The organism is Marinobacter sp. NFXS9 (assembly GCF_040148665.1).
GTDB lineage: Bacteria > Pseudomonadota > Gammaproteobacteria > Pseudomonadales > Oleiphilaceae > Marinobacter_A > Marinobacter_A mangrovi.
Genome location: NZ_JAGDDW010000017.1, coordinates 57,672 through 114,514 on the forward strand (window position 1 = coordinate 57,672; position 56,843 = coordinate 114,514).

Sequence of the window (56,843 nt, forward strand, 5' to 3'; positions counted from 1 at the left end):
GAGGGTAAGCGCGAGCGTTTGGAATCGATTCAATAAGCCCAATGCATTGTCCAAGCTTGCGCTCGCGAGCATCGTAAAGCCGAGCAGGCCGAGGGAGGTAAGGTGGTATCGGCAACCGACTCGGTAGCCGAAGTCGGCTCTTGCTCCCAGTTGTATGAGGTTTCGTATGACGGCCAGTTCCTGCCAGGCTTCGATGGTCGTGCCGGGCTCTGACAGAGCGTTTGTCGATATCGCGCTATTGGCAAGGCATGCGATGGTGTCCAAGCCGTCGTCTTCTGCCGTTTCGAGCAGATATCGGACGCCCGATGGGTCACGCCTTTCCCTCCAATTCACCATCTTGCCCCCCTGACTCATTGCAACAAAATGAATGCGCTGCGGGCGCTGATCGGATTGGGTTCAACACCAAGGCCTAATAGCGTAGTTGATTCTATTTGTATGTCTTTGCCAAGATTTGATTATTAAAATAGCGGGTTAGCCACTCGGCTGAGGCTCCTTGGCTTGGGCGGTGCAGCAAAGTAGTACCCTCCAGGCAACGCGAATTTGAAGAAAACATGCCGCCGAGAGTCCAATGACTCTTTACTGGGCAAGCAGCAATGACTCAATGACTTGGTAGGTGTTGCGATATATCTGAATGAAATGCTCTTGGTTGTCGCCAAGCTGGCCATGCCGATACATTGTCATCATGCCTTGCGAGGAGCTGAGCAACATCATGGCTGTGCGCTCAATATTGATATCCTGCCTGAATATTTCGACGTTATGACACTCTCGAACACGATCGACTAATATCTGGAATGCCCCTCGTCGCAGGGATGAAAAGTGGTGGAGGGCATCTTCACTGACTTGCGGTTTATGGCTCAGGAAAAAAATGTCGTAATGACTCGGCTGTTCCAAACCGAAGGCAAGGAAGGACTCGGAACATATCCGTAGTCTGTGCAGAGGATCTTCACCGGAGAGAGAGCGGTTAATGTAACGGGAGAAGGTTTCAACGCCCTCCAGGAAAATTTCTCCTAGCAGCTCTTCCTTATTCTTGAAATGCCAATAGATCGCTGCGGGAGTCATGCCGATGGAAGTGGCGAGTTTGCGCATTGACAGGCCCTTTTCCCCGGACTCTATAAATAGGGAGCGTGCCTCGTTGAGGATCAGTGCCTTCTGATTGTATTTGGACAATTGTAACCTCAACCTGCGATCAGTAGCTGCGATGGCAAGGGTACCCTGTTTAACGGAGCCCGAACAATTCGTCGCCCAGGTGCATAAAGGCGGCTATCAAAACGTTCAGACGCTCCCGAAGGGAACGCTGCTGGTGCTTTTGGACCGATTTTGCCAGCCCTTGTCGTGGAACTGTCACACCCGCGGTACGCAGTAGGTCAACGAATTAACCTCGCGGGGCACCAAGTGCATGTGAATTGGCAAGCCCTGGTGTTGGTTGTGTTCTATTTCAGCCCAAGGTCGGTTCTTGCTGTATCGATCAATGCGCGATAGACATTGCCCAGCATGCCGCCGGCTTTTTCTTCGGTGATCCCGCGCGTCTCATACTCGGCCTTGAATACCACCTGGCAAGCATCGCCATCCGCAATGATCTCCATTCTGGCCCGGTAGTGTGCCAGTGGCATGGGGCCGGGCTCTGTCATGGCGTAGCTGAGTGTCAAGGCGGCTTCATCGCGTGCCTCCAGCCGCTCCGTCATCACTCGTCCTCCTGGCATGCACAGGTGTCGGCAACTGCCGGTGCCCTCACCCTCCATCCTTACCTGCTCTGCCAGCCCCGCTCGTTCAATGGCGGCGAAGTCCTGCATAACTTGCCAGGTTTCGTACGCACTGGCCTCGACGGTTTCGCTATGTTCGAAATGCAACATTTTTAACCTCCTAAACCTGTGTTTATTGATTATTTAGACCTAATTTAGGCTTTTAATGGCATTAAAGTCCGTTAAAAATAAGGAAATGTCAAATAATTAAATCTATGTGGACGAATTAATTTAACATGTGTTAAGTTCATGGTGAGTGGTACAGCGCTCGTCCGACAGAGTGCTTCGTTCAGGCCCCGGGCAGGCACAGGAGGGTGATTGCCGTGATCTTGGGAAGGCCGGGCAAGTAGGGGGCGGCCGTTATGAACGTTGGCAGTAGCTAACGATACCGAATGCAGTCTCGGCTCGGTCGATCGTGACTGCAGACAATCTCACGGGAGAGGACTCATGGAGACAGTTGGCAAGGCCTACCGCAAAGCGGTGGGCATTTCAGGTGACTTTGATGCGATCGTAATCGGCTCAGGAATGGGGGGGCTCAGTGTTTCCTCCATCCTTGCGCAGCAAAACAAGCGCGTGCTACTGCTGGAACAAAACAACGTGATGGGGGGTATGACACAAGCCTATTCGCGTCATGGCTATCGATGGACCGTCGGTATGCACTACATCGGTGAGGTGGGCTCGGCGCAATCTGCGGGATGGAAGCTGTTCAACTACGTCACGGGGGGTGGCTTGCGGTGGACACCGATGCCAAGGATTTTCAATCGCATGGTTATTGGCGAGCGGCACTATGAGATACCGGCTGGCGCGGAGGCCTACGGCAACCTGCTAAAGGATCACTTCCCCCACGAAGTGGAAGGCATCGATAAATACATGGCGCTGATTGGGAGCGTTGCAAAGAGCTCCGCCGGTTATTTCGCCCAGAAAGCCATGTCGAGCGAAGCAGCAGACGGCGCTTACGACGATATGTGCGCGAGTTTTCACAGTTATTCGGATCGGCTGACTATTGATGTCCTTTCCGAGCTGATGAGCGATCCGGAGCTAATTGCATTGATATGCGCCAACTGGGGCGACTACAGCCTGGAGCCGACCAGAAGCTCTTTTGCCATGCATTGCATGCTGGCTAAGCACTACATGAATGGCGCCTATTATCCTGTGGGCGGTGGCATGGCCTTTTCCAAGCTGATGGCACCGATCATCGAGGACGCTGGCGGTGTTCTATTACACAGCGCCGAAGTCAGTAAAATCCTTGTGGAAGCCGGTGTTGCCACGGGTATACGACTGAGCTCGGGTGAGGAAGTCCGGTCCCCGGTGGTCATTAGCGATGCCGGTGTCCAGAACACGTTCTCCCGGTTGGTGGATAAGCAGGTCAGTCGCGAGGCCGGCCTTGACCGACTTCTGGCGCGTGTCACCGATACGTATGCTGTCGTAGGTCTCAATATTGGTTTCGATCGGTCAGCAGAAGCGATTGGATTTAATCCCGCCAATATCTGGTCACACCCGACAAATGACCTGCAGGCTAACCTGGGCGCGCATCGCGATAACTTTGATGCGCCTTTCCCTTGGATCTTCACCACCTTCCCCTCCACAAAGGACGCTTCCTGGGGCCAGGAGTGTCCTGGTAAAGCGACCGTCGAAATGTATGCCTACACTGATTACAAGCACTTTAAGCAGTGGGCGGGAACACGTTGGATGAAGCGTGGCGAGGATTATCTGGCTATCAAGGAGAAAATCCGCGAGCGTTTGCTGGAAGAGCTTTTTCGGCATGTGCCGCAAGCCCGTGAAGCTTTGGACTATGTCGAAGTGTCCACGCCACTGAGCTACGAAACCTTTGCCAAGCGTGAGCGTGGTGGCTTCATGGGCATCGAGTCATCACCGCAACGCTTTCGTCAAAAATGGTTGCGTGCACGAACGCCAATTAAAGGGCTTTACATAACGGGGCAGGATCTGGCTACAGATGGTGTTATCGGGGCGTTGGTTGGTGGCGTAATTTGCGCGTCCGCCGTAGTTGATAAAGACCTGATGAGTCATATCCGTGCTTCGTAAACCAATGGGGCTGATCTTTGCCGGGGCGGTCATCTTGAGCCTTTTTCGCTCGGGCGAGCCGCCAACATTGACTTTCTTGTTCTCTCTCGCGGCATCGCGATTATAAGCAATGAAGCTTCGGGGCGGTTGTAGGCAAGTCTGGCTGTAGCTGCTATCGATATGGGGTGCGGTGGTTTACCCGCCGCTTGGTCTACCAAATTCGCTTGCCAGATTTAGTATCCACTCTTTAGTTTTTGTAACTTCGCTTGAAGGCTCTATGTTTTCAGGGGCTACTAAATAATAGGCGGGCTTCCTTGATAAATTCATGTTTAGTTCGAATGGAATGACAAGCTCTCCGGAGTCTATGTATTTTTTTATAAAATCTTTGTTAATTAACGCAATGCCAACTTCGTTCAGGACTGCTTCCAGTGTATGGATGGAGTTTAAAAACCACGCTTTCTTGGTTATCTTTATTTTTTCATATCTAGACGATGCAAGGTAGTTGTCCCACTGAATAAGCCTACGTTCAGTATAGATGAGCCTGAAGTTAATCAGGTCTTCTGGGCCCGAAAGCTTGTCGTTACCTTTGGTCAGGTTGGGGCTGCACACAGGGCAGACATTTTCCTCAAAAAGAAAGGCCTCGTTTAGTTGATCCCAGTCCCCAAACCCATAGCGAATTGCCAAGTCAATCTCTTCCTTTTCAAAATCAAAATGGCGGACTGTATCCACAAATCTAATATTAAGATCCGGGTGAGTCGTATAAAATCGGTCGAGGTTGGGTAATAACCACATTTTAAGCAGCATGGGTGGAGCCGCAATGCTGATTACGGATGCATCACCTTTTTGCATCACGTCTCTAGTGGCCGCTTCGATATCGTCGAATATCAGCCGCATCCTGACCAGGTATTTTGTTCCCGCATCGGTGAGTTCAATTCTTCGGTTAAATCGCTTGAACAGCCTGGCCCCGAGATATTCTTCCAGCTTTCGGATTTGATTACTGACCGCCGCTGGGGTCACGCACAGTTCTTCTGCGGCTGCCTTGAAGCTGAGTAGCCGTGCAGACGCCTCGAAAACTCTCAAGCTGTTCATTGACGGTGTTGTACGCATAATCGCTTCGGATCACTTTAATTTAACTGACGGCAGGAATTATAGTCGTTTGTCATTTTCAGTGCCATGCATCAGCATACGTACAACTTATTAATAATCGCTTTGCGCTGAAGTGGCATGCTCACCTAGAGCAAGAGGCATGGTTATGTCTTACTTGATTGGGCTGGCTCATGTTGAATTGTTGCATCCAGCAATTAACCCCGTCTTTTTAGAAAATCTTTACCTAGGAGAACTGCCAGAAATTATGGATTAAAATCCCGCGATATGGCTAGTGACTTATGTTTACGGTTTGGCTGTATTTTTTACCCGAATGAGTGTTTGTATATTAAATAATGGCTGGTTTTTAGCGCTCGAGGTGAGGCGGTATGTTGATCGATGGTTGTTGCTCGATTTTTCTGGCCGTTGATGTGGTTTTAGTGTCGACTTCGAATGGAGGCGTTTGCCTACGCCGGGGAATGGTATGGCAAGAAGGAAAACAATGAAAAGCGGAAAAATTCCTGGTGGGTTTCAGTATCAGTAGGTTTTTTTGCTACTCAGCACCTGCCGATAATTCACTGAAATGAAGGTGGCTAAATGCAAAACAATTCACATAAGCGCCCGCTCGATGGGATTCGCGTCATTAGTCTTGAACATGCTATTGCAGCCCCCTTTTGTACCCGTCAGCTGGCTGATCTCGGAGCCGACGTGATCAAGGTCGAACGGCCTGGTGTGGGCGACTTTGCACGGGGTTATGATCAACGGGTGCGAGGCATGTCGTCCCACTTTGTCTGGACAAACCGATCCAAGAAAAGCTTGACGCTGAACCTTAAATCGGACGATGCAGAACCGGTGATGGACGCGTTGCTGGAACGCGCCGATGTCCTGGTGCAAAATCTCGCTCCGGGTGCGGCGGCGCGTTTAGGGCTGTCCTTCGAGCAACTGCACGAGCGCTACCCCAGGCTGATTGTCTGCAATATATCAGGTTATGGCGAAAGTGGGCCCTATCAAGACAAGAAAGCCTATGACCTTCTGATTCAAAGCGAGGCGGGTTTCCTGTCAACCACGGGCATGCCGGGCTCGAATGGTATGGTTAAGGCGGGATGCTCCATTGCTGATATCGCTGCTGGAATGTACGCCTATACCAACATCCTGTCCGCTCTAATCCATCGCCAGCATACCGGACTTGGTAGCTCAATCGACGTCTCCATGCTGGAAAGTCTGGTTGAATGGATGGGCTATCCCATGTACTACGCATTCGAGGGTGCGGAACCACCGCCGCGGGCGGGGGCATCCCATTCAACAATCTATCCGTACGGTCCATTCTTAGCCGGTGACAACCGTTCGGTGATGCTTGGGCTTCAGAATGAGCGCGAGTGGCAATCTTTTTGTTCTGCCGTCTTGCAACAACCGGAACTCGCTGAAGACGAGCGATTCAACGCCAACTACAAACGCTCAGAGAACCGGGATGCCCTGCGCGATCTGATCCATGAGGCCTTCAAGTCGCTGACGGCCGAAGAGGTCATCGGCCGTCTTGACGAGGCCAAGATAGCCAATGCGCATGTCAATGATATGGGGGCTGTATGGTCGCATCCTCAGCTTGAGTCTCGGCAGCGCTGGACTCACGTCGGAAGTCCCAGTGGCGATCTGCCGGCCCTGACACCTCCCGGCGTTAACAATGCCTACCGCCCGAGAATGGATCCGGTGCCGGGGTTGGGGCAACACACGGATGAGCTACTGGTTGAATTTGGGTTCAACGAAAATGACGTTCAACGTTTGAGGCGAGCATCCATTATCTGAGGGGTATGCGAGGTGACATCTTTCCAGCTAACGAGATCTGTCCTGTTTGTGCCGGCATCCCGACCGGATCGTTTTCCTAAGGCGCTTGCTTGCGGTGCTGATGTTGTGGTTGTTGATCTGGAGGATGCTGTGGCGTTGTCCGAAAAGGAGAAGGCGAGAGAATTGCTCCGGCAGTACCTGGAAAGCCACTCGGGCGCTAAGCTGATTGTTCGAGTCAACGCGGCCGATACAAAGGAGTTTGCACAGGATCTGGAGCTGTGCCGGCAGCAAGCGGGGGTTGCCGCGATCATGTTGGCAAAGGCACAAAGTGTTGAAGCCTTGCAGGTTGTGGCCGGCACCGGCAAAGCTGTGTGGCCCTTGGTTGAAACAGCGCTCGGCGTTGACCAGCTTCCGCGAATGTCCGGTGTGAAAGGAGTGGAGCGATTTTGCCTGGGAGGTCTGGATATGGGCGAGGACCTGGGTATGAAGCCCGATACTGCAGGGGCCAAGATCGTATTGGATCGAGTGCGCAGTGACCTGATTTTGTACTCGGCACTGGCTGGATGCGAAGCACCCATAGAAACCGTTTATCCTTCGATCGAGGACGATGTGGGTGTAGAGCGGATCGCCCGACAAGCCTGTGAGATGGGCTTTGCCGGTATGCTTTGCATTCATCCTCGGCAACTGCCGTCGATTCACCGAGGTTTCAGCCCGGCGCCTGATGAGCTGGACTGGGCTAGACGGGTGCTTGCGGCTGCTGAAGGCGGGGATGGCGTCTTTACGGTTGATGGCAAGATGGTGGATGCTCCGGTCATCCACCGAGCGCGTTTGATATTGAGTCAAGCGGACGAAGTCGATGTCGCATGAGGACGCCATCAAAAGCTGATATAAATTAAATGTCTCCGTCGCTGCGGGTATACATTGCCCTGCAATCGTGTTGATCCATTCAGTTCCTGACGAGGTTCATTGTAAATGCCACATCTCGCGCCAGCTATCCGCTCTGGTTCACTGTTGTTTTTAGCGGGCCAGCTTGCGCTCGACAACACGGGTCAAATAAGCGGCGATATTGAAGAGCAAACAGCGCTGATTCTTCAGCATCAGTTCGCGGTGTTGTCCCAGCATGGCCTGAGTGCCAACAATGTCGTAAAGGCAGGTGTGTGGATTACTGACAAAGCCAACTTCCAGCGCTTCGATCAGGCCTTTGCGGATGCCTTTGGTGCCCATCGTCCCACGCGCTCGACTGTCGTCTCGCAGTTGGCGGTTGACGGGGCTCTGGTGGAAATTGATTTGATCGCATCCTTTGAACCGCTTACGTTCTGATCTCGGCCTTTCGGAGTTTCTGTGCAATCTGGTCTAAACGGCCTTTCTGACGCCATAGATTCCCCTGATCGGAATAATCTGGCCCAGGCCTGCCATTGCCTCAAGCTGGCGGGTTTCCGGTCAGCCGAGCCTGAAACATATTGGCCAGGGCGAGAGCGGGCTCACTCAATACCTCGGTTTTGAGGGTTGCGATTCCTATGTCGCGAACCACTAGAGGGTCTTCAAGCCGCAGCGTGCGTATTTTCCGGGACATGTCTTTCGGTATGGCCAGTCTTGGCACAATACCTATTCCGAGACCAGAGGCTGCGAGGTCAACGAGCGTTGCGGCTTGCCTGACACTGCAAGCGATATTGAGTTGTCTATCGCCACTCTCGAGATATTCGGTTAACAGCATTGGCGTTTCTTGTCCCTTATTCTGAATGATCACCGGCATACCCTGCATGACCAGCAGTGGTAGTTGGGTCAGTTGATTCAGCGATAGGGTGTCTGGTAAGTCGTGGAAGTGATCGTTTGAGGCCAGTGCAACCAGCGGTTCACGGAGCATGCGCTTGAACTTTAAGTCAGACCGGGACTGCACAAACGGTGTAATACCGAAATCGATCTCGCGATTTCGTACCGCTGCCAGCAGGCCGTTGGAGGTTACTTCACGAATATGCAGCGAGACCTTGGGAAAGCTGGATCGGAATTCCGTTAGTACCGATGCGAGCGTGCTGGCGGCAACGGTCGGTGCGCAGCCGAAAACCACCCGTCCGCGTCTCCGCTCGGCTGCGTCCCGCGTTTCCACAATACCTTCTTCCATACGACGGATGGAATCCTGAACGCGTTCCAGAAGATTGGCTCCGTCCGGCGTCGGTGTGACATTCCGGGTCGTGCGTTCAAGAAGTTTTAGCCCGATTTGTCCCTCAAGTTCCGCTATTTGCATGCTGATTGCCGAAGGCGTACGCCCCAGCTCTTCAGCGGCGCGACTAAAGCTGCGCAGTTGGGCGACGCGGGAGAAGGTGTGCATGAGCTTGAGATTGACGGACATAACTTTTCCTATGCAGATCAGCAATGCTGAACAAGCTTCATAAAAACTGAAAAATAAAGAAAACCGATCAGAGCTTCTGAACAAACTACGTCAGGAGCTGGCTTCGGTCAACGGCCAACCGGTCTGTTGCAGCGGTGCGCATCAGGGGATGCACGGGTCGTTCTCAGCTAAATAGATAACGTTTTGTTCAGGAAAATATTTCTCGTGTTAGTAGCCGTCCGGTGCGCGGATTGCAGACGGGCTGGAAAGCGGGAGAGAGCGCATAAATACCGAGCTATCATAGCTAAGGAAATCTGATTAAATATTCAGAATAATCAGATTGCGTGAAATATCGTCGGGACTTACATTCAATGTGTGGGTGGGAAGTCCTTGGCTCAGAAAGATAACTAGCGGGTCGTTCCTCCCTCCCCTTGCCGTCAGCGCAATTTCAGTGGGGCCAGAGCGCTAATGATTGCTTTGGGATAACTTGCCTGGCGATGCTGTTGCCGCCTCATAACCTAACAATGATAAGTATCGGAGGAATCATGAAGCTATTTCCCAAGGTAATACTGTCTGTTTTTCTGGGACTTTGGGCCACCGTCGCATCCGCTCAAGATCTGGTGATGGCCCACGCCCTGTCGTCAACGTCACACTACGGCCTGGGCGTAAAGGCTTTTGCCGACAAGCTTCACGCGCTATCAGGTGGAAAATACAACGTTGAGCAAGCGCCTGCAGGCCAGCTTGGTGGCGAGCGCGACTTGATTGAAGGCGCTCAGATCGGGTCTGTCGATCTTGCGATCGTTGCATCCGCTCCTTTGGCGAATTTCGTGCCCGAAATCTCTGTTTTTGATCTACCGTTTCTTTTTCGGGGTTACGACCATGCCAGAGCCGTGCTTGACGGCGAGATTGGCGATGAACTGCTCCAAACTGTTAGTCAGCACAACCTCAGGCCCCTGGCATGGTCCGAGAACGGTTTTCGAAACCTGACCAATTCAAAGCATGAGGTCTCCAAGCCTGCGGATCTTGTCGGTCTGAAAATCCGGACCATGGAAAACCGCTTACAAATGGCGGCTTTCAAAGGAATGGGAGCATCGCCAACGCCCATGGCGTTCAACGAACTTATTCCTGCCCTGCAACAAGGGGTGGTTGATGGGCAGGAAAATCCGCTGACCGTTATCACGTCGTCACGCATGTGGGAAGTCCAGAAGTACTATTCTGCGACCCGGCATGTCTATTCACCCGCGATTATTCTCGCATCCCCAGCCATTTACGATGGACTTTCCGATGAGGAAAAAGGTTGGTTCAAGCAAGCCGCGGATGTCGCGGTGGCGGCGACGCGAGCGGAAGTGACGCGACTGGAATCGTCCGGTGTTGAGGTGTTGAGACAGCATGGAATGAAGGTGACAACCGACATCGATCGGGCTGCCTTTGCCAAGGCTGCCGAAGCGGCTTCCTACAAGCTTTATACCGACTCCTTCGGGTCCGACCTGATCGATAAGATCCGGGCTGTCAAATAAGCGGCGTACGGCGAGATAAGTCGCATGGCGCGAGAGGAGGCGCCATGCGTCCTTCGGCGCACACCTACCGTTCGATGGGAGCTTGATCCATGAACCTAATACTGTCTGCAGAGGCACTGACCTCAAAAGTTGCGGTGAGAGGAGCCGTGTTCTTTCTCGCACTAGCGACCGGCCTTACTATTTATCAAGTCGTCACCCGATTTATTTTTGGTGCGCCTTCTTCCTGGTCCGAAGGTGCGGCCCGAACGGCGATCATTTGGACCGTTTTCCTAGGTGTGTCGCCCACGATCCGAAATGGAAGCATGATCGCCGTCGATGTGGTGCAGGCTGCTTTGCCGCCCCGTTGTTCTCGTTTACTTACCACTGTCGCACGGATCGTCAGTTTGGCGTTCTTTGTGGTGCTGGGCTGGTATGGAGCGATATTAACCGACCGGGTTTCATCGCAAATCCTTTCATCGCTCAATATCTCGATTGCGTGGGCTTACGCTGCGATCCCCGTGGGCTCATTCTTCGCTGTTATTTCATTGGTCGCCGAGTTTGTTCGCTCGGCGGATGTAAATACAACCTTTGAGCTGGCTAATCCTGGTGAAGGGTTTGACCGATGAATGCTGCGCTCGTTACTTCAATGATCGTGCTGTTGTTCTCCAGCGTGCCTGTCGCTGTCGCCATTGGTGTGGCATCGATTGTCGGGATTCTGGTGTTTGGTCACCTGCCATTATTAATTGTTCCCCAGAGAATGTTTGCCGGACTCGACAGTTTTCCCTTGATGGCGGTTCCGCTTTTTATACTTGCAGGCAACATTATGTCCCGGGGCGGCATATCGGTGCGGCTGGTTGATTTGGCGAAGTCGCTGGTTGGCGGATTGCGTGGTGGTTTGGGGGCAGCTTGTGTTATCACATGCTTAATGTTCGCGGCCGTCTCAGGCTCTTCTGTAGCAACAACATTTGCTATAGGCGCCATCCTGATCCCGGCGATGGTTAAAAACGGGTATCCGACGTCCATGGCGACATCGATCCAGGCGACATCGGCAGAACTTGGCGTACTTATACCGCCGTCTATTCCGCTTATTCTCTATGGTGTCGCGACGGAAACGTCAGTCGGGCAGCTCTTTCTCGGTGGGTTTGGGCCCGGTTTGTTGATAACACTGACGTTACTGCTGACCGTCTATATCGTCTGTCGCGTACGGCGTGTTGGGCTCGATGACGGGCTCGACCGCATCCCGTTCGGACGCGCCTTGTGGTCTGCAATTCCTGCTCTTGCCGTGCCTGTCATTATCCTTGGGGGGATTTACACCGGCATTTTCACGCCAACAGAAGCATCTGCGGTTGCAGTGGCTGCTGCTCTAATTGTTGGCCGATTCATCTATGGTGACCTGAGCCTGGCCGATCTTCCGGTCATTTTTCGCACAACCGCCATATCCACGACCTCAATCATGCTGATCATCTCTGCAGCCTCGCTGTTTTCATTCCTGATAGCCAGATCGGGTCTTACTTCGGATATCGCGGGACTTTTCTACGGGGCGTTCGACTCAGAAGTGACTTTCCTCTTGGCAATAAACATCTTGCTGTTAATTGTCGGGATGTTTGTTGAGACCTCTGCGGCGATCCTTGTCCTCGCCCCCATCCTGACGCCTATCGCCGTTTCATTCGGGGTTAGTCCCGTCCATTTCGGGCTGATTGTGGTGGTTAACCTGGCGCTCGGGATGGTGACGCCGCCGCTGGGAGTCAATCTCTTTGCCGCGTGTGCCGTGGCTAACACGTCAATAGACAAAATCATACCTCAGCTCTTGTGGTTTGTAGTGGCCATCTTCGCCAGCCTGATGGTGATCACTTATGTTCCTGCCATCACGCTGGCCCCCGTCGATTGGTTGATGGGAAGTCGCTAACTTGATGTGTTCGGGGGCGGTTTTTGAGATCTTTTGATCGGTCGATTAGTTATTAATTGTAACGGTTTTGGCTATTGCAATAGCGCTGTTGCCACCCGGCAGACAATCCAGAGGTAATTGATATGAAGACAGTTGGAATCATCGGTGTTGGCCTGATGGGGCATGGAATCGCCAAAAATATTGTCGGCAAAGGCTGGGATCTCCACTTCCTCGATCAGGAAGGTAATCAACCCACCAGCGATTTGATTGAATTAGGCGCCAAGCCGTCCAGGCATGCGGCGGAAATGGCGGCTATGTGTGATGTCCTTGTGTTGTGCGTCACTGGGACGCCTCAGGTAGAGGATGTACTTGTTGGGGCTGGCGCTGCACTCAATGCACTTCAACCGGGAACGATCATTGTTGATTGCTCGACAGCCATTCCAAGTTCCACCCGTAGACTTGCCGAGAAAGTCCGAGAGAAGGGCTGTGAGTTTATCGATGCCGCGATGACTCGGACGCCCAAGGAAGCTGAAGAAGGCAGGCTCAATCTTCTGGTTGGAGGCGCAACTGAAACCATCGATCAGTTGCGCCCTCTCTTGGAAAGCTTCGCCGAGAATATTTTTATCGCTGGGGGGGTTGGATGTGGCCACCAGCTGAAGCTTGTTCACAATATCGTCTCCCTGGGGACGGTGACCCTGATTGCTGAGGTTGCAGCCTGTGCAATAAAGGACGGTATGGACGTTACCGCCATGGTGGACTGTCTCCGCAAAGGTGGCGCCGGAGGGGCCGCACTGGAGCGGGTGGCTCCTTATATCCTGGAGGGAAATTCGGAGATGTTGCGATTCACCATTCAGAACGCCTACAAGGACGCAGGCTATTACAGTCAGATGGCGAAGGAACTGGGGAGTGCGCACATCATGGCGCAAGCCGTGCAGGATACTTTGGGCGGTCTTGTGGAGCGCGGTGAAGGCAATGCTTTCATGCCGGAGCAGGTAAAACTGCTTCAGCAAGATTGAGGTCGCCTGGGAAAGGTATCTGATAAATCGAGGCATCCTTGTGTAGGGCGGTATCACGACTTTATTTGTCAGGTAGTCTAATTAATTTATAAGAATATTAAGTTTGTCTGAAATATTGGGTCGGCTTATCGTAATCATCGAGAGAGCTGGTTTCCCTTCTCGAATCTCTGCTTTTGGGATGCCCGACCTGGAATAGGGGGAGTCATGACCGATATCTACGTGGCGTGTGAGGTGAGCGGAAACATCGCGACCGTCACATTAACGAATCCGCCGCTCAATGTGTTCAAGGTTGAGATGACGGGGCAGCTGGACGCGATTCTTGAGTCGCTGCGTGACAACGACTCGGTCCGCGGAGTGGTTTTAAAAGGCGCCGGCAAAGCCTTTTGCGCGGGTTCCGATATCGCCGAGTTTAAAGATTATTACCAGCCTGGGCGGGTTGTCGACTTGAAGTTAAGGCGGCAGAACGCGGTTTTTCAGAAGCTGGATTCTTTTCCCAAGCCTGTCGTAGCGGCGATTCATGGGCTCGCATTCGGCGGGGGGCTGGAAATCGCAATGTGTTGCGACCTGATTGTCGCCGAAGAGGACAGTCGTTTCGCGCTGCCGGAAATGCGCCTGGGAGTGTTTCCCAGCAGTGGTGGCCCTTTTCGGACCGTTCGCAGGATTGGCGAAGGGCGGACGAAGCAACTTATTTTCCTCACAGACCCGGTGAGTGCACCGACGGCTCTGCAGTGGGGGCTGATCGATCGTATTGCCCGCAACGGCGAGGTTTTTGAGGTTGCAACAAAGCTTGCCGCGGAAATGGCAAAGCGCCCGCCTACCGCCTTCAGTCTGTGCAAAGCGTTGATTGATGATGCCACTCACTTGTCTTTGCCCGAGTTGATTTCCCGATCGCTCGAAGCGAGCGACAAAGCATTTTCGTCCGCTGAGTGCAGAGAAGGTGTCCGGGCCTTTTTTGCCAAGGAAGAACCTCAATTCGGCCGGACTTTAAGCCCCTCGGAGGAATGATGAAACCGCTAGAAGGATTGAAAATCGTCACCATCGAGCACTTTGCGGCCGGGCCATATGGCTCAATGCTCCTGGCGGATCTCGGCGCGACTGTGATCAAAGTCGAGAATGTCAGGACTGATGGCGATCCAGCGCGGCGCCTGGGACCTTATTTCATCGGTGACAACGACAGTCTGGTTTTCCAGGGCTGGAATACCTGCAAGCAAAGTCTCTCCCTGGATCTCAAAAACCCGGAGGATCGGCTTGCCTTTGACAGTGTGGTGCGCTCGTCCGACGCCGTAATGAACAATCTTCGGGGCGATCAGCCAAGCAAGCTGGGCTTGGATTATCCCAGTCTCAAGCACCTCAACAAAGGGCTGGTTTGCCTCCATATATCCGCCTATGGCCGCAACAACTCCCGGGCTTCCTGGCCGGGGTATGACTATCTGATGCAGGCGGAAGCGGGCCTGATGCATCTCACGGGCGATCCGAGTGCCGACCCAACCCGGTTCGGCGTTTCGATTATCGACTTCATGACAGGCACATTCGGTGTCATGGGTCTGCTGGCCAGCCTCTTAAAGGCCAGAGCGTCGGGCGAAGGCGGCGACGTTGATGTCAGTCTGTTCGACGTTGCCCTGCATCAACTGGGCTATGTTGGCACCTGGTACCTGAATGAGGGGGCCGAATCGAACCGCGTGCCCCGCGGCTCGCACATGTCAGTGTCACCAGTTCAAACTTTTACGTCAGCCGATGGCTGGATTTACGTGATGTGTATGACAGAGCATTTCTGGCAGGTAATGCTGGAAAAACTGGAGCGTCAGGACCTGGCAAAGGATCCCCGCTTTAGTGACCAGAATACACGTTCCCGTAATCGCGATGAGTTGACCGTCATTCTCGACGAAGAATTCGCACGCTTTCCGACAAAACATTGGCTGGAGTTGTTTGAGGGAATTTTGCCGATTGCGCCCATATTCTCGGTAAAAGAGGCATTGGAAAGTCCGTTCGTTAAGGAGGTTGAAATGATCTCCAACGTGCCGCACCCCTCACGTCCCGACTTGCGCCTTTTATCGAGCCCTTTGCGCTTCAATGGCCAGAGGCCCCGTCAACGTGCCGGTAGCGCACTGGGTGCCGATAACGCCGAAATACTGAACAGAGACATTCGGTCTGCGACGCGATAGAGAAAACGAGCCGTACCGTCTGACGCTGTTGCCCAGGGCGGTTTGAAAGAACACAAGAGGATTGCAGCATGAAAGTGACTGAAATGCAGGAAACACTGATCATTCCAGAGCCCCATAATCTCATAAATGGCGAAAAGGTGCCTTCGGGAGCGGGCCGAGTCCTGCCGGTTGTATCGCCCATCGACGGAAAAACCTTCGCAGAAATTGCGGACAGTGAGGCTTCGGATGCTGATTGGGCCGTGTCGGTCGCGCGCCAGGCTTTTGATGATGGTCCCTGGGCAAAGCTCACTGCGGCAGAACGTGGACGATTGATGATGAAACTTTCCGAGCGAATTCTCGAGGAAGCGGAATCACTGGCACAGCTTGAGACCAAGGATAACGGGAAGCCGATTAAGCAGTCTCGCTCAGATATGTTGATCGCCGCCCGATATTTTGAGTTTTATGGCGGGGCGGCTGACAAATTCCATGGCGAGGTCATTCCGTTTATGGATGGCTACGATGTGGGCATGCATAGAGAGCCTCACGGTGTCGTTGGCGTTATTCTTCCGTGGAACTATCCTGCCCAGCAAATTGGGCGTTCGGTCGCGCCGGCTTTGGCCATGGGCAATACCGTGGTACTCAAACCGTCGGAAGACGCCAGCTTGAGCGGATTGCGGATTGCAGAGCTTGCACTCGAAGTCGGTTTTCCCGCCGGCGTTTTCAATGTCGTGACCGGGCGAGGGGATGTGGTTGGCAAGGCTTTGTCGGAAAACCGGAGCGTTGACTTCATCTCTTTCACCGGTTCGCCCGAAGTCGGGACAATGATCCAGATCGCGGCCGCCAAAAACTTTGTGGGCTGCACTCTGGAGCTTGGCGGGAAATCTCCGCAAATTGTATTCGAAGACGCCGACCTATCCGCTGCGATTCCCGTCCTGGTCAACGCGCTTATTCAGAACGCGGGTCAGACATGCTCCGCTGGAAGTCGTGTTTTGATTCAGCGCTCCATATACGAGCAGGTTGTCTCGGAGTTGAAGTCGCGCTTTGAAGCGATCGAGGTTGGCCCTTCTGATGAGGCCGCCATCATCGGCCCGGTGATCTCCGAGAAACAGAAACATCGTGTCGAGCAATATATCGCTCGTTCCAGTGAGCCCGTCATTGCTCGTGGGAAGATTGGTGAAAATTCGCCAGAAGGCGGATTTTATGTTGCACCTGTACTTTTCGGTCCGTGCGATCCGGAATCCGAAATCGCTCAGGAAGAGGTGTTTGGGCCCGTGCTTTGCGTGATTCCCTTTGATGACGAGAAAGAGGCGATCGCGATAGCTAACGGCACTGATTACGGGTTGGTCGCCGCCGTCTGGACCCGCGACGGAGCGCGGCAAAAGCGGGTTTCCAAGGCATTGCACTGTGGGCAGGTGTTTATCAACAACTACGGCGCGGCAGGCGGCGTTGAATTACCCTTCGGGGGTGTGCGCAAATCCGGTCACGGGCGTGAGAAAGGGTTTGTTGCACTGCACGAATTCTCGCGAATCAAGACGGTCGTGGATTATTACGGCTAATGGTCTGCAGGGCCCTTGTCTTTGATCGGTGTCACCGCAGCGTGTCCGTAGCAAGGGGCAAAGGAGATTCCCTATGAAAATTGCGGTTATGGGAGCCGGTGCAGTTGGCTGCTACTACGGGGCGATGCTCGCACTTGCAGGCCATCACGTCGTGCTCGTCGGGCGGGAGCGATTTGTCGACGCCGTGTCGCAGGGCGGTTTGGCCCTGGAGAAAGAGGGAAAGCAGTTGGTGGCTCCGGTAGAGGCCAGCTGTGATCCTGCCGTGATTGCAGGCGCCGAGATGGTACTGATCTGTGTGAAATCCGGCGATACCGAAAAGGCCGGGCGACAAATAGCGCCTTACCTTGATTCGGAATGCCCTGTGTTGAGTTTGCAAAACGGTGTGTCCAACTCTTCAACACTGACGGGCATTCTGGGACGGCCAGTCATGCCTGTGGTGGTCTATGTGGCAAGTCGCATGACCGCGCCCGGCGTTGTGCGTCACGAGGGACGCGGCGATCTTGAGCTGTCAGGCAGGGAAGCTGGAGAGATAGCCGCTATCCTTGGCGCTGCCGGCGTGCAAACAGACCTCTCTGATGACGTGATGGGATCGCTCTGGGCGAAGCTGGTGGTTAACTGCGCCATCAATCCGCTTTCAGCCATTACGGGTTTACCTTACGGAAAGATGGCGGCCCAGGATGGTATCCCATCTCTCATGGAAGAAATCGCCCGCGAAGCTATTGCGGTTGCCCGGGCGGAAGGCATCCATGTCCCGGGCAGTGTGTTCGAAACCATTCGAACCATTCCGTTGTCTATGGCTGGACAATATTCATCAACGGCGCAAGACCTCATGAACGGAAGGCCAACTGAAATCGACTTTCTCAACGGCGAAATAGTAGAGAGAGCCGCCGGGCATGGCATCGACGTTCCCATCAATCGCACCTTAACGCTGCTTGTAAAAAGTGCAGAACGCAGCCGTGTGGTTAATTCTCAGTAGGACAGTAGAGCTATGGAAGTACAGCATATCGCAGCGTTTTCAAATGGATCGAAGGGTGGTAATCCGGCAGGGGTTGTTATTTGTGAAGAAATGCCTGGTGCCGATCAGATGCTCGCGATAGCAGCCAAGGTCGGGTACTCCGAAACGGTATTTGCCGAACCGGTAGAGGGGCGGTGGCGGGTGCGTTATTTCGCACCAGAAGTGGAGGTCGATTTTTGTGGTCATGCCACGGTCGCGCTGGGGGCTGCCCTGGCAAAATACAAAGGGCCAGGCCTCTTCCCGCTCAAGCTTAACCAGGCAGACATTACCGTTGAAGGTTATCGGTCTGGGGAAGCGTGGGGTGCTTCCCTCCAGTCCCCACGAACGCGTAGTGGTCCGGTTGACGAGGCCGTGATCGATGAAGCGTTAGCGCTTTTTGGCCTGACCCAGACTGATCTCGATACCCGGATACCGCCTGCGATGGCGCACGCCGGTGGCGACCATTTGATACTGGCACTGAAGGACCGCGAGACTCTCCGGGGAATGCGTTACGAGCTGGAAAGGGGGCAGGCGCTGGCGTCGCGTATAGGGATAGTAACCTTCAACTTGGTCTACGCGGAATCTGCTCAAGTATTCCACGCCCGTAATCCCTTTCCGGTCGGTGGCGTCTATGAAGACCCAGCCACTGGGGCCGCCGCGGCCGCCCTGGGTGGATACTTACGTGACCTTGGTTGGCCCCATGGCGGGTCTGTCATCGTTCATCAGGGGGAGGACATGGCCGTTCCTTCCCGCCTGGAAGTCGAAATCACGCCGGAGCGCGGCGCCAGTATACGGGTTTCAGGCGCGGTGAGAATGATGCGCGAACCTCAAACTCTGGAGGATTAAGGAGTGACGATGACGCCAGAAGAGAAACTGACTTCGCTTGGTCTTGTCTTGCCCCCGGCACCTGAGCCACTGGCTCACTATCGTCCGGCGCGACTCGTTGGAAATACCCTTTACCTTTCCGGGCAAATGCCGAGGAACGCGGACGGCTCGTTCATTCTCGGACGCCTGGGTAGCGATGCAACGGCAGATGAGGGCTATGCGGCTGCCAGAAACATCGGATTGCAACTGCTGTCTGTCGTCAAGGCCGCGGTGGGCGATCTTTCCCGGGTAGCCGCCGTGGCAAAAGTGACGGGGATGGTCAACGCGGAACCCGATTTTCTGGATCATGCTTCCGTGATCAACGGCTGCTCTGATCTTCTGATCGATGTGCTCGGCGAAGCTGGTTACCACGCCCGCTCCGCTGTGGGAATGGGCTCCCTTCCGTTCGGCGTGGTTGTCGAGATCGAAGCTGTCCTCGAAATCAAACCGCAAGACAGTGAATGAGTGTTCGTCGCTTGGGGTGTGGACTCTGGTGTTTATCGGAGACTCCCTGAATGCGACGAAAAACGAATCACGGTTCTAATACCCTGCCTGTTAGCTGAATTCATTCAACCAGGATACTAAAAATATGACTCACAATTGTGTAAAACGCCTTGGTCTGGTTATTAAAAAGTCTGGTATGTCGCAAGAAGATTTTGAAGCCCATTGGATGACGACCCATGCCGAGCTGTGCAAAAAGCTTCCAGGGATGCTGCGCTACTCAGTGAATCTCGTCAGTCGAGAAGAATTTCCTGAGTTTGGCTACGACGGTTTTTCTGAGCTCTGGTTCAGATCCGAGGAGGACCTGAAGGCCGCTTTTGCCAGTCCCGAGGGTGTGGCGTTGCTGGCGGATCTCCCAAATTTTACAGAATCAATTTATCCGATTCTCAGTCGTGAGTATCATCAGATCTGGTCTGGGGAATAAAGAAATACAAACAAAAACCGCGGGCTGAGCAGGGGGTAAGAGGGCTGCCCTCTATCGCAAGTTACTCAAGCGGGACTAAAAGTGGCGCCGAATCCAGGCCCATACTATGTTGGCTTCCGATTCTCGTGGGAATTTATGAAAAAGCTCAACAGCATGCGGAATAGATGCAATAGGCCCCGTCTTATCGGGGCTTCTGTGAAACGCATCACTTTGAAGATGAAAGGAAGGGCAGAAAAAGAGATTCTGCTGTGAAGGCTTTTTAACGAAGTGATGTCGGTGGCCGCCTATCTGATGATGAGGATTTAAGGCCAGAACTACTTGCTATACAAAACCCTCTCCCCTGTCCAAGTTCTATCGAGGACATATGCCGATCGCCGCAGGTCACGATACGGTGAGATGGCACCCGCACCCGAAAAGTAGATCGTCAGGACAAACACTCCTCCACGCCACCCCTGCGGCGTTCTCGCTCTGTTTTTGTATGGTTTCTTTGTGTGTGCAGCTGGATGCCTACGCACAGGCTTCGCACGGTGTGCGAAAAGTTGAAGGGCAGGGCAATACCGAAATTAGGGTATTTGAGACGGATCTGAGGCGTGGCGCGGGTTGCCGGCCTGGGGCGGGTGTCACAATCCCCTGTGACACCTTCGTGACACTAATGGGCTGTGACACCCGGTTTTAGGCTTTGTGGCACTCTTGTGACACCGAGCTAACTTATTGAAATTGGTGGGCCTTGCTGGACTTGAACCAGCGACCAATCGATTATGAGTCGACTGCTCTAACCAACTGAGCTAAAGGCCCGGAGGGAAACTAAAAACGGGCGCCATTATACTCATCGTACAGGGCGCCCGCCAGAGCTTGTTGCGCGGGCCGCGAGGGCGGCCCGGCAAAAGCTCGATCAGGAGTTGTGGTCGTCGATGAAGCCGCGCAGATGATCGGAGCGCGAAGGATGACGCAGCTTGCGCAGGGCCTTGGCTTCGATCTGACGGATCCGCTCGCGGGTGACGTCGAACTGCTTGCCGACTTCTTCCAGCGTGTGGTCGGTGTTCATCTCGATACCGAAACGCATCCGCAGCACCTTGGATTCCCGTGCGGTCAAGCCGGCCAGGACGGAGCGGGTGGCTTCGCGCAGGCCTTCGGCCGTGGCGGAATCCACTGGCGACAGCGCCTGGATGTCCTCGATGAAATCGCCCAGATGGGAGTCTTCATCGTCACCGATCGGGGTTTCCATGGAGATCGGCTCTTTGGCGATCTTCAGGACCTTGCGGATCTTGTCTTCCGGCATTTCCATGCGCTCACCCAGCTCTTCCGGCGTCGGTTCGCGACCCATTTCCTGCAGCATCTGGCGGGAAATCCGGTTGAGCTTGTTGATCGTTTCGATCATGTGAACCGGGATCCGGATGGTCCGGGCCTGGTCCGCAATGGAGCGGGTGATCGCCTGGCGAATCCACCAGGTGGCGTAGGTCGAGAACTTGTAACCACGACGGTATTCGAACTTGTCCACCGCCTTCATCAGGCCGATGTTGCCTTCCTGGATCAGGTCGAGGAACTGCAGGCCGCGGTTGGTGTACTTCTTGGCGATAGAGATCACCAGACGCAGGTTAGCCTCAACCATCTCTTTCTTGGCGCGACGGGCCTTGGCTTCACCAATGGACACGCGACGGTTGATTTCCTTGATTTCAGGAACCGTCAGGTTGACGTCATTCTGTACGTTCGCAATGCGTTTCTGCATCCGTACGATTTCGTCCAGACGCTCGGCAATCCGCTCAGCGTGGGCGCCCTTGGCTTTGGCGGCCTCTTCGGCCCAGGCCAGATTGGTCTCGTTGCCCGGGAAGGACTTGATGAAGTCCTTGCGCGGCATGCGGCTTTCGCGCACGCAGATGGCCATGATGGCGCGCTCGTTTTCGCGAACCGCCTCGTTGGTGGAGCGAATGACGTTCACCAGTTCTTCAAAGGCCTTGTTGGCCAGCTTGAACGGTGCGAAGACCTGTCCCAGCTCGTTCAGGGCGTCCTGGGCTTTCTCGGAATCCCGACCGTGCTTCTCAAGCGCTTTCTCGGCAACGCCCAGCTTTTCGCGCAGCAGTTCGAAGCGCAGGCGGGTTTCTTCCGGATCCGGACCGTTGTCGGTTTCTTCCTCGGAATCATCGTCGTCATCGCTGGAGGACGCGGACTCGTCATTGGTGCTGCTGTTGTCCTCGCCCATGAAGGGCTCAGCGTCATCCGGGTCGAGGAAGCCGGTGACGATGTCGCTCAGCCGGCCTTCGTTCTCGATAATACGGTCGTAAGCCTGAATAACGGTGGCAGCCGTACCAGGGAAGTGCGCAATCGCAGCCATCACATCGCGGATACCTTCCTCGATGCGCTTGGCAATCACGATCTCACCCTCGCGGGTCAGCAGCTCGACGGTGCCCATTTCGCGCATGTACATGCGGACCGGGTCGGTCGTGCGGCCAGCGTCGGTTTCCACGGCAGCCAGCGCCGCGGCCGCTTCAGCCGCTGCTGCTTCATCTGCTGCGGTGTCGCCATCGGTCATGAGCAGCGTATCGGCATCCGGGGCTTCCTCGGATACCTGGATGCCCATGTCGTTAATCATCCGGATGATGTCTTCCACCTGATCCGGATCCGCTATATCCTCAGGCAAGTGGTCATTGACTTCGGCGTAGGTCAGGTAACCTTGCTCTTTGCCGCGGGCAATGAGATCTTTCAAACGGGACTTCTGCGAATTGCTGCCTGACATAGACACCCTATGGACTCGCTGGTAAAAAGATGAAAAGATAAACAGCCATTATAGCTGTCGCTCAAATTCTCTGCCACAAAGCTTAAGTTGTGGCGCGGCTTCCCTGTTTCAAGAGAAACCCCAGTAAGTAACCTCCACAATGCCTTTCGATTGGGCATTTGCGAAAAGGTTCAACCGCCTTCACCACTGCTCAGGCGCTTCAGTTCGCGGTGATCTTCCGCGGTAAACTCGCCGGCGGCCTTGCGCTTGATCAGCGCAGCGATTCTCTGCTTTCGAACGGCTTCCCGGTTCGGTGTCAGGATTTCTCTGGCCGAGGCGATGGTGTTCTCCCGTTCGGGGACATGCTCGATGCCGTCGAACAGGTGGTAAAACTGTGACCGGGCCCGGCCGTCAAAGGCCAGGGCGGTAATCACTTCCCGGTGTTGTTTCAGATTCGACTCGCGAATCCAGTGCGCCAGTCGGCCTGATTGTCGCAGACTGCGATCCTGGCGAGCGGCTTCCAGCACTTCTTCTGCCAGATCCGGCGCTTCGATCAGGGCGAGGCTGAGGCTGCTGTCTCGGCTCAGGCGAACCTCAACCGGTTCCTCGCTGATGCGCTCCGGGCCCTTGAATCCTTTGCCCCGGAAGCCTTTTCCCTTATTGCCACTGCCGTCCCGCCGGGGCTGCCATTCGCGGCGGCCGCACAGGCGCATCATTTCGTGCCACATGGCATCGCGCAGCGTGCTGCGCGGCATCTTGTCGAGCAGCGGCTCGACCCGTGCCCGCAGCTCCCCGCGATGCTCCGGCAGGTTCAGGTCCAGGCCCTCGCTCTGCCGATCGAACAGGAAGCGCGACAGTGGCGCGGCGCCTTCGATGCGCTGGCGAAAGGCGTCGGCGCCTTCCTTGCGGACCAATGTGTCCGGATCTTCGCCCTCGGGTAGCATCAGGAACTGCAGGTGCAGCCCGTCCGCCATCAGTTCCAGTGCGTTGTCCATGGCGCGATCGGCGGCCCGGAAGCCGGCGTTGTCGCCATCGAAGCAGAACACCACGTGCCGAACATGGCGCAGCAGCGCCTGCAGGCTGTCCTGGTTGGTGGCGGTACCCAATGTCGCCACTGCTTCATGGATGCCGTGCTGGGCGAGGGCGATGACGTCCATATAGCCCTCGACCACCAGCAGGCGGTCCAGTCGCCGGAGGCTTTTCTGTGCTTCAAACAGGCCGTAGATTTCCCGGCTCTTGTGAAACACGTCCGATTCCGGCGAGTTGATGTACTTCGCCTTGTCGTCGCCCAGTGTGCGGCCGCCGAACGCGATCGTGCGCCCCCGCGTATTGCGGATCGGGAACATGATCCGGTTACGGAACAGGTCCCGCGGTCGTCCGTATTTGTCCGACACCGTGCCGGTTTCGATCAGCGGCCCGCGCAGCGCCGACTCGGCGGCCTGGTGCAGCGCAGCGCCGTCACCCGGAGCGAAACCGATCTGATACTGTTCGATCGTGGCCGCATCGAGACCGCGTTGGCGCAGATAGTCCCTCGCCAGGGCGGCACCCGGCTGGTTCAGGGCGTCACGATAGAACTGGTTGGCAAACTCCAGGGCGTCCGTCAGCGTTCGCACCTGCTGCATTTCCTGGCGGGCCGCTTTGTCGTAGGGCACTTCCAGGCCCATGCGACGCGCCAGTTCCTCGACGGCTTCAGTGAATCCCAGGTTGTCGTATTCGCGGACGAAGCTGATGGCGTCGCCATGGGCGCCACAGCCAAAGCAGTGATAGAACCCCTTGTCAGGGCGGACGTTGAACGATGGCGTCTTTTCGTCGTGGAAGGGGCAGCGGGCCTTGTAGTTACCGCCGGCCTTCTTCAGTGTGATCCGGCTTCCAATCAGCTCGGCCAGGTCAACCCGGTCCAGAAGCTCATCGATAAAGCGTTGGGGGATCAGGCCGCTCATGACATCTCCGGCGTTGTAAAACTCAGCATCAAGAGACTAGACCAAATCGCTCGGGTTGCCAGTGGGCCCGTGAGCGGGGTCATTGCGCTTTGCTATGGCGCGGAGTCAGGACGAAAAGAGGGCACCCACAAGCCAAAAAATGCCGCCGAAGCAGGGCCTCGACGGCATCGGATGCATGCACCCCTACGACCGGCGTGCCGGCAAGGGGTGTGAAGCGGCAAATCCGGGCGGTCTGAAACTCAGTACAGACGCTCGAACTTACGCTGTTCCCGCTGAAGCTTCTTGAGATGGCGCTTGACGGCAGCGGCAGCTTTGCGCTTACGAACGGCAGTCGGCTTCTCGTAGTGCTCACGACGACGCACTTCGGACAGAATGCCGGCCTTTTCACAAGACCGCTTGAAGCGACGCAGCGCTACGTCGAATGGCTCATTCTCTTTCACTTTAACAGCTGGCATTCGAAAATCACCTACCTTTAAGATCGATTCGGTTTGAGTTCAGTTCCCGCGCGGGCCCAAGGCCCGTGCCTGGCGCTGATGATTCGTTTGATCTCGCGCAGATCAGACGAGAATTGTCTAAAACTCGACCAGCGCAGATTCAAGGAGCCTCTGATCAACTCCGGATCCCCTCTGGCATTCAGAGCGATTCACAATCAAGGCGCGACTTCGCAGTAAGGCTGGTTGCCTTTCAAAAAGTCGCAACGCGGAGTGTGGGTCGCTCTGAATGCCCCGCAGGGCGCGCTCTGAAGGCTGCATCTGCTGCGTTGCGACTCTTGGCAAGGGCTCCGGCCATTACCGGCGAGCCACGCCTTGCAGCTACAGCCTACAGAGCACGCAGAGGTGATTCGGAGTTGATCAGAGGCTCCTTAAGGGCGGCAATGATAGCGTCTTATCTGGCTGGTTGTAAAGCGCTCAATTCGATCATCAGGGGCGTGGCGGCCCCGTGAAAACCACAGCGGCCGTGCTGGCCCTGATCTGGTAAAATACGGCGTCATTTTTACCTGCCCCGGATATAGGGGCGACCCGATGGAAGTTCAATATGCTGGTTCTGGGAATCGAGACCTCCTGTGACGAAACCGGTGTCGCGCTGTTCGACAACGAGCGCGGCCTGCTGTCCCATGCGCTGTTCAGCCAGATCGATATGCACGCCGATTACGGTGGCGTGGTGCCGGAACTGGCCTCGCGGGACCACGTTCGCAAGCTGCTGCCGCTGTGTGACCAGGTGCTGGCCGAGGCGGGCTGCACCCGCCACGATCTGGATGCGGTGACGTACACGGCCGGCCCTGGGCTGATCGGCGCACTGATGGTGGGCGGTTCGGTGGCCCACGCGCTGGCGCTGGCGCTGGATATTCCGGTGCTGGGTGTGCACCACATGGAGGGCCATCTGCTGGCGCCAATGCTGGAAGATAATCCACCCGAGTTCCCATTCGTGGCCCTGCTGGTCTCCGGCGGCCACACGCAGTTGGTTCGGGTCGACGGCATCGGGCAGTACGAATTGCTGGGCGAGTCCGTGGACGATGCTGCCGGCGAAGCGTTCGACAAGACGGCCAAGATGCTTGGTCTCGACTACCCGGGCGGCCCTCGGGTGGCGAAGCTGGCCGAGCAGGGCCGGGAAGGTCGCTATCGGTTTCCGCGCCCGATGACCGATCGGCCGGGGCTGGATTTCAGCTTCAGCGGTCTGAAGACCTACACGCTCAACACGGTGAACGACGCCGAGGCCAATGGCGGTCTGGATGACCAGACTCGGGCCGATATCGCGTTGGCATTTGAAAGCTCGGTGGTCGATACCCTGGCGATCAAGTGCCGTCGGGCGCTGGAAGCGTCGGGGTGCAAGCGTCTGGTGGTGGCCGGAGGCGTCAGTGCCAATCGGCGTCTGCGGGCGGCTCTGGAGACCATGGTTGGAAAACTGCGGGCGGAAGTGTTCTATGCCAGGCCGGAATTCTGTACCGACAATGGGGCGATGATTGCCTATGCCGGCTGCCAGCGGCTGCTGGCCGGGCAGCGGGACGGGGACCGGATTGTGGCGGTGCCGCGCTGGCCGATGAATACGCTGCCGTCACTGGAAACGCCCTGCGTTAACGGCCTGAAAGCGTAAGTCGGGACTCACACCGGCGGTTCGCGGCGCTGCGCCAGGCGGATCAGGTTGTCCCGGTGACGCACGAGGATTAGCAGGGTCAGGAGGCCGAACAGGGGCAGGGCGTCAGGTTCCAGCAGCGTACTGATGATGGGGCCGGCGACCGCGGCAGTCACGGACGCCAGTGACGAAATATGCCAGCGCCACATCATCAGGCTCCACAGGCTGGCCAGAATGATGGTGGTCATTGGCGCCAGAGCGAGGCCGGCACCCAAGGCGGTGGCTACGCCCTTGCCGCCCTGGAAGCGGGCGAACAGCGGGAGCATGTGGCCAGTGACCGCGCACAGGGCAATGACGGCCAGCGCTACCGGGCCGAGATCAATAGCGGTGCCGATCCAGACCGGGATGGCTCCCTTGAGGGCGTCCAGCGCCAGCGTGACCAGTGCCGGTAGCCAGCCGCCGGCACGGTAGACATTGGTGGCGCCGGGATTGCCGGAGCCCAGGGCTCGCGGATCCGGCAATCGCCAAAGGCGGCAGATCAGTGGCGCAAACAGGATCGAGCCCATGAGGTAGGCGAAGAGACCGGTGATCACAGTCAGTGCGGTTTCGGGCATGGGCAGAGACGTCGAACAGTCGATTGTGCGAGAATCGCTCCCCCGCACGTCGCGCGTGCGTTGGGGAATGGTCTGAAATCACGTTAATGGGAATGTGAGGCAGGCCGCAAGTTTTTAATGAGGGCGACTTACCCGTGACAGACACGGTATTTATCGAAGGGCTCGTTGTGGAAACCGTGATCGGTGACTACGAATGGGAACGGCACATCCTGCAGCGCTTGGAAATCGACCTGGAAATGACCTGGGATAATCGGGCGCCTGGCGTCAGCGACGATGTCGCGGACGCGCTGGATTATGCCGCTGTCAGCGAAACCATCCGCCAGTGGTTCCGGGACAATCAGCCCAGATTGCTGGAGGCGGCTGCGGAATCCCTTGCTGCTGAGATTCGCAAGCGCCACGGCGTCAACTGGCTGAATCTGTGCGTGCGCAAACCGGGCGCCGTTCCGGATGCCCGAAGTGTTGGGGTGCGCATCGAGAGGGGAGCGCGTTAGTGTCTTTTGCAGCGACCGTCTACCTCGGTATCGGCAGCAATGTGGACCGCGAGCGCCACGTGCTGGCGGCGCTGAACGCCCTTTCGGAGCGTTATGAGCTGTTCGCCGTGTCGTCCGTCTACGAAAGTGAGTCGGTCGGCTTCGACGGGAGCCCCTTCTACAATCTGGTGGTGGGGATTCGCACCGGGGAATCCATTGCCACGCTGTCGCGCTTTCTCAAGGGCCTGGAAGTGGACAACGGGCGCCGGCCCGGCATGCCGAAATTCAGCCCGCGCACGCTGGATCTGGATATCCTGACCTACGATGACCGGGTGGGCGTGATCGATGGTGTCGAGTTGCCGCGCGGCGAAATCCTCACCAATGCGTTTGTGCTGCGGCCTCTGGCTGAAATTGCCCCGGCTGTTGAGCATCCGGAAAAGAACAGGACCTACCGGCAGCTCTGGGCCGAATACACCGGTGACCAGAAGCTGTGGCCCATCCCCTTTAGCTGGCAGGGGCGGGCGATTTCACCGCGCCCCTGAGCGTTTCCAACTGGACGTCAGGCGTCGTCTTTGTGCTTGCGTCGGAACAGATCGATCAGGCCGTCGGTTGAACTGTCGGTCTGCTTGTCATCGCTTGAGGCGAGCAGGCGGTCGAGAATATCCTGCCCCAGCTGTTTGCCCAGCTCCACGCCCCACTGATCGAACGAATCCACATCCCAGATTGCGCCCTGAACGAACGTCTTGTGCTCGTAAAGCGCCACCAGGGCACCCACCGTGCGCGGCGTGCTGCGCTCGAACAGGATGGTGTTCGACGGCTTGTTGCCCGGGATCACCTTATGCGGCGCCAGCTTTTCGATGGCGGCCTCATCCAGCCCCTGGTCCCGCAGCTCCGCCCGCGCCTCGTCGAGATTCTTGCCGCGCATCAGCGCCTGGGCCTGGCTCAGACAGTTAGCGAACAGGATGGCGTGATGCGTGGCCACCGGGTTGTGGGTGCGCAACGGGATGATGAAGTCCGCCGGCGACATGCGGGTGCCCTGGTGCAGTAGCTGGTGATAGGCGTGCTGGCCGTTGGCGCCGGCGCCGCCCCAGATGATCGGGCCGGTCTCGTAATTCACGGACGTGCCGTCGTGGGTGACGCACTTGCCGTTACTTTCCATGTCCAGCTGCTGCAGGTGGGCCGGCAGGCCGCGCAGGTAATGGTCGTACGGCAGGATAGCGTGGGCGTCGGCGCCCCAGAAGTTGCCGTACCAGACGCCGAGTAGCGCCAGGATGACCGGCAGATTTTCTTCCAGGGGCGCGTTCTTGAAGTGCTGGTCCATGGCGTGGGCGCCGGACAGCAGCGAGCGGAAGTTTTCCATGCCGATGGTAAGCGCGGTGGGTAGACCGATAGCCGACCACAGCGAGTAGCGACCGCCGACCCAGTCCCACATGGGGAAGATGTTTTCCTCGGCGATGCCGAAATCGATGGCTTCTTTTTCGTTGGCGGTGACCGCGACGAAGTGCTTGGAAATGAGTGCTTCATCGCCGCCGTTGTGTAGGAACCACTCCCGGGCGACCTTGGTGTTCTCCAGGGTTTCCTGGGTCTTGAAGGACTTGGACTGGATCAGGAACAGGGTGGTTTCCGGGTTGATGTGGCGCAGGACTTCGGTGATGTGGCTGCCGTCGATGTTGGCCACGTAGTGGCAGTTCAGGCGGCCGTGCCAGTAGGGCTTGAGCGCCGCGGATACCAGTTTGGGGCCAAGGAAGGAGCCGCCGATGCCGATACTGACGACGTCGGTAAACGGCTTGTTGGTAAACCCGCGCCACTGGGTGCTGCGAATGCGCCACACGAACTCTTCCATCCGCGCCAGCGTTGAGCGGACTTCCGGCATGATGTCCTGGTCGCCGACGCGCATCGGTTCATCACTCAGGTTACGCAGGGCCGTGTGCAGGGCCGGACGGTTTTCGCTGGTGTTGATGTTGTCGCCGCGGAACATGGCTTCGATCTGTTCCGGCACCTTGCAGGCCCGGGCCAGCGCCATCAGGTGGGGCATGGTCTCGCGGGTGATCAGGTTCTTCGAATAGTCCAGGGAGATGCCGGCGGCGGTGGTGAAGTAGTTCTGGAAACGCTCCGGGTCCTGGTCGAACAGATCCCGCATGTGCGTGTCTTTGAGGCTGGCCTGATGGTCGATCAGGGTTTTCCATTCCGGTTTTTCGGTCAGGCCTGGCTTGCTCGTACTCATGTCCTCTCCCTGGTGGGTTGCCGTTACGGCGCCGGATCGTTGCTGACCCGACCCCGCGACTAGCGATTAATGGATAGGTTGTCGATCAGTCGAGTGGTCCCCAGAAAGGCGGCAGCGAGGATGGTGATCTGTGTGTCGTCCTTCTTTGCCGGCTTTAGCGTTAGGCTGTTTACGATGTTGTAGTAGTCCGGCCGGAAGCCGGCTTCGGTCAGGCGGGTTTGCGCGTCGCTCTCCAGCGTGGCGAAGTCGCGGTCGCCGTCTTTCAGCGCCTGGGCGGTGGTCTGCAGCGTCTGGAACAGTGTTGGGGCGATGGCCCGCTCCTGTTCGTTCAGATAGCCGTTGCGGGAGCTGCGGGCGAGACCGTCTTCTTCGCGGTGGGTCGGCGCGCCGACAATTTCCACCGGCATGAACAGGTCGGCGACCATCTTGCGGATCACGGCCAACTGCTGGAAGTCTTTCTCACCGAATACCGCCACATCGGGCTGGACCATGTTGAACAGCATGGAGACGACGGTGGATACGCCGTCGAAATGGCCCGGCCGGCTGGCACCGCAATGGCCTTCGCTAACCACTGGGACCGAGACCTGAGTCTGCTGGACCAGACCATGCGGATAGACCTCTTCGACGCTGGGCGCGAACACGATATGGTTCCCGGCCGCCTCGAGTTTTTCCTGATCATCCCGCAGGGTGCGCGGGTAGGTTTCCAGATCCTCGCCGGCGCCGAACTGCATCGGATTGACGAAGATGCTCGTGACCACCACATCGGCCTGTAACAGCGCCTTTTCCACCAGTGAAATATGGCCGGCGTGCAGGTTGCCCATGGTGGGCACCAGGCCAACGCGGTGGCCGTGCTGGCGATGGCTGTTCAGAAGCGCACGGAGCTCCTTGATGGTGTGTACCGTTCTCATGACTTGAACGTGTGCTCCTCAGCTGGAAAGCGTCTGTCCCGCACGGCGGCGACGTAGGCTTCGAAAGCCCCCTGGATCGAGTCGGCCTCCGCCAGGAAATTCTTGACGAACCGCGGCGAGCGGCCCGTGGTGGCGCCCAGCATGTCGTGCATGACCAGGACCTGACCGTCGGTGTCCGAGCCGGCGCCGATGCCGATCACGGGTGCATCGACACTCTCGGTAATGCGTTTCGCCAGCGCCGCCGGCACGCATTCCAGCAGGATGACGTCGGCGCCGGCATCCACCAGCAGGCGCGCGTGCTCGACCATGGCGTCCGCCTGGGCGTCACCGCGACCCTGCACCTTGAAGCCGCCAAACTTGTTGACGAACTGTGGCGTCAGGCCCAGGTGGGCGCAAACCGGGACGCCGCGCTCGCTGAGGGCGTGGATGGTGTCTTTCATCCAGTCGGTCCCTTCCAGCTTGAGCATGTGGGCGCCGGCCCGCATCAGTGCGGCCGCATTCTCCAGGGCGGCTTCGGTGGTGCCATAACTCATGAACGGCATGTCCGCCATGATCAGTGCGCCCCGGTTGCCCTTGGCGACGGCGCGGGTGTGGTAACACATCTCTTCCATGGTCACCGGAATCGTACTGTCGTTCCCCTGCAACACCATGCCAAGCGAATCGCCAATCAGCATGACATCAACACCAGCTTCGCTGATCAATTGGGCGAAAGTGGCATCGTATGCCGTCAGTACGGAAAAGGTTTCGTGGTTCTGCTTGCGTTCACGCAGCGTGTTGATGGTGACAGCCATAGAATCCTTGCCTTATGGGTGGATTATGGAGGAGATGCCGGGATTGTCCGGGGAAGTCCCTAGATTAATCGTCACCCCCTGGTGAGGCAAGGCTGCCCGGGACAGGGTGGAGGCGACGTAATCCGTTATCCGCGCACGCCCGACGCAGATCGGCAATGCGTCGGCCATCGGGTACTTGCAACTCGGGGGTCAGGTCCAGAAGGGGCTGCAGGACAAAATCCCGGTTGGCCAGTTCGGCATGGGGAACGGTCAGTCGGTCGTTGTTGATGGTCTGGGTGCCGTAGATCAGCAGGTCCAGATCCAGCGTGCGCGGCCCCCAGCGTTGGATGCGTTCGCGCTGATGGGCCTGCTCGATGCTCTGCAGGGCGTCCAGCAGTTCCAGAGGGGCGAGTTCGGTTTGCAGGTGGACTGCGCCGTTGACGAAATCGGGCTGATCCTGGGGGCCCACCGGGCGGCTGGCATAGAAGGGGGACTGGGCGACGAGGTGCGTCCGGGGCAGGGCCGCCAGCCGCGCCAGGGCGCCGGCCAGCTGGCTCAGCGGATCGGCCAGGTTGCTGCCCAGTCCGATGTAGGCGTCAACCATACCCATGGTCAGTCCTTGGATTGGGGCTTTTTGCGACGCTTGCGGCGCCGGTTGCGGGGACCGGCCGGGCCCAGCTCCGACAGCATGTTCTCGCGACCGCGGTCATCGGCATTCTGGAAATCGGTCCACCATTGTCCGAGGCCTTCGGTATCCTCGCCGGCCGCTTCCCGCACCAGCAGGAAATCGTAGGCGGCCCGGAAGCGTGGATGTTCCAGTGTCGCGAAGGCGCGCTTGCCGTTGCGACGGGGCAGGCGCATCTGCAGCTCCCAGATCTCTTTCATCGGGCCGGAGAAACGGCGCGGAATGGCGGTGGCCTGCACCTGCTGGCCAATTACGCGAGCGATGGCCGCATGCAGGGCCGGTTGGGCGGCCTCGCCCTGGTTCTGGCGGCGCTTCCATTCGGCCTGCAGAGCCGGCCAGATCAACGCGGCATACATGAAATAAGGCGTAACGGACTTACCCTGGTTGATGCGGCGATCGGTGTTCTCCAGCGCGCGGCGGATCACACCGTCCGGCTCACCGTGTTCAATAGCGACCGCGGTGGCCGGGAACAGCGGTGCGAACAGGCCATAGGCCTGAAGCAGGTCGTAGGTGGTGGCCCCGTAACCGGCGGAGAACAGCTTGAGCACTTCATCGAACAGGCGGGCCGGCGGAATATGAGTCAGCAGCGGTGCCAGTTCGCGAATCGGGGCTTCCGTTTCCGGCGCCAGGCTGAAGTCGAGCTTGGCCGCAAAACGAATGGCCCGCAGCATGCGGACCGGATCTTCCCGGTAGCGTGTTTCCGGATCGCCGATCAACGACAGCCGGCGTGCACGCAGATCCGCGGCGCCACCGGTGAAATCGATAACGCTGAAATCCTCCATGCTGTAGTAGAGGGCGTTGATCGTGAAATCGCGGCGCAGCGCGTCTTCTTCCATGGTGCCATAGACGTTGTCGCGCAGCAGCAGGCCGTGTTCGTTGGAGCGTCGTTCATCATCGTCATCGCTGTCGGCTTCGGTGGCATTGCCACGGAACGTGGTGACTTCAATGACTTCCCGGCCGAACAGGACATGCACGATGCGGAAACGGCGACCGATCATGCGGGAGTTGCGGAACAGGTCCCGGACTTCCTCCGGCGTGGCGTTGGTGGCCACGTCAAAATCCTTGGGGTGGCCATCCAGCAGGATGTCGCGAACGCCGCCGCCGACCAGGTAGGCTTCAAATCCGGCCTTGTTCAGGCGGTTCAGGACCTTCTTCGCCGGGTCGCTGATCAGGGTGCGTGAGACGGAATGCTGGTCGCGGGGAATGACCTGACGCTGGTAGGCGGATTTTTGTTTTTTGCCTTTCCCGAAAATTTTGGACTTTATCTTATCTAACATCGATACAGATTCTGATGGTTAGGTCGTGTGAGTGCTCTGCCAGGAGATTTCCGTCGGGCGGCCTGGGCTGGCCGTACAGAAACCCGGTCTGCAGGTTCGACGACAAGGAGATTAGGCTGGGAGTTTACCGGTTTGTTGCAGTTAAGGCGAACAACCATTCGGGAACCGGGGTGTCAGGAAAGTCGGGGCCGATTCAGGGCCCCAGAAAATCAAAAGGCGGGAACGTGAAACACGAACCCGCCGAGAAGAGTAGACGATCTGCATTGTTGTTGTTGTGGCGCGCTCTAAAACGGTTGAACGCAAGCTCCAAGCCAGGAGCGAATGATGCGAGCGGAACGCTTTGACCACAGAGAGCGGCAATGACTTTTCGCGAGATTTGAGCAAGTGATAGGGCCGTCTGGAAGACGATTCTTTTCTTCACGTGCAACTCGCAACAGTCAGGCACCACTAAAAAGCTCAGCACCCAAAACACTCAGTTCGCTCGCGCTCAATTCTTGTTTTTGTTGATGAGCGCATTGCAGCTTTTTGTTCTTGTTTTGACGCTGCGTCATTCAGTTCTTGTTGTTGTTCGCTCGTATAGGTTGCAGTGCGCGTGCCAGTTTTTGGTAATCCTTTATTAACAATGGGTTATGAATAAGTGGTTTCCGAAGGGTGGGTTTTTTTTAGATCTGAGTGTTACTTCGGTCTCAGTTCTCAGACCGAGTCTGTTCCCCCAGGTAACACCGGGTAACAGCTGAGGCGCAGTTCACACTTTGATCGGTCACGGGTGGCAATGGGTGTCTTGACTAAAGAGTAGTCAATGCATCCCGGTTAGCCAGTTCGTCCTCACTACTCGAAAGCGGGGCGAGTGCAAGGTACAACCGCCGTTGTCCGGTCTGTCCTGATCGACAGGCCGGAGGACGCGGCAGTTCCTGACGGTGGATTACAATAAGGAAAGGTTTGCCGGCAGGGAGGCGATCGCCGGCGCGGATCAGCTTTTCTTGCGCGGGATGCCCAGGCGCTGACGACGCTCCCAGAGCGACTTGCGGCTGATGCCGAGTTTCTGCGCCAGTTCGGTCTCGCTCATCTTGTCCTGGTTCTCCAGCACGAAATGCTGGAAATAGTCTTCCAATGAGAGGTCGTTGGAGGTCTGAGGGTCCGGTGCGGGCGTCGGATCTTCCTCTTCCAGCAGTCCGGCCGGGATGTGAACATCGGTGCCGTCCGTATCCAGGTCGAGCAGGTAAGGGGTAATCATACCGTCATCGCAGAGGATGGTAGCCCGCTCGATGGCGTTTTCCAGCTCCCGCACGTTACCGGGCCAGCGATGCTGTTCCAGCGCGCGCATGGATTCCGGGCTGAGACTGATGTCCGGCTTGCCCATGCGCTGGCCCTGGCGTTGCAGGAAGCGTTTGGCCAGGCCCAGGATGTCGCCATCGCGTTCCCGCAGGGGCGGAATGCGGATCTGCATCACGTTCAGGCGGTAATACAAGTCCTCCCGGAACTCGGCGGTCTTTGTCATGGCACGCAGGTTCCGGTGGGTTGCTGCGATCATGCGCACATCCACCGTGCGGCTCTGGGTCGAACCCACCCGGCGGATTTCGCTTTCCTGCAGGACGCGCAACAGCCGGGCCTGGGCCTCTGCCGGCAGTTCGCCAATTTCATCCAGGAAAAGACTGCCGCCATCGGCTGCTTCAATCAGGCCGGTACGGGCGGAGACGGCGCCGGTGAAGGCACCTTTCTCATGACCGAACAGTTCGGACTCGATCAGGCTTTCCGGTATGGCGGCACAGTTGACGCAGATCAGCGGCTGACGGGCTCTCGGGCTGAGCTGGTGCAGGGCGCGGGCCGCCAGTTCCTTACCGGTCCCGGATTCACCATGGATCAGGACAGTGGTCTCCGTAGGGGCGACCTTGCGAATCAGGGTAAAGACATGCTGCATGGCCGAACACTGGCCATACATGATTCGGGAGGGATCGCCCTCAGCCGTTTGCGGTTCGTCCTCGGCGTCGTCTTCACCGGACGCTTCCGGCTCGCGGACGGCGGTACGTTTGAGAATGTCCTCGACCGATGCCAGCATCTCGTCGTGATCGAATGGCTTGGCGATGTACTCCACCGCGCCCAGCTTCATGGAATCCACCGCCGAGCGCAGGCTGGCGTAGCTGGTCATGATCAGCACCGGGGTGTTGGGTGCCAGGCGGATCAGCTCAGTACCGGCGGCACCAGGCAGGCGCAGGTCGGAAATGATCAGATCGAAACCGTCCAGCTCATAATGGGAACGGGCCTCGTCGACGGAACCGGCATCGGAGACATCGTAATCGGCATGGGTCAGCAGCTTGCGCAGGGCTGAGCGAATGATCTCTTCGTCTTCTACGATCAGGATACGATGCATGCCTCGGGAAGCCGCCTCTTTCATGATTCTTGGAGGGTGTCTGTGTCCGCTTCGAAAGCCGGCAGGCTCAGCCGCACGCACGTGCCGCCGTTGCCGTCTTTCGCGACCGGACTCTCAACCTGGATATGACCGTAATGCTCTTCAACGATGCTGTACACCAGCGAGAGCCCAAGACCGGTGCCTTCGTTGGGCGCCTTGGTCGTATAGAAAGGCTCAAAGATGTGATCGAGCTGGTCTGCAGGAATGCCTGCACCCTCATCAACGACTTCGATGATAGCGGAGTAGGCTTCCTGCTTTCCACTGATCCGGATCAAGCTGCCCTCGGGTGAGGCATCGCGCGCATTGGCCAGCAGGTTGACGAAGACCTGCACCAGCCGCTGTTCGTCGCCCAGCACCTGGAGTCCGGCCGGGCAATCGTTGCTGTATTGCAGGCTGCGGCCCTTGCCACTGAGCGACACCAGGTTGAGGGATTCGTCGATGCAGCGGCGCAGTTCCACCGGTTCGTAGCGGTTGGCCGGTGCGTGGTTGCCGGAGCGGGCAAAGTTCATCAGCGACTGCAGGATGCGTGAGATGCGACGGGTCTGCTGCTGGATCTGGTCGGCTGTGGACAGGATGTCCGGGTTGTCGGTCTCCAGTTTCAGGTTCTGGGCCAGCGACGAGATCCCGGTGACCGGGTTGCCCACCTCGTGCGCCACCCCCGCGGCCAGGCGGCCGACCGAGGCGAGGCGTTCGCTGTGCATCAGTTCGTCTTCCAGCAGGCGGGTTTCGGTCTGGTCCTCGACCAGCACCACGTTGCCGCCTTCCGGGTGGTCCGGTCCGCTCAGGGTTGATTTGTGGAGGTTGAACCAGCGCGGACGGCCCTTCATGTCGAGCCGGTGCTTGTAACGGTGCAGTTCCTCGCCATTGACGAAGTCCTCCAGCATCTCCTGCCACTGGTCGGGCAGTGCGGTCAGCCGAGCGCCCACCACGTCGTCAGCAGCAATGCCGGTGACCTCCTCCATGGCGTGGTTCCACATCAGGATTTCGCCGTCATCGCCGATCGAGCAGGTGGCGATGGGCAGGTTCTGCAAGGTTTGACGGTAATGGCGCCGCAGGTTGTCCAGTTCGCCAGCGAGACCGGTGAGCTGGCTCTGGTAATCCCCCAGCGCCTTTTCGATGTAGTGGATGTCCTGGCCAGTGCGACCGCCGGCCTGGGGTTTGAAACCGAGGTGGTGCTTGACGATGTCCTGGGCCACCGACGGCCCCATCAGGCCCGACAGGTTGACCTCGATCTGGTCGCGCAGGCGGCGCAACTGGTAGGGACGGTACTCGATGCTGGGCAGGCGCAGTTGGAACAGGGCTCGGTTCACTTCCCGGCTGGCAACGGCCTGGCCCAAAGGTGTGGCCAGTTGCTGCTTGAACTCGTCGGATGAGCCGGACAGCAGCTCGCGCCGCTGTGGACGCGACAGCGCGCCCAGTGAGCATGACTGGGCCGCGCTGTCCTCTTCGCTGGAGGTTTCCGTGAGCAGCGAGATCAGGGCAAAAACACTGACGTTCACGGTCAGGCTGGCAAAGGCGAAGATATGGGAATTGGACACCGAGACCGAAGGCAGCCCGACGAGCGTCAGGATGTCGGCATCGACCGAGAACGGCAGTACCAGCGTCAGGGCCCAGATGCCGGCACCTGCCAGCAACCCGGCGATCAGCCCCTTACGGTTGCCCTCCGGCCAGTAGATGACGCCCAGCGCGCCGGGTAGCAGCTGCAGCACGCCGGCCAGGGCGAGGATACCGAGCGTCGCGAAGTCCAGCCTGGAACCGACCCCTTCATAGAACACTAGTGCCGCAAAGATGATGACCGCCACCAGTATCCGCTTGACCCAGCGCAGCCAGCCGTAGATGTCCGCGCGCTCCCGCGGCGGGCGCAGGGGCAGGACCACATGGTTGAGCACCATACCGGCCAGGGCCAGGGTGCTGACGATCATCAGGCCGCTGGCGGCAGATAGCCCGGCGATGTACATGGCCAGGGTCAGGGCCGGATGGCCCAGGCCGAAGGTGGCGCCCAGGGCGAAATAGCTCGATTCGGTCGGCGCATCGAGAGCCTGCCCACCCCACAGGATCAGCGGCACCGGTATCGCCAGCAACAGCAGGTACAGTGGTAACCCCCAGCTTGCTTTGGCCAGTGCTCGCGGGCTGGGGTTTTCGCTGAAGATCATGTGGTACATGTGTGGCAGGACCAGCGCCGCCGCGAAGGACATCAGCATCAGTGCCCGCCAGCTGCCGTCGTCCAGCTTGATGCCGAACGGCGAGGCCAGCGCCACGTTGTGGTTGAGCCAGATTTCCAGTCCGCCAAAGCCATCGAACACCGAGAACAACAGCAGACCGCCGAGGAACAGCAGGGCCACCAACTTGATCAGGGAGTCGAACGCGATGGCGACGACCAGGCCCTGGTGACTGTCCTGCCCCTGCTCACGGCGGGCACCGAACAATACGGTGAACAGCACCATTGCCAGACTGAACAGCAGGCCGATCATATGGGGCGAGGCGCCGGGGGAAAGCAGGGCCGCGGAATCGGCGACCGCCTTGATCTGCATGCTTAGCAACGACAGGATCGCCGCCCCGGAAAGCAGGGTCACCAATGTGCCGGCCCACTGGCTTCGGTAGCGGAAGGCAAACAGGTCGGCCAGCGAGGTCAGCTGGTAGGTCCGCCCGATGCGCAGGATCGGGTTGAGCAGTACCGGTGCCAGCAGGAAAGCTCCGCTGATCCCGATGTAGTAGGCCAGGTAACCGAAGCCAAACACGCTGGCCATGCCGACCGATCCGTAGATCGCCCAGATGCCCGCATAAACGCCGAGGCTGAGGATGTAGACCAGCGGGTGCCGGACCCAGCGTGCCGGAATCAGGCCACGCTCGGTGATATGGGCAATACCGAAAAGCAGGGATAGATAGGCGAGGCTGACCAGGATCAGCGTGGTCAGGCTAAAACTCATTGGGATCGCGTCGCCATTCCAGCCAGAATCCCACGGCAATCAGGCCGGCCCAGGCAATAAACGGGCTGTACCACGCACTGCCGGGCTCAATCCACCAGTCGAGGATGTTGGGGGAAAAGATGTAAACGGCCAACACAAGCAGGAAGACCAGTCGGTAGATATACATCGGGCAATTGTTCCCTGCGGTTACCGAGTGTCGCGTTATACCACGCAACCCCTTGTATTGTCAGGCCGGAGCAGGTGCCAGCCCGGATTGCAATGGCAAACGCTCCGCCGACCAGTGGGTCTGCGCCCATTCCAGTATAGCTTCGGGGCTGGCTCCGAGCAGTGTTGCCGGTGGCTCCTGCCCCAGGGTCTGTAGGGCGTGCCAGAGGTTGGTGCCGGGCTGGTCGTCGTCGAGTGCCGGTGCGTGGGTCTGTTTACTCAGTTTCTGCCCGCTGGCGTTGAGTATGACCGGGATGTGCAGGAAATCGGGCGCGGCAGTGCCCAGCCAGTCGAACAGTTTCAGTTGCGCGGCGGTGGTCTCCAGCAGATCTGAGCCACGCACGATGTCAGTAATGCCCTGGTCGATATCGTCCACCACCACCGCCAGTTGATAGGCATAGAATCCTTCCTTGCGTTGCAACACCGGATCGTCGCGCTCGGCGCGCAGCACCTGGGCCTGCGGGCCCAGCAATTGATCCCGCCAGCTCAGGGTGCAGTCGTCAAGCTTCAGTCGCACGGCGTGGGGGCCGTCGGGCATGGCTTTGCGGTTGCGGCAGTCGTTCGGGTGATGGCCGTTATGGGCACTCAGTTGTTTACGGGAGCAGGCGCAGCCGTAGGCCCGGTCGTCGTCAAGTAGCTTCTGGATGGCCGCCGCGTAGGCTTCATGACGTTCCGACTGGAAGCGCACGCTTTCGTCCCAGTGCAGCCCATGGCACTCGAGACTTTGCAGGATCTGGCCGGCGGCTTCGGGCGGTTCACGCAGGGGATCCAGGTCCTCGATGCGGACCAGCCAGGTGCCGGAATGGGTGCGTGCCTCGAGATAGCTGGCCAGCCCGGTCACCAGGGAGCCAAAATGCAGCGGTCCGGTTGGGGATGGGGCAAAACGCCCCCGGTAGACTGAGGTCATGAATCAGCGGAGCGCCGGACGTCTGGCGCCCGGCGTCCTGGTGCTGGCTGGATCAGATTCCGGTCTGGCGCTCGCGGATTTCCGCCAGCGTCTTGCAGTCGATGCAGAGCGTCGCTGTCGGACGAGCTTCCAGCCGGCGAGTACCGATTTCCACGCCGCACTGGTCGCAGAAGCCGTAGTCGTCCTTGTCGATGCGATCGATGGTCTGGTCGATCTTCTTGATCAGCTTGCGTTCCCGGTCGCGGGTGCGCAGCTCCAGACTGAATTCCTCTTCCTGAGTGGCCCGGTCGCTGGGATCGGCGTAGTTGGCCGCATCTTCCTGCATGTGATGCATGGTGCGGTCAACTTCTTCCATCAGTTCCTGCTTCCATTGAAGCAGCAGCTGGCGGAAGTGCTCCAGCATGTCTTCACTCATGTACTCCTCGCCTTTCTTCATTTCGTAAGGCGTGAAGTTGGTGAACCGTTCGCGGGCTTTTTCTTCAATATTCGGCATAGAAACCAGCCTCTTCTCAATACTCCAAGGAGGCTCCGACCTTCGTTGGTCCGGAGGCCCGACCTTTAGGGCATGGCGGCTGCCGTGGGCAGTCACCCCAGATTCCTGTCACCCGTCCCGGCCTGTTTGCCTGAGTACCAGCGTAGCATTTTTTGTCGGGTGCCTTCGCCCCTTGCCTCAGACTGGATGCGGGACTCAATGAATCTGCGGAAAATAGCAGATTCACCTGAGTCGCGCTAGTCCTGCACGTCAAGGCTGCGCAACCTGTCCGCCGGAGTCGGAATCGGTATGATAGGACGCTGATTTTCAAAGGTTCATCGTGGTGGGGCGAGGATCGGCTCTCGTCCGTATGAGCTCGTTCGTGTTTGCTGAAGCCCATTTTGACTGTTGGAGAGAATGATGGAGTTTCCTGTGCCGTTGATCGAAGGGCGGCTGATCAAGCGCTACAAGCGGTTTCTGGCGGATGTAACGCTGGACGATGGCCGGGTGGTGACGGCCCATTGCCCCAATACGGGCTCCATGCTGGGCTGCAAGGCGCCGGACAGCCGGGTCTGGCTGACCCACAGCAACGATCCCAAGCGCAAGCTCAAATACACCTGGGAGTTGGTGGAGGTCGCGCCGGAGACGTTGGCGCTGATCAACACCTCCCGCCCCAATCACCAGGTCCGTGCCGCCATCGAGGCGGGCCGGATCGACGCGCTGGCGGGCTATTCAAAGCTGCGCAGCGAGGTCCGTTACGGCAGCGAAAAGAGTCGTATCGATTTGCACCTGTCGGGCCACGCCGGCCAACCCGATGCCTGGGTGGAGGTGAAAAACGTGACGCTCGGCGAGGGCGGGCGCGGGTATTTTCCGGACGCGGTGACCACCCGGGGCCAGAAACACCTGCGGGAGCTCATGGCGCAGGCTGCGGCCGGCGAACGTGCGGTGCTGTTCTTCTGCGTCAACCATACCGGGGTGGAGAGCGTCGCGCCGGCGGATCATATCGACCCGGAGTACGGTCGGCTGCTGCGCGAAGCGGCGCAGAACGGCGTGGAAATCCTGGCCTGGCGGGCTGCCCTGACTCCGACGTCATTGGCGCTGGAAACACCGCTGCCGGTGGTGCTTGATTGAACGTCAGCCGACGTGGATCAGCAGCATCCCCTCCTGCCGTTCGACGGTGAGCGGGGTCAGATTGTCACCGGCGCAGGGGCCGGTAATGCAATGGCCGTCATCGACGGTGAACAGCGCGTGGTGATTGACGCACTGGATGAAGCAGTGATCCGCGTCCATGAACTGGTCCGGTAGCCAGTTCAGCGCGATACCCAGGTGGGGGCACACATTATGGTAGGCATAGACCTGCCCCCGATGGCGGACTACAAAGCCACCGAAGGTCTTGTCGGGCAGGTTGAACTGGCGGCATTCGTTCTCCGCCAGATCATCGGTGAGCGTGATGGTCGCCGGCATGGTGTGGGGTCGTCGGATTACTTGGTCGTGTTGTAGCGCATGCGGGTGCCATGATTCAGCGACATAACGATCTCGTCCGCATGCAGTTCAATCGGAAACAGGCATCCCGAGATCTTGGCGCCGGCAATGCTGGCGCCTTCCAGGTTGGCCCGGCTGAAGTCGATGCCTCGCAGGTCGGCACCGCGAAAATAGGCGTGACTCAGGTCGAGGCCCGCCACGTCGATGCCCCTGAGGTCCAGACCACGAAAGTCCCCGTGGGAGAAGCTGGGGTAGGTGTCGAGGCCGCCCTTGGCCTCGTTGAACGCCTGGATGTTTTCATTGCGCAGGGTCTGGTAAAGCGGGTGATCAAGTACGCGTACCGTGTCTTCCATGGATCCGACTCCTGTCTCATGGGCCTGTCATCAGTGTAGTGGCGTCCGCTGGTCACGCGAGTGAGAAATGGCTCCGGATGCGGTCGGCCAGACTCTCCGCAACCCGGTCCTCTTCCGTGTGCACGTGGACGGTGTGCGCTCTTTCGTCTTCCGCGATCGGCTCCAGCCAGGTGAGCTGCTTGTCGAGCAGCGCCTCGGTGGCTTCGGAGGCATCGTCGTTGCGGGCCCGGATCCACTTGCGACGCAGGGCTTCCGGCGCCTGGCAATCGATCAGGGCGAACGGCATACCGAGCTCCGCCGCCAGATCGTCGAACCGCGCCCGCTCGGCGTGCTTGAGGCAGGCCGCATCGATGATCACGGGGCAGCCCGAGAGCAGTATGTTCTGCGCCAGGGCGGCCAGACGATCGTAGGTCTTCTGGTTGGATTCGGCGCTGTATATATCCGCACCAATACCAGAGCGGCTGTTGTCCAGCGGGCTCAGTCCGTGCAGGCGCTTGCGTTCCACGTCCGAACGCAGACGGATCAGCCCCAACTCCCGTGCCAGGGCACCACTGACCACCGTCTTGCCGCTGCCGGAGAGGCCGGTTGTGGCCAGCAGGTACGGGTTCGGGCAGGTGCCGTAACTGTCGGCCAACTGCGCGTAGCTTCGGAACGTATCCAGTAATCCGGCCTTGTCCGCTTCGCTCAGCCCCTCGTTGCCCCGGGTAAACAGGGCGATCTTGGCCCGAACCATGGCCCGGTAAGCCTTGTACAGCGGCAGCAGGGGCAGGGCCTCGTAATCACCGCTGTATTCCAGGTAGGTGTTCAGGACGTCCATGGCGAGACCGTTTTCACCACGGGATTCCAGGTCCATCAGCAGGAAGGCGACGTCATTGATCACATCGATCCAGCGGAAGGGCTCGTTGAACTCGATGCAATCGAAGACGGTGACGTCACCGTCGTAGTAGGTGATGTTGGACAAGTGCAGGTCGCCGTGGCACTCCCGCACGAACCCGTCGCTGCGGCGCTGGGCGATCTTGTCTTCCAGGCGGTTGAAGGTGGTGCGGGTCCAGGCTTCCAGTTCGTCCACCTGCTTGAGCAGGTCAGCATCGTCCAGCAGAGGGCGGACCTGATCGAAATTCTCCTGCATGGCCGCGTAGACCGCTTCCGGCGTGCCCAGTGGCTTGTCGTCCGGTACCCGTGGCAGATCCCGGTGAAACTCGGCCGTCTGGCGCGCCAGATCCTTCATCGCCTTGCTGGTCAGGTTGCCTTTTTCCTGTATCGCGTCGAGCAGGTTGGCCTGGTCGAACTGACGCATGCGGATCGCGTATTCGAACGGTTCGCCGTCGCCGCCCAGGGTTGGGTTTTCCGCACTGCCGGTAATGGGGACCACGGCCTCATACAGATCCGGTGCCAATCGACGGTTAAGGCGGATCTCTTCCTCGCAGAAATGCTTGCGGCGATCCAGGGATGAAAAATCGAGGAAACCGAAATCCATCGGCTTCTTGATCTTGTAGGCGTAGGGACCGGTGAGGATGACCCAGGAAATGTGGGTTTCCAGAACCTTGAAGTCGTCCACCGGGTGGTCATAGCGGGCGGGGTCCTGGAGGGCACTGATCAGGTCATTGCTCACGGGTCTCTCCTTTGCATCGGGGTCTGCATTGACGTGTCGCGACCTATGATAGCGTTCCAGTCCCCAAATGACAGTGGGCGATTCACAGAAAGGCGTGACGTCTGGGGATCGGGGTGCCTCTGACCCGCCCTTCCATTCCTGTATTACAGTTTCACAACCTGTGGGCTTCCCGTGAGGCGGTCTGGTTATAATGCGCGCCATGGCCAAATCATCCCCGAAAAACCGCGGTCGCGGTAACAGTAAGAAAAAACAACGTAAGTCCCCGGCAAAGCAGGGTTTTCGATCCCGTTTCTGGCGTCTTTTCTGGCGCCTGGGACTGGTGGGCCTGGTGGTGCTGGCGGGCTGGACGGTGTACCTGGACGCGGTCGTGACCTCGAAGTTCGAGGGCCGGCGCTGGGAAATTCCCTCGCGGGTCTATGCCCGTCCGCTGGAACTCTACGATGGCGCCGCCGTGACGACGGTGGGTCTGAGCAACGAGCTCTCGCAACTGGGTTATACGCCGGTCCGCTCGGCCCGGGAGCCCGGCACCTACAGTCGCAACGGACGCACCTTCGAGATCTACACCCGCGCCTTCCGGTTCTCGGATGGCGAGGAGCCGGCCCGCCGACTGCGTTTCAGTATCAGCGGCGATCGCGTCCAGCAGTTCCGGGTGACTGCCGGCCCGAATTCACCGGTGGTGCGCCTGGAGCCCATACAGATCGGTGGGATCTATCCCGCCCACAAGGAAGACCGAATCCTGATCAAGCTGTCCGACGCCCCGGACTCTTTCGTGCCCGCCCTGTTGGCGACCGAAGACCGGGATTTCTATCAGCACTGGGGCATCGCGCCGCTTTCTATTGCCCGGGCCATGTGGGCGAACGTGCGCGCCGGGCACGTGGTGCAGGGTGGCAGTACGTTGACCCAACAGCTGGTCAAGAACCTCTACCTCAGCCGCGAGCAGACGCTGGTGCGCAAGGGCAACGAGGCCATTATGGCCATGCTGCTGGAACTGCACTACGACAAGCCGGAAATCCTGCAGACCTATCTCAACGAGGTGTACCTGGGGCAGGCCGGTGCCCGCTCCATCAACGGCTTCGGACTGGCCAGCCAGTTCTATTTCGGGGAATCCTTCAGTCATCTGGACCTGCACGAGGTCGCTTTGCTGGTGGCGATTATCAAGGGGCCCAGCTACTACGATCCTCGTCGCCATCCGCAGCGGGCGTTGAAGCGTCGCAATCTGGTTCTGGATTTGCTGGCCCAGACCGGCAAGGTGCCGGCCGACAAGATCGCCGAGGCCAAGCAGCGTGGGCTGGATGTGGTCAACAAGCCCTCTTACAGCAACGCTCGCTATCCCGCTTATCTGGACCTGGTGCGTCGTCACCTGGCCCGGGAATATAAGGACGAGGACCTGAAGAGTGCCGGCCTGCGCATCTTCACCACGCTGAACCCGGAGATCCAGCGCATCACCGAGCAGTCCGTACGCAAAACGCTGGATCGACTTGATGGCGGAGGCAAGGACAAGACGCTGGAATCCGCCGCGGTGGTCACCTCGCGGGACAGCGGCGAGGTGCTGGCGCTGGTAGGCGGTCGGGAACCCAAGTTTGCCGGTTTCAACCGGGCCGTCGATGCGCGTCGGCCGATTGGTTCGCTGATCAAGCCGTTCATCTATCTGACGGCACTGAGCCATCCCGACAAGTACACGTTGATCACGCCGATCAAGGATGAGCCCTTCACGCTGGTATTCGACGACGGCCGTCGCTGGTCGCCGGAGAACTACGAGCACGAATCCCACGGCATGGTGCCGCTGCACCGGGCGCTGGCGAAGTCCTATAACCTGGCGACGGTCCGGGTGGGGCTGGACGTCGGCATCGACGAAGTGATTGATAACCTGCACAAGCTGGGGCTCAACGAGCCGGTCCAGAGCTACCCGTCGATGCTGCTCGGGGCGATCAACCTGTCGCCGGTCGAGGTGGCATCGATGTATCAGGGGCTGGCCACCTCCGGCTTTAATACGCCGCTGCGCACCATTCGTGAGGTGATGACCTCCGACGGCAAGATCCTGTCCCGTTACGGGCTCGAAGTCGATCAGGTGGTCGACCCGGCCGCGGTCCATCTGGTGCAGTACGCCATGCAGGAAGTCATGCGCGAGGGCACCGGACGCTCCGCCTACCGTTACCTGTCCTCTGATCTGGGGCTGGCGGGCAAGACCGGCACCACCAATGACGGTCGCGACAGCTGGTTCGCCGGCTTCAGCGGCGATCTGGTCACGGTCGCCTGGGTCGGTCGGGATGACAACGGCCCGACCAGCCTGACCGGTGCCACCGGCGCCCTGCCGGTGTGGGCCAATATCATGTCCCGGATTCCCCAGTATGGGTTCTCGCCCGTCGTGCCGACTGATGTAAAGTATGAGTGGGTGGACGGTCAGCAACAGGCACTGACCAGTGAATCCTGTGACAACGCGCGGTTCGTGCCCTTTATCGTTGGCAGCGAACCCAAAGACACGGTCAATTGCTCCGGCGACCTGACGCGTCGGGTCCGGAGCTGGTTTGAAGGACTCTTTGAATGATGCATAAACGACTGCTTCCCGGTTTGTGCCTGGGTATGACCATGCTGGCCGGTTGCGCCAGTGGACCGGGTGGTTCCATCTACGTGCCGGCCGGACAGTCCCAGGACAACGCGCCACCGCCGCCCACCGCTAACGAGCCGGAAGCGGCGCCGCGCGCCTCGGAACAGCCGCAGGAAAGCCCGGAGTCCAAAGCGTCGAAGCCGGCGCCGAGCTACCAGGACGAGAGCGAAGCCATCTCACCGGCGGCAGCCAGCCTGGTCCAGAAAGCCGATGTGATGCTGGCGGAGGGCGATACCCGGGCGGCCATCAGTCAGCTCGAACGGGCGCAACGCATCTCGCCGCGCTCCAGCAAGGTCTATTTCAAGCTGGCGTACGCCTACAAAGCAGAAAACCAGTTGGGCAAGGCCGAACAGTTTGCCTTGAAGGGATTATCGCTGGCGGGATCGGATACCGGGCTCCAACGCACGGGCTGGCACATGCTGGCGGACATCCGCCGGGCCTCCGGCAACGTGGCCGGGGCCGAGCAGGCTGAAGCGCGGGCCGCCGCACTGTAAGCAGACCGCCGAGCCCAGGGATTCAGGAGGGTGTGATGCAGAAACGGACGTGTTGCGGTGTGGTGATGGTGGCCGCCCTGGCGGGGCTGGGTGGTTGTGAATGGGAATTTGGTACGGTCGGCTCCGATGAGGACGGCTCCCTGACCCTGAAGCTGGCCGATGCGCCGGTGGATGATCTGGCGGAAGTCGTCATTACGGTCACGGGCGTCGAGCTCAAACCCTCAGACGACGACAGCATCACCATTGATTTTGACGACCCGCAGCCGATCGATCTGCTCGACCTGCAGAATGGCGATGTCGAAACGCTGCTGGATGAGGAGGGCGTGCCGGCCGCCAGTTATGAGTGGGTGCGTCTGATCCTGAGCCAGCAAAGCAGCGATCAATACGTCACCGGCGATGACGGTGGCACTTATGGACTGGTGATCCCGTCCGGCGACCAGTCCGGTCTCAAGGTGAACGCCGGTTTCAGCGTGGCCGATAATAAAGCGGTGTCCATGACGCTGGATTTCGACGTCCGCAAATCCGTCGTGGCGCCAACGCTCAACCCGTCCACCTATTTCCTCAAGCCGGTCCTGCGGCTGGTCAAGGACGACAACGTCGGTTCCATTTCCGGAACCGTCGATGAATCAACCATCCTCCAGACACGCTGTGCCAGCGTCGGCGACTTTGCCGGGCTGGTGTATATCTACGAAGGGGCGGACGTGGAGCCGGATGACCTGGGAGGTGCGACCGAACCGGTTGCGGCGGTCCCCGTCAACAACCGTGATAACCCGGGCGTATATCGCTACAAGGCATCGCTGCTCAACGAAGGGGACTACACGGTCAGCTACAGCTGTGACAAGGACGATGTCGAGGCGGACGAGTCCCTGTCCTTCCTCGATCCGGTGAATGTGGAGGTCGGGGCCAGAGAGGATACCGATCTGGATCTCGAGTAATAAGAGGTCATTGGTGATCGGCGAAAAGGGCCGGCAGCCGCCCGGAGGCTGCCGGCCTGCGCGGATCAGAGGCCCGCGTTCTTGAGGCGGTTGGCCTGTTGACGGTAGACCGTCTTGGGATCGGTCTCGAACAGGCTATGCAGGCCCAAGGCCTGGTTCACTTCATCCAGGTGATTCATGAAGTAGTTGTCGCGGATCACCTTGCCGAAGTGATTGCTGCAGCGACCGACCAGGCCGTCGTTGGCGGTCGTCCCGAATGCCGCGGCGGTGACCAGCAGCAGGGCATCGGACGGATCCAGGGCATTGGTCAGATGACCGGTGCCGCCCCAGGAATAGAAACGCATGCCGTTGGCATTGTACGCGCCCTCGCCACAAGCCGACGAGGGAATGCCGGCCGGCGCGAAGGCGTTGAACTCGGCGCTGCCCTCGGTGGACAGGGACGCCACGCTGGCGCTGAAGTCCTGTTTATAGCCGCCACCGGACAGCAGGTCGATCAGTCCGCCCAAGGCATTGGCCAGACCGGCGACCGGGCCTTCAACCGGCGAACCGGCAATCAGGTCCGCGACTGCCGAGCCCTTGTGGGGCGAACCGACCGTGGTCACGGAAGCCACGAGATCCGGACGCACGCGGGCCACATAGCGCGCCGTGGGCCCGCCGTGGCTGTGGCCGATCAGGTTCACCTTGCCGTAGACCGCAGCAATGGCTTCGATCTGCGGTAGCAGGGCCTCGCCGCGTTCGATGGAGGTATCCAGCGCAGGTACCTGGGTCAGGAACACCTTGGCGCCGTTGTCGCGCAGATCTTCAGGAATGCCGTACCAGTAGTCGTAGCCGGCGATGTCGTCAAAACCGAACATGCCGTGGACCAGTACGATGGGATAGCGTGTTTTTGCGTAGTCGGAGGGTGTGGAGTCCCACCACCAGGCCGCAGCCGGCATGGACCACGCCAGTACGCCCGTCAGGGCGAGCAGCTTGAGCCAGTGTTTCATTGTTGTCGTTCCTACCGTGTGTTTGTTGTTGTCTTGGTGTCGGGGTCGGACCTGCTCCGGACGAGCGGAACGACCCAGCCAAACGGCGGCCTCTGTCAGTGGGCGAACGATCGGTAGCGGCTATATGTGCCGCCTGCGTACCTCTGATCGCCTTGTTGTTGTGATCTGACAGACGGTCGCAGACTGCTTTGACGGACAATCCCAGTATTCAGCAAAGGCGGGCAGATTACTTGGGCCAGATGGGCCCTGGAGGTGGGGATGTGATGTGGGTCGCTTAACTGGCCCGGTGTGACAAGGATGGCCGGGGAGGCCGGCCATCCTGCGGTATCCCGTGATTTACAGGGTGTCCATGACCTTGCGGGCAGCAGTCAGGGTGTGTTCGATATCCTCGTCACTCATCGCTGCGCTGGTGAAGCCGGCTTCGAAGGCCGATGGCGCCAGGTAAACGCCTTCCTTGAGCATGCCGTTGAAGAAACGACCGAATCGCTCCGCATCGCAGCGCATGACATCTTCGAAGGTATTCACCTGATTCTGGTCGGTGAAGAAGAAACCGAACATCGCCCCGGCGCTCTGCACGACGAGCGGTACACCGGCGGCATTGGCCGCACGCTTGAAACCGTCACGCAGGGTATTGGTCTTCTCGGTCAGGCGATCGTGGAAGCCGGGTTCGGAGATGGCTTCCAGCGTCGTCAGGCCGGCGCGCATCGCCAGTGGATTGCCGGACAGGGTGCCCGCCTGGTAAACCGGGCCCAACGGTGAAATGTGGGACATGATCTCGCGCTTGCCGCCAAATGCGCCGACCGGCAGCCCGCCGCCGATCACCTTGCCCAGAGCCGTCAGGTCCGGGGTGACGCCATAGCGTTCCTGGGCGCCGCCCAGAGAGACGCGGAAGCCGGTCATCACCTCGTCGAAAATCAGCACGCTGCCGTGCTGGTCGCAGACGTTGCGCAGTCCTTCGAGGAAACCCGGCACCGGCGGGATGCAGTTCATGTTGCCGGCGACCGGCTCAACGATAACGGCCGCAATCTCGTCGCCCATTTCGGCGAACACCTTGCGCACGCTCTCGATGTCATTGAACGGCACCGTCAGGGTGTGCTCGGCGAGGCTGGCGGGAATGCCCGGGGAGTTGGGCACGCCCAGCGTCAGGGCGCCGGAACCGGCCTTGACCAGCAGGGAATCCACATGGCCGTGGTAACAACCTTCAAACTTCACGATCTTGTCGCGACCGGTGAAGCCCCGGGCCAGGCGAATGGTGCTCATGGTGGCCTCGGTGCCGGAGTTGACCATGCGTACCAGATCGATGGACGGCACCAGCTCGCAGATTTTCTTGGCCATGGCGGTTTCGATGGCGGTCGGCGCGCCGTAGCCCACGCCCACGTCGATCTGGGCGTGCAGGGCATCGATCACCCGCTGGTCGCGGTGGCCGAGAATCATGGGCCCCCAGGAACCGATGTAATCGATGTAGCGATTGTCGTCCTCGTCATAGAGGTAGGCGCCTTTGGCGGTCTTGATGAAGATGGGGGTGCCGCCAACGCCCTTGAACGCCCGCACCGGCGAGTTCACGCCGCCGGGGATGTACTGCTGGGCGTTTTTGAAAAGGGTTTCGGACTGGGTCATCAGGAGGACTCCTGTTCGGTGGTCTTGGCAAAAAGGTTGGTAAAGGCACGGGCGCGGGTTTCGATGTCATCGGTGCCAAACAGGCCACCGATGACAGCCAGCAGGTCCGCGCCATTGGCAATCAATAGCGGGGCATTTTCCAGGCTGATGCCGCCGACGGCACTCAGGGGAAGTCCCAACGGCTGCGCCTGTTGCAGAATGTCTGGCGTTGCTGCCGGCGCACCTGGCTTGGTCATGGATGGGAAAAAGCGGCCAAAGGCCAGGTAATCGGCACCGGCTTCGCGGGCTGCCTGAGCCAGTTCGAGGCTGGCGTGGCAGGTTTTGCCGAGGATGGCGTCCGGGCCCAGCAGGGCGCGGGCTTCGGCGATGTTGCCGTCTTCCTGGCCCAGATGCGCGCCGGCCGCGCCCACGCGCCTTGCCAGGGCCGCATCGTCATTAATGAGCAGGGGAATCTGGTGGTTGGCGCAGACACTGACCAGATCCCGCGCCCGTGCCAGGCGCTCTGTTTCCGTTGCCTGCTTGTCGCGGTACTGGACTAACACCGCACCGCCGCGGATGGCGGCTTCGACCGCCGGAACCAGTTGGTCGCCCGGCAACAGGTTGGGATCGGTAATGGCATAGAGCCCTGGTCGAAGCGCTTCCCCGGGGTTCATAAAGACACCATCGCGACACTGCGATCCGGCACCGGCTGGCCTTTGCCCACGGTCAGCGCCTGATCAATGGCCCGTGCGACCAGATACTGGGAGCGTTCAATCGCGTCCTCGAGCGGCAGGCCTTTGGCGCGACCGGCCGCGATGCCCGCCGCGAGCGTGCAGCCGGAACCATGGTATTCACCGCCCAATCGGTCGATGTGCCATTCCTTCGTGTCCGTACCCGCCCGGTAAAGCCGGTTAATGATCTGCGGTCCAGTGCCATGGCCACCAGTCCCCAGGACCGCTGGGCAGCCGGCTTCCAATAATTGTCTGGCGGCGGCCTCAGCATCGTCATCCTCACCCAGTTGGGCCAGTTCGATGCCGTTCGGTGTGATGACGTCGGCGAGTTGGAACAGGCGAGTGGTCATGGCCTGAATCAGTTCATCGTCGGCCAGGTCACCGCCGCCGGCGGCCTTGATGACGGGGTCGACCACCAGGGGAATTCCGGTGCGGTCCCGCATGAAATCCACCAGCACGTCGACAATGGCTGCGCTGCCGAGCGCGCCGGTTTTCACTGCGTGGATGGGAACGTCCTTCGCCAGGCATTCCAGCTGCTGGCGGACCAGGGCCGGATCGATCGCCTCGGCGCTGTGGACGTTGCACGTGTCCTGGACGGTCAGGCAACTGATGACCGGCAGCGGGTGGCAGCCCAGTGCAGTCACCGCCTGGATGTCGGCCTGGATGCCGGCACCGCCGGACGGATCGAGACCTGAGAGAATGAGGACGTGGGGGCGTTGATGCATAGCGTGACCTGAATGTTTCAGTGAATCAGAACGGCTTGACGGTGACCAGGATCACCACGGCGACCAGAATCAGCACCGGCAGTTCATTGAACCAGCGATAGAACACGTGACTCCGCTGGTTGGCATCGTCCCGGAAAACCTTGACCAGGTGGCCGCAGTAAACGTGATAGACGACCAGCAGCGCCACGAGTGCCAGTTTCGCATGCAGCCAGCCCTGGCTTAAATAGGCCGAAGGGCTGTAGCTGATCAGCCAAAGGCCGAGCACAATCGTCGCAATCATCGACGGGGTGCCGATGCCCCGGTACAGCTTGCGTTCCATGATCTTGAAACGCTCGCGACCTGCCTCGTCCTCGCAGCTGGCGTGGTAGACGAACAGTCGGGGCAGATAAAAAATAGCGGCGAACCAGCACACCACCGCAATGATGTGGAAGGCTTTAACCCAAAGCATGGAGGCTTATTCCTTACGGTATTGGTAGTAGTGTTCGATATCCGATTTCAGCACGACGCCAATGATCCGCTGAATCATGGGGGCCACATGACGCTGCACGTAGAGCGCTTCGGCCCTGCTGTCGTTGAACTGGGCCATGGCTTCCTCAAGGGTCGCCTGATAGGGAATCGGCGCCAGATCCCGGCGGTTGGCCGGAATTTCCATCAGGTCGATCTCGGGATTTTTCTCGGGATCCTCCGGGTCCGGCTCCAGCTTCTCGGCATGATCCTCCAGATAGCGCGCCAGGTCCACCGACGGCAGCAGGGCGGTGGGTCCATTCTGGCCATCGATGATCAGCCAGCGGGGTTCGGTCTTGAGGATTTCCCTGGCGATCTCCGGACCGATGCGGCGCTGCACCCGCCGGAGACTGCGCTCCATGATGGCGCCCACTGAGACCCGACGGAGTGCCTGGATCACCGGCGAATTCTGGTAACTTAATCCCTGGCTCTTAAGCACCGACAGGAAGATCGAACGTTGACCGAACACTTCGCTGGCCACCAGGCTGGAGACGGTCACGATCAGCATGCCCGGCAGGATGATGTTCGGATTGCGAGTCAACTCAATCAGCGCCATGAGCGCAGCCAACGGCGCCTGCAGGACAGACCCCATCATCGCCCCCATGCCCAACATGGCGTAGAACCCGGTACTGGAGGCGATGTCCGGCGCCACGGCGGCGCCCACCAGCCCCATGGCGCCGCCCAGCGTGGCACCGATGAAAATCGTCGGGCCGATCAGGCCGCTGGGCATGCCGAGGCCGATCGTAATGGCAGTGATCACCAGCTTGGTCAGCGCGATCGCGAGCAGCAGCAGAAGCGGGATCTGGTCGTGGATGGTCTCACTCACCGTGTCATAGCCGATGCCCATGATTTCCGGCACCAGGATAGCCACCGGCACCATCAGCAGGCCGGCCGCCGCCATGCGCAACAGGATTGGCTTGTCGTTGAAGCGGGTGGACAGCACGAGGAGGCGGACAAATCCCGCCGACGCCACGCCGATGACCACGGCGATCACCAGGATCCAGGGGATTTCCAGCAGGGAGTTCATGGTCAGTGGCGGCACGGTAAACGCCGGTGCCGAGCCGTAAACGGCCTGGGTCACCACCCCGGCACTGACCGAAGCCAGGATCACCGGGGTAAATCCGGCGATGGTGTATTCCATCATCACCACTTCCATGGCGAAGATGACGCCGGCGATCGGCGTATTGAACGACGCGGAGATGGCCCCCGCACAGCCACAGGCCACCAGCGTACGGATGCTGTTGTTGGGGAGCTTCATCCACTGACCCAGCAGGCTGGAGAAGGCCGCCCCCAGATGCACCGCCGGGCCTTCCCGGCCGGATGACTGGCCGGTAACCACGGTGCCCACGCCGAAAATGAACTGCACGATGGCGCTGCGCAGGGAAATATAGCCCTGGTGGTAGTTCAGGCGTTCCATGACGTAGGTGACGCCGACCTTGCGATCGGAAATGACCAGCCGGTGCATCAACAGGCCCAGCAGCAGGGCGCCGCACAGTGGCAGCAAGCCCCGCACGACCCAGTCCAGGCTCTCGAACGACTCGTTGTGCCCGCCCGGCAGGAATTCCGAAAGCGGCCACTCGATGGCCAGGCGGAACAGCAGGATCACCAGGCCTGTGATGATCCCGGAAATCAGACCGAGGATGGACAGCTGGGGCAAAGCATCCACGCCCGACAAGCGTCTCCGGAAAAGGGGAATCAGCTCGTCAACAATGCGTTGCCTCAGTCTGTTCATGCGTGGGAATGCCTTTTGTAGGGGCGTCCCGGCTGCCAGCGAGGCCTTCCTGTTCTGGTTGTGGGGCGGCTGACGGACTCCGGGGCCGTGTGTATTTCAAACGTAACAATGACTTATTGTATTGTAATTGGCGCTACACAGCGTGCCAAAAGCCTGATCAATATCATGTTAGACTGTCCGCCGATTCAAGACGGTCGCCCTGCAACCGGGCAGCGAGGAGGACAGAGCATTGATCAAGGTAGGTATTGTCGGCGGAACCGGGTACACCGGGGTGGAACTGCTGCGGATTCTGGCAACCCATCCGGACGTGGAAGTGGCCATGATCACCTCGCGATCCGAGGCAGGCCAGCCCGTTGCCGATATGTACCCGAACCTGCGCGGCTACTTTGATCTGACTTTCACCGAGCCGGACGAAGCCGCCCTGGCTCAATGCGACTTGGTGTTCTTTGCCACCCCTCACGGTGTGGCCATGCGCATGGTGCCTGGTTTGATCGCTGCTGGCACGCGGGTCGTCGACCTGTCCGCGGACTTCCGGATCCGGGATCTGGACGTCTGGGCCAAGTGGTACGGCATGCCCCATGAGTCGGCCGACTGGGCCGAAAAAGCCGTCTACGGTCTGCCGGAAGTGTTCCGGGAGCAGATTCGCGAGGCCCAACTCGTGGCCAATCCCGGCTGTTACCCCACCGCGGTCCAGCTGGGTTTCCTGCCGCTGCTGGAAAACGGTCTGGTGAATCCCGCTCATCTGGTGGCGGACGCCAAGTCCGGCGCCAGCGGTGCCGGTCGTCAGGGCAAGATCGGTATGCTGCATGGCGAGATTGGCGAGAGCTTCAAGGCCTATGGCGCCTCCGGACACCGGCACCTGCCGGAAATCCGTCAGGGGCTGGAACTGGCCGCCGGTGGCAACGTTGGCGTGACCTTCGTGCCGCATCTTCTGCCGATGATCCGTGGCATCGAAGCCACCCTGTATGCGGAAGTGCGGGATCCGGTGTCCTTTGACACCCTGCAGGGCTTGTTCGAGAAACGCTACGAAAACGAGCCGTTTGTCGACGTCATGCCGTTCGGTGCTCATCCCGAAACCCGCAGTGTGCGCGGTGCCAACCACTGCCGGATGGCCCTGCACCGTCAGGAGGACAGCCCGGTGATCATCGTGTCCTCGGTGATCGATAATCTGGTCAAGGGCGCGGCCGGCCAGGCGGTCCAGAACATGAACATCATGTTCGGTCTCGAAGAAACCGCGGGGCTGGCAGCGCCGGCCCTGTTGCCGTAACGGAGGCCGATCGTTGGCTTCCGATCGCAAGAAACAGGGTGAGTACATTGTTGTCCGCTACCAGCCGGGGCAGCGGTATAAGCGATGGTTGATCCTGCTGGTCGTCAGTTTGATTTTCGCGGGTGTGGGCTATCTTGCCGGTATGGCACAAGGTGGTTTCCGGTTTACGACGGAGGCCGAACCCGGGCCGGATCTGAGCGGTGAGCTCTCGGCCATGCGTACGCAGCAAACGGACTTGCAGCAGCAGATGATCAACCTGGAGCGTGGTCGCAAGATCGATCAGCAGGCTCTGTCCCAGGCGCGGCATACGATCTCGCGTCTGGAAGACCGGCTGAGTTCCGTCAAGGCGGATCTGACGTTCTACAAGAACATCATGGCGCCGTCGGAATCGGATAACGGGCTGACGATCCAGCGACTGGAGCTGGAACAGCGCCCCGGTGACCGGGCGGTTCGTTTCAAGCTGGTATTGACGCAGGTGGGTGACAATCGCAGCTATATTGCCGGCAACGTGGCGGTGAACGTCATCGGTGAGCAGGACGGCAAGCGGCAGGTGGTGGCGCTACGTGACCTGTCGAAAGATATCGAAGACCTGGGGATCCGGTTCCGTTACCGGTATTTCCAGGATGTTGAGGGTGTCATGACGCTACCCGATGGCTTCGAGCCGCTGGAAGTGCAGGTGGTGGCGAAAGCCGAAGGGCGCAAGGCGACCCAGACTGAACGAACGTTTGAATGGCAATCGGTGATGGAGAAATAAGGCATGCTCGGCAACAAGAAGCAGAAATCGCGTAAACCGACCACGGGGCATTTCGATACCCTGATTTCCAGCAAGACCGCGATTTCCGGCGATGTCGAATTCTCCGGCGGTCTGCATATCGACGGACGCGTCCGCGGTAAGGTGATGGCTGAGGAAGGCACCTCGGCCATCCTGCGTGTTTCCGAAATCGGCGCGGTGGAAGGCGATATTGTCGCTCCGCATGTGATCATCAACGGCACGGTACACGGCGACGTGTACGCTTCCGAGCACCTTGAACTGGCCCAGAAAGCCTCCATTAACGGAAATGTCTATTACAGCCTGATCCAGATGGCGATGGGAGCCGAAGTCAACGGCAACCTGGTCCACCAGAAGGAGCCGGTCGGCCTGTTGCGCCAGTCGCGGGAGGCACTGGAAGCCAATCCGGCGTCGCAGAATGAGGCGGACGCCGAATCCGCGGAGGAGCGGTCTGAATAATTGACTGTTTTAGTCGGGAATTGGATAATCCATCGGTAGCTGCTTTTTTTACCCAGGAGGCGACCCTTGAGTGCAGTTCAGGAACAGATAGCCACACCCATGTTTGTCAGCGACAACGCTGTGGCCAAAGTTCGGGAGCTGGTCGAGGAAGAGGAAAACCCCGATCTGAAGCTTCGCGTCTT

General features: G+C 58.8%; 54 protein-coding genes and 1 tRNA gene (2 of these 55 cut by a window edge). 26 read left to right on the plus strand and 29 right to left on the minus strand.

Annotated features, from left to right (window positions below):
• From J3364_RS20000 to J3364_RS20010, 3 genes are all read right to left on the minus strand, one after another.
• Positions 1-264, minus strand: the start of a protein-coding gene (locus J3364_RS20000) for an AraC family transcriptional regulator (protein ID WP_349559925.1). It extends 684 nt beyond the left edge of the window; the window shows 264 of its 948 coding nt (coding positions 1-264); its start codon is at positions 262-264; the stop codon falls past the left edge of the window.
• 312 nt (positions 265-576) lie between these two features.
• Positions 577-1,179 carry a TetR/AcrR family transcriptional regulator gene (locus tag J3364_RS20005; RefSeq protein ID WP_349559926.1) on the minus strand — a complete coding sequence of 201 codons (603 nt, stop codon included), beginning with the start codon at positions 1,177-1,179 and terminating at the stop codon, positions 577-579.
• A gap of 251 nt (positions 1,180-1,430) precedes the next feature.
• Entirely contained in the window at positions 1,431-1,850 is a 420-nt protein-coding gene (locus tag J3364_RS20010; RefSeq protein WP_349559927.1) for an SRPBCC family protein, read from the minus strand.
• Positions 1,851-2,186: 336 nt separating this feature from the next.
• Here J3364_RS20010 and J3364_RS20015 point away from each other — a divergent pair, with 336 nt between their 5' ends.
• A complete protein-coding gene (locus tag J3364_RS20015; RefSeq protein ID WP_349559928.1) occupies positions 2,187-3,782 on the plus strand; it encodes a phytoene desaturase family protein in 1,596 nt (531 codons plus the stop codon).
• 174 nt (positions 3,783-3,956) lie between these two features.
• Here the strand turns inward: J3364_RS20015 and J3364_RS20020 are convergent, their stop codons facing one another.
• Positions 3,957-4,868, minus strand: coding sequence for a LysR family transcriptional regulator (locus J3364_RS20020; protein ID WP_349559929.1), 912 nt, complete (start codon positions 4,866-4,868; stop codon positions 3,957-3,959).
• A gap of 573 nt (positions 4,869-5,441) precedes the next feature.
• Between J3364_RS20020 and J3364_RS20025 the strand changes: the two genes are divergently transcribed.
• The 3 genes from J3364_RS20025 (at position 5,442) to J3364_RS20035 (ending at position 7,943) form a co-directional block, all read left to right on the plus strand.
• Positions 5,442-6,644: a CaiB/BaiF CoA transferase family protein gene (locus tag J3364_RS20025; RefSeq protein WP_349559930.1), complete on the plus strand. Its 1,203-nt coding sequence runs from the start codon at positions 5,442-5,444 to the stop codon at positions 6,642-6,644.
• Positions 6,645-6,656: 12 nt separating this feature from the next.
• Complete coding sequence (locus tag J3364_RS20030; RefSeq protein ID WP_349559932.1) at positions 6,657-7,490, plus strand: HpcH/HpaI aldolase/citrate lyase family protein; 834 nt, start codon at positions 6,657-6,659, stop codon at positions 7,488-7,490.
• A 105-nt stretch (positions 7,491-7,595) separates the two neighbouring features.
• Entirely contained in the window at positions 7,596-7,943 is a 348-nt protein-coding gene (locus J3364_RS20035; RefSeq protein ID WP_349559933.1) for a RidA family protein, read from the plus strand.
• A 100-nt stretch (positions 7,944-8,043) separates the two neighbouring features.
• Here J3364_RS20035 and J3364_RS20040 read toward each other — a convergent pair whose 3' ends face one another.
• Positions 8,044-8,970, minus strand: a complete 927-nt coding sequence (locus J3364_RS20040) for a LysR family transcriptional regulator (RefSeq protein ID WP_349559934.1) — start codon at positions 8,968-8,970, stop codon at positions 8,044-8,046.
• A gap of 524 nt (positions 8,971-9,494) precedes the next feature.
• Here J3364_RS20040 and J3364_RS20045 point away from each other — a divergent pair.
• The 11 genes from J3364_RS20045 to J3364_RS20095 all read left to right on the plus strand — a co-directional run bounded on the left by J3364_RS20045 (position 9,495) and on the right by J3364_RS20095 (position 19,826).
• Positions 9,495-10,466 carry a TRAP transporter substrate-binding protein gene (locus tag J3364_RS20045; RefSeq protein WP_349559935.1) on the plus strand — a complete coding sequence of 324 codons (972 nt, stop codon included), beginning with the start codon at positions 9,495-9,497 and terminating at the stop codon, positions 10,464-10,466.
• 89 nt (positions 10,467-10,555) lie between these two features.
• Positions 10,556-11,071 carry a TRAP transporter small permease gene (locus J3364_RS20050; RefSeq protein ID WP_349559936.1) on the plus strand — a complete coding sequence of 172 codons (516 nt, stop codon included), beginning with the start codon at positions 10,556-10,558 and terminating at the stop codon, positions 11,069-11,071.
• Positions 11,068-12,351 carry a TRAP transporter large permease gene (locus J3364_RS20055; RefSeq protein WP_349559937.1) on the plus strand — a complete coding sequence of 428 codons (1,284 nt, stop codon included), beginning with the start codon at positions 11,068-11,070 and terminating at the stop codon, positions 12,349-12,351. The genes J3364_RS20050 and J3364_RS20055 overlap by 4 nt, the downstream gene beginning before the upstream one ends.
• Before the next feature lie 122 nt (positions 12,352-12,473).
• Positions 12,474-13,346, plus strand: a complete 873-nt coding sequence (locus tag J3364_RS20060; RefSeq protein ID WP_349559938.1) for an NAD(P)-dependent oxidoreductase — start codon at positions 12,474-12,476, stop codon at positions 13,344-13,346.
• A gap of 204 nt (positions 13,347-13,550) precedes the next feature.
• A complete protein-coding gene (locus J3364_RS20065; protein WP_349559939.1) occupies positions 13,551-14,351 on the plus strand; it encodes an enoyl-CoA hydratase/isomerase family protein in 801 nt (266 codons plus the stop codon).
• Positions 14,351-15,508 carry a CaiB/BaiF CoA transferase family protein gene (locus tag J3364_RS20070; protein WP_349559940.1) on the plus strand — a complete coding sequence of 386 codons (1,158 nt, stop codon included), beginning with the start codon at positions 14,351-14,353 and terminating at the stop codon, positions 15,506-15,508. Before J3364_RS20065 ends, J3364_RS20070 begins: the two co-directional genes overlap by 1 nt.
• Before the next feature lie 68 nt (positions 15,509-15,576).
• Positions 15,577-17,043, plus strand: coding sequence for an aldehyde dehydrogenase family protein (locus J3364_RS20075; protein WP_349559941.1), 1,467 nt, complete (start codon positions 15,577-15,579; stop codon positions 17,041-17,043).
• 73 nt (positions 17,044-17,116) lie between these two features.
• Entirely contained in the window at positions 17,117-18,019 is a 903-nt protein-coding gene (locus J3364_RS20080; RefSeq protein WP_349559942.1) for a ketopantoate reductase family protein, read from the plus strand.
• A 12-nt stretch (positions 18,020-18,031) separates the two neighbouring features.
• Positions 18,032-18,883: a PhzF family phenazine biosynthesis protein gene (locus J3364_RS20085; protein ID WP_349559943.1), complete on the plus strand. Its 852-nt coding sequence runs from the start codon at positions 18,032-18,034 to the stop codon at positions 18,881-18,883.
• 9 nt (positions 18,884-18,892) lie between these two features.
• Positions 18,893-19,366: a RidA family protein gene (locus tag J3364_RS20090; protein ID WP_349559944.1), complete on the plus strand. Its 474-nt coding sequence runs from the start codon at positions 18,893-18,895 to the stop codon at positions 19,364-19,366.
• A 124-nt stretch (positions 19,367-19,490) separates the two neighbouring features.
• Complete coding sequence (locus J3364_RS20095) at positions 19,491-19,826, plus strand: EthD family reductase (protein ID WP_349559945.1); 336 nt, start codon at positions 19,491-19,493, stop codon at positions 19,824-19,826.
• Between the two features lie 718 nt (positions 19,827-20,544).
• On the opposite strand, the gene J3364_RS20100 is transcribed toward J3364_RS20095, so the two are convergent.
• The 4 genes from J3364_RS20100 to rpsU form a co-directional block, all read right to left on the minus strand.
• Positions 20,545-20,621, minus strand: a tRNA-Ile gene (locus tag J3364_RS20100).
• A 97-nt stretch (positions 20,622-20,718) separates the two neighbouring features.
• A complete protein-coding gene (rpoD, locus tag J3364_RS20105) occupies positions 20,719-22,557 on the minus strand; it encodes an RNA polymerase sigma factor RpoD (RefSeq protein WP_349559946.1) in 1,839 nt (612 codons plus the stop codon).
• 170 nt (positions 22,558-22,727) lie between these two features.
• A complete protein-coding gene (gene dnaG / locus J3364_RS20110) occupies positions 22,728-24,476 on the minus strand; it encodes a DNA primase (protein WP_349559947.1) in 1,749 nt (582 codons plus the stop codon).
• 239 nt (positions 24,477-24,715) lie between these two features.
• Positions 24,716-24,931: a 30S ribosomal protein S21 gene (rpsU, locus tag J3364_RS20115; RefSeq protein WP_004578868.1), complete on the minus strand. Its 216-nt coding sequence runs from the start codon at positions 24,929-24,931 to the stop codon at positions 24,716-24,718.
• Positions 24,932-25,511: 580 nt separating this feature from the next.
• Here rpsU and tsaD point away from each other — a divergent pair.
• A complete protein-coding gene (gene tsaD, locus J3364_RS20120; protein WP_349559948.1) occupies positions 25,512-26,567 on the plus strand; it encodes a tRNA (adenosine(37)-N6)-threonylcarbamoyltransferase complex transferase subunit TsaD in 1,056 nt (351 codons plus the stop codon).
• A gap of 8 nt (positions 26,568-26,575) precedes the next feature.
• On the opposite strand, the gene plsY is transcribed toward tsaD, so the two are convergent.
• Positions 26,576-27,160 (minus strand): glycerol-3-phosphate 1-O-acyltransferase PlsY, encoded by a 585-nt coding sequence (gene plsY / locus J3364_RS20125; protein WP_349559949.1) that lies wholly within the window; start codon positions 27,158-27,160, stop codon positions 26,576-26,578.
• Positions 27,161-27,294: 134 nt separating this feature from the next.
• On the opposite strand from plsY, the gene folB reads away from it, so the two are divergent.
• Together folB and folK (J3364_RS20135) are read left to right on the plus strand one after the other, a co-directional pair.
• On the plus strand, positions 27,295-27,651 hold the full coding sequence (gene folB / locus J3364_RS20130) for a dihydroneopterin aldolase (RefSeq protein ID WP_349559950.1): 357 nt from the start codon (positions 27,295-27,297) through the stop codon (positions 27,649-27,651).
• Positions 27,651-28,172, plus strand: coding sequence for a 2-amino-4-hydroxy-6-hydroxymethyldihydropteridine diphosphokinase (gene folK, locus J3364_RS20135; RefSeq protein WP_349559951.1), 522 nt, complete (start codon positions 27,651-27,653; stop codon positions 28,170-28,172). Before folB ends, folK (J3364_RS20135) begins: the two co-directional genes overlap by 1 nt.
• Positions 28,173-28,189: 17 nt before the next feature.
• On the opposite strand, the gene pgi is transcribed toward folK (J3364_RS20135), so the two are convergent.
• The 10 genes from pgi to dksA all read right to left on the minus strand — a co-directional run bounded on the left by pgi (position 28,190) and on the right by dksA (position 40,432).
• Entirely contained in the window at positions 28,190-29,854 is a 1,665-nt protein-coding gene (pgi, locus tag J3364_RS20140; RefSeq protein ID WP_349559952.1) for a glucose-6-phosphate isomerase, read from the minus strand.
• 59 nt (positions 29,855-29,913) lie between these two features.
• The gene (panC, locus tag J3364_RS20145; RefSeq protein WP_349559953.1) at positions 29,914-30,762 is read right to left on the minus strand and encodes a pantoate--beta-alanine ligase; all 849 of its coding nucleotides are present in this window, start codon (positions 30,760-30,762) and stop codon (positions 29,914-29,916) included.
• Complete coding sequence (panB, locus tag J3364_RS20150) at positions 30,759-31,553, minus strand: 3-methyl-2-oxobutanoate hydroxymethyltransferase (RefSeq protein ID WP_349559954.1); 795 nt, start codon at positions 31,551-31,553, stop codon at positions 30,759-30,761. Before panB ends, panC begins: the two co-directional genes overlap by 4 nt.
• A 64-nt stretch (positions 31,554-31,617) precedes the next feature.
• Positions 31,618-32,136: a 2-amino-4-hydroxy-6-hydroxymethyldihydropteridine diphosphokinase gene (gene folK, locus J3364_RS20155; RefSeq protein WP_349559978.1), complete on the minus strand. Its 519-nt coding sequence runs from the start codon at positions 32,134-32,136 to the stop codon at positions 31,618-31,620.
• Between the two features lie 8 nt (positions 32,137-32,144).
• Positions 32,145-33,494 (minus strand): polynucleotide adenylyltransferase PcnB, encoded by a 1,350-nt coding sequence (gene pcnB, locus J3364_RS20160; RefSeq protein ID WP_349559955.1) that lies wholly within the window; start codon positions 33,492-33,494, stop codon positions 32,145-32,147.
• A 970-nt stretch (positions 33,495-34,464) separates the two neighbouring features.
• Positions 34,465-35,862, minus strand: a complete 1,398-nt coding sequence (locus tag J3364_RS20165) for a sigma-54-dependent transcriptional regulator (protein WP_349559956.1) — start codon at positions 35,860-35,862, stop codon at positions 34,465-34,467.
• Between the two features lie 20 nt (positions 35,863-35,882).
• Entirely contained in the window at positions 35,883-38,828 is a 2,946-nt protein-coding gene (locus tag J3364_RS20170; RefSeq protein WP_349559957.1) for an ATP-binding protein, read from the minus strand.
• Positions 38,818-38,994, minus strand: a complete 177-nt coding sequence (locus tag J3364_RS20175; RefSeq protein WP_165495810.1) for a hypothetical protein — start codon at positions 38,992-38,994, stop codon at positions 38,818-38,820. The genes J3364_RS20170 and J3364_RS20175 overlap by 11 nt, the downstream gene beginning before the upstream one ends.
• Positions 38,995-39,054: 60 nt before the next feature.
• On the minus strand, positions 39,055-39,939 hold the full coding sequence (gene gluQRS / locus J3364_RS20180) for a tRNA glutamyl-Q(34) synthetase GluQRS (protein ID WP_349559958.1): 885 nt from the start codon (positions 39,937-39,939) through the stop codon (positions 39,055-39,057).
• Between the two features lie 52 nt (positions 39,940-39,991).
• Positions 39,992-40,432, minus strand: coding sequence for an RNA polymerase-binding protein DksA (gene dksA, locus J3364_RS20185; RefSeq protein ID WP_123636198.1), 441 nt, complete (start codon positions 40,430-40,432; stop codon positions 39,992-39,994).
• 399 nt (positions 40,433-40,831) lie between these two features.
• Here dksA and sfsA point away from each other — a divergent pair, with 399 nt between their 5' ends.
• A complete protein-coding gene (gene sfsA / locus J3364_RS20190) occupies positions 40,832-41,542 on the plus strand; it encodes a DNA/RNA nuclease SfsA (protein WP_349559959.1) in 711 nt (236 codons plus the stop codon).
• Between the two features lie 3 nt (positions 41,543-41,545).
• Here the strand turns inward: sfsA and J3364_RS20195 are convergent, their stop codons facing one another.
• The 3 genes from J3364_RS20195 to J3364_RS20205 are packed head-to-tail and all read right to left on the minus strand — an operon-like array spanning position 41,546 to position 43,858.
• Positions 41,546-41,875 (minus strand): Rieske (2Fe-2S) protein, encoded by a 330-nt coding sequence (locus J3364_RS20195; protein WP_349559960.1) that lies wholly within the window; start codon positions 41,873-41,875, stop codon positions 41,546-41,548.
• A 17-nt stretch (positions 41,876-41,892) separates the two neighbouring features.
• Entirely contained in the window at positions 41,893-42,246 is a 354-nt protein-coding gene (locus J3364_RS20200) for a pentapeptide repeat-containing protein (protein ID WP_349559961.1), read from the minus strand.
• A gap of 52 nt (positions 42,247-42,298) precedes the next feature.
• Positions 42,299-43,858, minus strand: coding sequence for a bifunctional aminoglycoside phosphotransferase/ATP-binding protein (locus J3364_RS20205; RefSeq protein ID WP_349559962.1), 1,560 nt, complete (start codon positions 43,856-43,858; stop codon positions 42,299-42,301).
• Positions 43,859-44,057: 199 nt separating this feature from the next.
• Between J3364_RS20205 and mrcB the strand changes: the two genes are divergently transcribed.
• The 3 genes from mrcB to J3364_RS20220 are packed head-to-tail and all read left to right on the plus strand — an operon-like array spanning position 44,058 to position 47,892.
• Positions 44,058-46,403, plus strand: coding sequence for a penicillin-binding protein 1B (gene mrcB / locus J3364_RS20210; RefSeq protein WP_349559963.1), 2,346 nt, complete (start codon positions 44,058-44,060; stop codon positions 46,401-46,403).
• Positions 46,403-46,957 (plus strand): tetratricopeptide repeat protein, encoded by a 555-nt coding sequence (locus tag J3364_RS20215; protein ID WP_349559979.1) that lies wholly within the window; start codon positions 46,403-46,405, stop codon positions 46,955-46,957. The genes mrcB and J3364_RS20215 overlap by 1 nt, the downstream gene beginning before the upstream one ends.
• Before the next feature lie 35 nt (positions 46,958-46,992).
• Positions 46,993-47,892: a DUF4382 domain-containing protein gene (locus J3364_RS20220; RefSeq protein ID WP_349559964.1), complete on the plus strand. Its 900-nt coding sequence runs from the start codon at positions 46,993-46,995 to the stop codon at positions 47,890-47,892.
• A gap of 65 nt (positions 47,893-47,957) precedes the next feature.
• Here J3364_RS20220 and J3364_RS20225 read toward each other — a convergent pair whose 3' ends face one another.
• The 6 genes from J3364_RS20225 to J3364_RS20250 form a co-directional block, all read right to left on the minus strand.
• Complete coding sequence (locus tag J3364_RS20225; RefSeq protein ID WP_349559965.1) at positions 47,958-48,878, minus strand: lipase family alpha/beta hydrolase; 921 nt, start codon at positions 48,876-48,878, stop codon at positions 47,958-47,960.
• A gap of 336 nt (positions 48,879-49,214) precedes the next feature.
• Positions 49,215-50,495, minus strand: coding sequence for a glutamate-1-semialdehyde 2,1-aminomutase (hemL, locus tag J3364_RS20230; RefSeq protein ID WP_349559966.1), 1,281 nt, complete (start codon positions 50,493-50,495; stop codon positions 49,215-49,217).
• A complete protein-coding gene (gene thiE / locus J3364_RS20235; RefSeq protein ID WP_349559967.1) occupies positions 50,495-51,148 on the minus strand; it encodes a thiamine phosphate synthase in 654 nt (217 codons plus the stop codon). The genes hemL and thiE overlap by 1 nt, the downstream gene beginning before the upstream one ends.
• On the minus strand, positions 51,145-51,930 hold the full coding sequence (thiD, locus tag J3364_RS20240; protein ID WP_349559968.1) for a bifunctional hydroxymethylpyrimidine kinase/phosphomethylpyrimidine kinase: 786 nt from the start codon (positions 51,928-51,930) through the stop codon (positions 51,145-51,147). Before thiD ends, thiE begins: the two co-directional genes overlap by 4 nt.
• Before the next feature lie 25 nt (positions 51,931-51,955).
• Complete coding sequence (hemJ, locus tag J3364_RS20245) at positions 51,956-52,378, minus strand: protoporphyrinogen oxidase HemJ (protein ID WP_349559969.1); 423 nt, start codon at positions 52,376-52,378, stop codon at positions 51,956-51,958.
• A gap of 6 nt (positions 52,379-52,384) precedes the next feature.
• Positions 52,385-54,166 carry a chloride channel protein gene (locus tag J3364_RS20250; protein WP_349559970.1) on the minus strand — a complete coding sequence of 594 codons (1,782 nt, stop codon included), beginning with the start codon at positions 54,164-54,166 and terminating at the stop codon, positions 52,385-52,387.
• A gap of 229 nt (positions 54,167-54,395) precedes the next feature.
• Here J3364_RS20250 and argC point away from each other — a divergent pair, with 229 nt between their 5' ends.
• The 4 genes from argC to erpA form a co-directional block, all read left to right on the plus strand.
• Positions 54,396-55,433 carry an N-acetyl-gamma-glutamyl-phosphate reductase gene (argC, locus tag J3364_RS20255; protein ID WP_349559971.1) on the plus strand — a complete coding sequence of 346 codons (1,038 nt, stop codon included), beginning with the start codon at positions 54,396-54,398 and terminating at the stop codon, positions 55,431-55,433.
• A gap of 13 nt (positions 55,434-55,446) precedes the next feature.
• Complete coding sequence (locus J3364_RS20260) at positions 55,447-56,187, plus strand: DUF6776 family protein (protein ID WP_349559972.1); 741 nt, start codon at positions 55,447-55,449, stop codon at positions 56,185-56,187.
• A 3-nt stretch (positions 56,188-56,190) separates the two neighbouring features.
• Entirely contained in the window at positions 56,191-56,661 is a 471-nt protein-coding gene (locus J3364_RS20265) for a bactofilin family protein (RefSeq protein WP_123636182.1), read from the plus strand.
• Positions 56,662-56,727: 66 nt separating this feature from the next.
• On the plus strand, positions 56,728-56,843 hold the beginning of the coding sequence (gene erpA, locus J3364_RS20270; RefSeq protein WP_203143456.1) for an iron-sulfur cluster insertion protein ErpA. The gene runs 238 nt beyond the window's last position; only the first 116 of its 354 coding nucleotides appear in the window; it begins with the start codon at positions 56,728-56,730; the stop codon falls past the right edge of the window.

Excerpts from the sequence above, each read along its gene's own strand:
- J3364_RS20220 (WP_349559964.1), top strand. The coding sequence starts at position 46,993 with ATGCAGAAACGGACGTGTTGCGGTGTGGTGATGGTGGCCGCCCTGGCG.
- tsaD (WP_349559948.1), top strand. The coding sequence starts at position 25,512 with ATGCTGGTTCTGGGAATCGAGACCTCCTGTGACGAAACCGGTGTCGCG.
- J3364_RS20015 (WP_349559928.1), top strand. The coding sequence starts at position 2,187 with ATGGAGACAGTTGGCAAGGCCTACCGCAAAGCGGTGGGCATTTCAGGT.
- dksA (WP_123636198.1), bottom strand. The coding sequence starts at position 40,432 with ATGCCGAATATTGAAGAAAAAGCCCGCGAACGGTTCACCAACTTCACG.
- J3364_RS20020 (WP_349559929.1), bottom strand. The coding sequence starts at position 4,868 with ATGCGTACAACACCGTCAATGAACAGCTTGAGAGTTTTCGAGGCGTCT.
- J3364_RS20200 (WP_349559961.1), bottom strand. The coding sequence starts at position 42,246 with ATGGAAGACACGGTACGCGTACTTGATCACCCGCTTTACCAGACCCTG.
- J3364_RS20085 (WP_349559943.1), top strand. The coding sequence starts at position 18,032 with ATGGAAGTACAGCATATCGCAGCGTTTTCAAATGGATCGAAGGGTGGT.
- J3364_RS20035 (WP_349559933.1), top strand. The coding sequence starts at position 7,596 with ATGCCACATCTCGCGCCAGCTATCCGCTCTGGTTCACTGTTGTTTTTA.
- gluQRS (WP_349559958.1), bottom strand. The coding sequence starts at position 39,939 with ATGACCTCAGTCTACCGGGGGCGTTTTGCCCCATCCCCAACCGGACCG.
- plsY (WP_349559949.1), bottom strand. The coding sequence starts at position 27,160 with ATGCCCGAAACCGCACTGACTGTGATCACCGGTCTCTTCGCCTACCTC.
- dnaG (WP_349559947.1), bottom strand. The coding sequence starts at position 24,476 with ATGAGCGGCCTGATCCCCCAACGCTTTATCGATGAGCTTCTGGACCGG.
- rpsU (WP_004578868.1), bottom strand. The coding sequence starts at position 24,931 with ATGCCAGCTGTTAAAGTGAAAGAGAATGAGCCATTCGACGTAGCGCTG.
- thiD (WP_349559968.1), bottom strand. The coding sequence starts at position 51,930 with ATGCATCAACGCCCCCACGTCCTCATTCTCTCAGGTCTCGATCCGTCC.
- rpoD (WP_349559946.1), bottom strand. The coding sequence starts at position 22,557 with ATGTCAGGCAGCAATTCGCAGAAGTCCCGTTTGAAAGATCTCATTGCC.
- J3364_RS20010 (WP_349559927.1), bottom strand. The coding sequence starts at position 1,850 with ATGTTGCATTTCGAACATAGCGAAACCGTCGAGGCCAGTGCGTACGAA.
- J3364_RS20165 (WP_349559956.1), bottom strand. The coding sequence starts at position 35,862 with ATGCATCGTATCCTGATCGTAGAAGACGAAGAGATCATTCGCTCAGCC.
- J3364_RS20215 (WP_349559979.1), top strand. The coding sequence starts at position 46,403 with ATGCATAAACGACTGCTTCCCGGTTTGTGCCTGGGTATGACCATGCTG.
- J3364_RS20075 (WP_349559941.1), top strand. The coding sequence starts at position 15,577 with ATGAAAGTGACTGAAATGCAGGAAACACTGATCATTCCAGAGCCCCAT.
- panC (WP_349559953.1), bottom strand. The coding sequence starts at position 30,762 with ATGAGAACGGTACACACCATCAAGGAGCTCCGTGCGCTTCTGAACAGC.
- folK (WP_349559978.1), bottom strand. The coding sequence starts at position 32,136 with ATGGTTGACGCCTACATCGGACTGGGCAGCAACCTGGCCGATCCGCTG.
- pgi (WP_349559952.1), bottom strand. The coding sequence starts at position 29,854 with ATGAGTACGAGCAAGCCAGGCCTGACCGAAAAACCGGAATGGAAAACC.
- hemL (WP_349559966.1), bottom strand. The coding sequence starts at position 50,495 with ATGACCCAGTCCGAAACCCTTTTCAAAAACGCCCAGCAGTACATCCCC.
- hemJ (WP_349559969.1), bottom strand. The coding sequence starts at position 52,378 with ATGCTTTGGGTTAAAGCCTTCCACATCATTGCGGTGGTGTGCTGGTTC.
- J3364_RS20195 (WP_349559960.1), bottom strand. The coding sequence starts at position 41,875 with ATGCCGGCGACCATCACGCTCACCGATGATCTGGCGGAGAACGAATGC.
- J3364_RS20265 (WP_123636182.1), top strand. The coding sequence starts at position 56,191 with ATGCTCGGCAACAAGAAGCAGAAATCGCGTAAACCGACCACGGGGCAT.
- panB (WP_349559954.1), bottom strand. The coding sequence starts at position 31,553 with ATGGCTGTCACCATCAACACGCTGCGTGAACGCAAGCAGAACCACGAA.
- J3364_RS20095 (WP_349559945.1), top strand. The coding sequence starts at position 19,491 with ATGACTCACAATTGTGTAAAACGCCTTGGTCTGGTTATTAAAAAGTCT.
- J3364_RS20090 (WP_349559944.1), top strand. The coding sequence starts at position 18,893 with ATGACGCCAGAAGAGAAACTGACTTCGCTTGGTCTTGTCTTGCCCCCG.
- J3364_RS20250 (WP_349559970.1), bottom strand. The coding sequence starts at position 54,166 with ATGAACAGACTGAGGCAACGCATTGTTGACGAGCTGATTCCCCTTTTC.
- J3364_RS20065 (WP_349559939.1), top strand. The coding sequence starts at position 13,551 with ATGACCGATATCTACGTGGCGTGTGAGGTGAGCGGAAACATCGCGACC.
- J3364_RS20080 (WP_349559942.1), top strand. The coding sequence starts at position 17,117 with ATGAAAATTGCGGTTATGGGAGCCGGTGCAGTTGGCTGCTACTACGGG.
- sfsA (WP_349559959.1), top strand. The coding sequence starts at position 40,832 with ATGGAGTTTCCTGTGCCGTTGATCGAAGGGCGGCTGATCAAGCGCTAC.
- J3364_RS20040 (WP_349559934.1), bottom strand. The coding sequence starts at position 8,970 with ATGTCCGTCAATCTCAAGCTCATGCACACCTTCTCCCGCGTCGCCCAA.
- J3364_RS20050 (WP_349559936.1), top strand. The coding sequence starts at position 10,556 with ATGAACCTAATACTGTCTGCAGAGGCACTGACCTCAAAAGTTGCGGTG.
- mrcB (WP_349559963.1), top strand. The coding sequence starts at position 44,058 with ATGGCCAAATCATCCCCGAAAAACCGCGGTCGCGGTAACAGTAAGAAA.
- J3364_RS20045 (WP_349559935.1), top strand. The coding sequence starts at position 9,495 with ATGAAGCTATTTCCCAAGGTAATACTGTCTGTTTTTCTGGGACTTTGG.
- J3364_RS20175 (WP_165495810.1), bottom strand. The coding sequence starts at position 38,994 with ATGTATATCTACCGACTGGTCTTCCTGCTTGTGTTGGCCGTTTACATC.
- J3364_RS20170 (WP_349559957.1), bottom strand. The coding sequence starts at position 38,828 with ATGAGTTTTAGCCTGACCACGCTGATCCTGGTCAGCCTCGCCTATCTA.
- pcnB (WP_349559955.1), bottom strand. The coding sequence starts at position 33,494 with ATGTTAGATAAGATAAAGTCCAAAATTTTCGGGAAAGGCAAAAAACAA.
- J3364_RS20025 (WP_349559930.1), top strand. The coding sequence starts at position 5,442 with ATGCAAAACAATTCACATAAGCGCCCGCTCGATGGGATTCGCGTCATT.
- J3364_RS20225 (WP_349559965.1), bottom strand. The coding sequence starts at position 48,878 with ATGAAACACTGGCTCAAGCTGCTCGCCCTGACGGGCGTACTGGCGTGG.
- thiE (WP_349559967.1), bottom strand. The coding sequence starts at position 51,148 with ATGAACCCCGGGGAAGCGCTTCGACCAGGGCTCTATGCCATTACCGAT.
- J3364_RS20055 (WP_349559937.1), top strand. The coding sequence starts at position 11,068 with ATGAATGCTGCGCTCGTTACTTCAATGATCGTGCTGTTGTTCTCCAGC.
- J3364_RS20060 (WP_349559938.1), top strand. The coding sequence starts at position 12,474 with ATGAAGACAGTTGGAATCATCGGTGTTGGCCTGATGGGGCATGGAATC.
- J3364_RS20070 (WP_349559940.1), top strand. The coding sequence starts at position 14,351 with ATGAAACCGCTAGAAGGATTGAAAATCGTCACCATCGAGCACTTTGCG.